We start from the raw sequence: 53,250 nt of genomic DNA on the forward strand, positions 1-53,250 counted from the left end.
CTCGTAGTAGTCCCAATAGGTTTTGTCCCCGATACTGTACGAACGGCAGGTGGCGTCGGTAATCAGGGGGTTGGCCTGCCCCATAGTGGCGCACAGATTCGTGTCATACAGCGCAACCAGATCGCCGAAATACAACGTGCCGACCGACGCGTCGGGGTCGTTCCAAATGGCAGGCGCCTCCTTGCCCGGCGTGGTGTTGGCGATGGTGATGCCCAAGGTGTCCGCAACCCAGCTGTCGATCGTCACCGTGCCAGGCTGTCCCTGCTCCGTGTCGATGGACGCGCGCATGTCGAGGCCGCTGATCGACACATCGAAGGTGTATCCCTCGTTGCTGGTGATGGTGTACGACATGCTGGGCAGCGACTTCTTATATGATTCGACGGCGGCGTTCAACGACGTGGTTCGCTTCTCGAGCTTGTCGGCGATCTTGTCGAGCTTGTCGGCGGCTGTCTTGTACGCCTCCACGTCGGAGGGTTCGCTGCTGTCGATGCTGGTTCCGGTATAGACCTTATACGCCGCATTGATCGTCGACTCCAGTTCGGACACGCTGCTGTCAAGCGCGTATCGGGTCAGATCGTTGGCATCGGTGATCGCCGTTTTCAGATCATTCTGACTGTCGGTGGCCTTATACAGCGCGCTGCTCCACTGCGTCTTGGCCTCCTGGGCCTGTTCCTCACTGGACTGGGAGGACTTCGCATCGTCGGACTGGCCACAGCCGGCCATGGCGAAGACCGTCGCGGCACAGACCAGCGCCGCGATCATGGTATTGAGTCGCTTCATCGTGCTCTCCTATCTCTGATGGTCGGGAGATCGCACACCGGACGCACCACATGGTTGTGCATGCACACGGGTATGTCGATCATCACTGCAGAAGGGAGGAGGCACGTGCCTCGAATGGGAGACCTCAATGTCTTCCGAAAAGTGCTCCCAGCTTATAGTTCGCTCCTGACAAGGGGGTGTTTGAAACACGATCGATGATAGAATACAAGTGTTTTCAAGGCATTCGCCCTCCCCCTCTCCCCCGATCGGTCACTGCCCGCATAGATGCGGACGTTCCTGATTTTTTCGTATCCGAATTGCGCGATGACGCGACATATTCAGGCCGACGACATTCTCAGGAACACATAGGAAGGAACGGCGATCATGACCGACAACCAGCCCATCCGCGACATCCACACCATTCAGAAGGAGCTCGACGAGACCGTCAACACCACGCCGTTGAAGGAAATGCTGCAGGCGTTCGGTCTCGCACTGCTTACGGGCGTGCCCACATTCCTCTCCTTCCAGCTGTACATCACAGTCCCCCGATGGACCTGGTTCTCGCTGCTGGTCACCCTGTTCTTCCTCGGAGCCGGCGTGTACTTCCTCGTCACGATGGGAACACGCGGCGCGGCCCGTCAGGAAAAGATCGCGAAACTGCGCGCGGAACTCGACGAGGCCCGCCGGGCACAGCGTTACTGAACCGGCGTTACGACGCACGAATTCGATCAGGAAGGGAAACGATCATGGAAATCCTCGGCGGCATCATCTTTCTGGCCATCATCATCGGAATCGCCTGGCTATGGAACACAGCGGAAAACGCGTTCAACCGTCACGTGCTCAGCCGCGGCGAATACCGGGCCGAGCAGGAGCTGACGAATCAGAAGTTCCGGTATCCATGCCACGCCAACAGCAGCATCATCCGACCGTTGCTCGACAACTCACCGCTGGGATCCTCGTTGGAGATCTCAACCGATACGCCGGACGGCGTGATCTTCCTCTACCGGCCGCTGCTCACCCCCGAGTTCTACGCATGCCTGGAATATCCGACCTCCGGCAACGGCACCGCCACCTTCGAGTTTCTCAAGTGGACCGAATCCAACGGCGTGGCCACCCACACGTCGGAGATGAAGACACTGAAGGCCTGGGTCGAGGACGTGCTGTTGCAGGCCGACCGTGCGGCGATCCGGCAGTAAGCCGATAGCAGGACAGTAACGGCTCCGGGTTCACACCGAACATTCGCGTCGAAGAAAGGAAACAATCATGAAGGAAACCACCACGGCAATCGCCGTCAACACCACCCACAACACAAAGACGCCGGTACGCATCGTCGCGGCGCTGTGCGCCATGCTGATCGCACTGTGCACGCTCTCGGGCTGCGGCTCGTTCAACATTCAGGGCACCTGGCAGAGCGTCGGCGAAGGCACCTGGGGGCAGGTGATCGGCAAGGGAGCCACCGTCACATTCGACAAGACCACCTGCAATCTGTTCAGCCCGCGCGACACATACCTGCTGGAGAAGAACTCGGACAACACCTACAAGCTAACCGTCACCGGACTGCTCGGCATGGGCGGCACGTTCACCGTCACCCCGGACGGCAACGACCGCATGACGTTGAAATCCGGCGACATCGTGCTGGAGTTCCAGCGCATCGAATGATCGTCGATAGTCCTCGCTCGGCGTGCTCGACCGGTTGATCGGGCACGCCGGGCATACGTATTTCCGCAAACGACACAACAATCATCGAACACACCCAAGGAGATCATCATGGAACCGATGTTCTGCAAACGATGCGGCAAGCCCGTCACCGCCGGCAGCCAGCAGTGCGAGGCATGCGGGGCTCCACTGACACCGCAGCATGGCCCTGACATGGCGAATGGCCAGACGCTCCCGGAACAGGCCTCTTCGCCCATGGGCACGACCGGTATACCGCCCGTAGGTGGACCGCCGCATCAGCCTCGGAAGAAACCCACCAAACGTCAGCTGACCGTCGTCGGCATCGTCGTGGTGGCGGTCATTACCGTCATCGCACTGATCGTGGGCGTCACGACATGGCGGCACGCGCAGGACGGCACGTCGTCCGCCACCGCGTCGGCCACGCAATCGTCATCGGCGACCGCTTCGCCCAGAAAGTCCAGCACGCCGAAACCGACCGTCTCCGCCACGCCGCAGGTGAGTTCGGTGACGATGACCAGCGTCATGTGCAACGGACGGGCCACAGACGTGCGGTGGAACTGGACCGGTGGCGCGATGGCCAGCAATCCTCTGGCCTGCTACAGCGATTCCAACCTCGCCAATGGAATCCTCACGTTCGGCCTGTGGACGCCGGCCATGACGCAGTCCAAGCAGTTCACCGTCACCCTGGCCGAATCCGGGGAACAACTGGAAAGCATGGGCAGCGACTTCATCCAGATCGCCGCGACCTACGGCGACAAGCCCGACGTGTACCTCATATACGAGATTAGGACCAAGGCCGTCGGCACCACCCCGGAGTCCGTTCACGCGTACGTCAGCCAGCTCAACGTGGAAACCGGCAAGCTTGGCAAGCGCATCGATCTGAATACCGCATCAGGCAATGAGAGCAACGGCGAACAGGATTACGGCTACAACTTCATAGCCTCATCCGATATCGCCATCGCCATAGACAAGAGCTGGACCACACAATCCGCTGGCCCCGATGGCAACAATGTGTACACGAACCATCATCAGGTACTGCGAATCCACGACAGCGAAATGATGGTCCTGCAGACATTCGAGCAGGCGGAAGATCAGGAACCGTCGATTGACGTTACGGCGTCGGGGGCCGACGATTTGTATCTGAGCGGAACTCGACTGTTCTCGATTGAGGACAATAAGCAGATCGGCACTCTCTCCTGCATTCTGAATTCGGATTCCTACAGTTGCGGAGGATACAGCACCATACGCAAACTTTCCGACACCTATTACGCATACAGCACCGGCTTCACCGGCTCCTATATTTTCAATGCCTCAGACGGCACGGTGCGGCAGATGGAAAACGTTCTCGGCATAGAGCCGAAGGACAGTGTTCTGTATACCGACAACGTCGCAGCCTGGGAGCAATGTTCCGATGGCTCACTGTACATCTGGATGAGCAGCAAGCGCGTGTTCACCATGGATCCGGATCTCAAGGTCACCGAGGTGCTCAACGGGGATCAGTGGAGCCGATTGCTGGACGGGTACGGGAACGGGCTCGAGGGCGTCAATTATTTGAACAAGACCCTATACGCGCGAACCACCGACGAACGTATCGTCGTCGATGCGCAGGGGCAGACCGTGGGCCGGTATACGGCGCATCCCAGCGGAAGCTCAAACTATGGGACCTCCCCAGATCCCACCGCGACGAAGTGGATCCTGTGGTTCGTGGGAGACACACCCGCCGTTACCAAGGGGCAGGAACCGGGATCATCGACCAGCTCCAGTTCAAGCAGTGCGAGCGGTTCAAGTGATACGAGCAACACAAGCAGTCCGAGCGGCACGGGCGGCTCCGGCAGCGGCTCATCCTCGACAGGCACGTCAAGCGGCAGTTCCTCGGACTGACACGGCCCCTCCCCGGCCCAGCCTGGCCCAGCGAACCCGCACCCATCCGAGCCGTACATCACCATCCTTAGTGTGATCACACTGACTTTCCACACTAAGGGTGAGGCTACGCGGTTATGCACGTCCTGCCCGGAGTGCCTCCTCTCGCTCGACAATGGAGGATTCGACGTCGCGCAGACGGTTGCGCAGGGCGGATTCGACGTCCACGCCGTCGGCCTGGGCGCGGCGGATGACGGCAAGAAGCTCATCGGCGTAGGCATCGGGAGTCGGTGCAGACTGCGCGGGCTTCTGCTGACCAGATACGGCTTGCGCGGTCCTTGAGGCGGAGTCGGGCGCAGCGGCTTCCGAGGCGGAGTCGAACGCCTTGAACAGTTTGTCGGCATCGGGCGACTTGGAGACGCGGGAGACCACCTTGGCGGCGCGCAGGAACGCTCCCTGCGTGTGCGAGATGCCGTCGAGCACGGACTTGCGGTGCTTCTCCTTCTGCTTCACGCGTTCCCAGAGGGCCAGCGTCTCCTCCGGGGTCTCAGGCGCGCGCTCCTCCGCCGCGCCGACTTCCGATGTCGCCGACGTGGAATCATCCGGCACGAACACGTGCGGATGCCGGGTGATCAGCTTGGCCACCAGTCGGTCGGCCACCTCGTCGATGTCGAACGGATCGTCGGGGTCGGTCTCGCACACGCGGGCCTGGAACACGGACTGGAGCAGTACGTCGCCGAGCTCCTCACGCATGTTGTCGCGATCGTCGGTCTCCACGGCGTCGATGTACTCGTACGTCTCCTCGAGCAGATGCTTGAGCAGGCTTCGGTTCGTCTGCTTGCCGTCCCACGGGCAGCCGCCGGGCGAGTAGAGAATGTCGACGATCGCCTTCACCCGGTCGAGCGCTGTCGGCGCCTGAGCGACCGGCCGCAGTTTTTCGCAATGCTCATAGCCTGCAGGCAGGTGATATTCCCGGCTTTCACTGCTCCCGCCGCTTCCGTTGACATCACCGTTTCTCATCTCGACGGCATTCGACTCAGTCATCGTCAATCTCCATTCCACGGGATTTCATGCCGCATCACGTGTCGTCGGCATCATGATCGAACACCATGGTAGACGAACTGCCGAACCGTACAATGCAGATACGGATACCCACGCCACTAGTGTGGAGATATCCGACGGCCATACGCCGACGACACAGGGAGGGCAACCATGACATTGGACGAACTGATCGGCACGTGGGAGATCGTCTCCTACACCCTGACAAAGGACGACGGCACCGTCTTCTATCCGTTGGGTGAGGACTGCAAGGCCTATCTGATCTACACGGCCGACGGGCATGTGTCCGCACAGATGTCCGCCATGGGACGACCCTCCTACGCATCCCACGACCTGCACGACGGCACGGTCGAGGAGATGGCCGCCGCGGCCCACGGATACATGGCGTATTGCGGCACGTACACGCTGGATCTGGAGCATTCGAACATCATCCACAATATCGAGATCAGCATGAACCCCACGTGGGAGAACCAGTCGCAGGTGCGACACATCTCCTACGATGGGGAGTTCCTTACCATCACCGCCGACGTCAACACCGCCAGGCTCGTCTGGCGCAAGACGAAGTAGGTGGTCGCGCAACCATGAGCATCATCACCAAGGCGTTGGCCACGCAATCCCCGCTGATCGTGGACGGGGCGATGGCGACCGAACTGGAAAAGCGAGGAGTCGACACGGCGAACGAACTGTGGTCGGCAATGGCGCTGATCCACGATCCGCAGGCCGTGCGGAACGTGCATCTGAGCTATTTCAAGGCCGGTGCGAACATCGCCATCACCAACACCTATCAGGCGAACATTCCCGCATTCGAGAGGATCGGCCTCAGCACTGCGGAGGCGCGACAGCTGATTGCAACCGCGGCACGCGAGGCGCTCGCGGCGCGCGACTCGTACCGTGCCTCCGCCTCCAAGCCCGGACTGGAAGCAGCAAGCGGCGGTCCCGGTCGCCCTTTGCTCGTCGCCGGTAGCGCGGGGCCATATGGCGCGTTCCTCGCCGATGGCAGCGAATACACGGGCGCCTACGAACTAACGGATGCGCAGTACCGGGACTTCCACCGCGAGCGCATGCGGATTCTTGCGGATGCCGGTGTGGATCTGTTCGCGTTCGAGACCATGCCGAACATGGGAGAAGTGCGCGCGCTGGCGGGATTGCTGCCCGAGGAGTTTCCGGAACATGAGGCCTGGGTGTCGTTCAGCCTGCAGGATGACGGGCACCTGTGCGACGGCACGCCGCTTGAGGAGGCCGCCGCCGAGCTTGATGGGAACGCACGGATCGCTGCGATCGGTGTGAACTGTGTGCCGCTGGACGTGGTCACGGCGGCGATCCGGCGAATTCGCACGGCCTCGGGCAAGCCGATCATCGTGTATCCGAACAATGGAGACCTCTATCATCCCGACACCAAGACGTGGACGCCGAATCCCAGCGGTCTGAGTCTGGCGCAGCTCGCCCCGCAGTGGGTCGAGGCCGGAGCCTCCCTGATCGGAGGCTGCTGCCGCACCACGCCGGAGGATATTCGGGGGCTATCGGCGAGTTTGTGAGTGGATTTGGAGGTCTGCAAACACCTATCCCCTATTTGTGAGGTCCTTGCTGAAATAGTCACCCCTTCCTCAGAAAGGAATTGAGGGCATATCCAGATAGTCATACGCGTAGCCTTATCCAAAATTGCGTCATACTCTTGGTCGGCTACTTTGGCAAGGACCTCACAAACGATAGATAGCTTGTTGCAAAGGCCTCCAAGGACCTCACAAACGGCAGATAGCTTCCCGTTTCGTCAGAACAGGCCTGAATGCGAGACGCCAAGCCGGTCGGAAACCGTTCGCAACGAGTCGACGGTCTCGGTATCGAGGCCCACCAGACCGGTTCGTGCATGCTGTTGGTAGGCGGCCTCTTCCTTGTCGCCATGCACGTACACGCGACGGCCGGGTGCCGCGGGAATACGCCGGATCTGCTCGAGGTATTCGGAGAACCTGGCGATGATCGCATCCGGGTCACCGAAGATCGCCGGATCGATGGCGGCGAAGCAATGGCCCACGCCATGCCGGACGCCGAGCCCGTCCACCTCACTGGACACGTTGCCTTGCGGCAGGATTCCGCAGAAGATCTCGGCGAGCATGGAGAACCCGTATCCCTTGTGGCTTCCGGTCAGTTCGCTGAGCCCGCCGACCGGAAGCATGCCGCCGTCCACGTCCAGTCCGGGGCGTGCCGGCACCCGTTTCGGATCCCAGATCGGCTCGTATCGATCGTCGACCATCCACGCTTCGTGAAGCTGCTTGTGTTCCTTCTCGCACACCTCGATCTTGCCGTGGGAGACGATGCTGGTGGCCGCATCGAAGAAGAACGGATGCGGTTCGGCCGGCATGGAGAATGCGATCGGATTCGTGCCGAGGAACGGGTGGGTGGCATACGTCGGCAGCACGATCGGTCCGGTGTTCGTGGACGCGAAGCCGAGCAGCCCTTTCTCGGCGGCCATGTTCGTGTAGTATCCGGCGGCGCCGAAATGGTTGGATTCGCGCACCGTAACGATGCCGATGCCGCTCGTCTTCGCCTTCTCGATGGCAAGCTCCATCGCCATGTCGGAGGTGAGCTGGCCCATCGCATGGCGGCCGTCGATGACCGCGCTGACCGGCGTCTGTCGGACGATCTCGGCATGGGCGTTCACGTCCACGCCGCCATCCGGGTTCGTGATCAGCCGATCGTACATGCCGACGCGCTGCAGGCCATGCGAATCGATGCCGTGCAGTTCTGCGAACATCAGCGAGTCCACGATACGCGAGCTGTCCTCATCGGTGAACCCGTATGCACGGTAGAGTCGCTTGGCCCAATCCTTCAGCGCCGTGACCGAATAGGAATGGGTCGCTTGGATCGCTTCCCTGTGATCAGCCGAATCATGGCTTTCGTCACGGCTGTCGTCATGGTTGGCAGCGCTTGCGACCGAGGCATCGGACCTGTCGGTCATGCTCGCATCATTGGTATCCGTCACGTTGGTCATGCACATCCCCCTGTTTCGCGTATATCGACGTCAGGCCACAATACGCCCGGACGATGTCATTCGTCGGATACGGCTCAGCCTTCAGGCCTCAGCCGCGAGCCTCCTTGCGCTCGAAGCACAGGGCGAATGCAAGCAACAGCAACACTGCGGCCGCGGTGAACGGCAGTCCGGCGAGACCGGTGACGTGATAGTTCATGCCGGAGGCGTTCAGTGCCATGCCGCCGACCAGGGAACCGACGGCGTTGCCACCGTTGAAGCCGATCTGCACGGCCGCGCCGCCGATGAGCTCGCCGCCGCCCTTGCCGGCATCGGCCATAAGCAGCATCTGCGGACCGTTGATGAAGAACAGACCGAACGCGATCCAGAAGGTAAGCAGGGCGCAGGTGGCCAGATTACCTGGCACGAGGAACACCATGAGCAGACCGATCGCGGAGATCGTCTGTCCGACGGCGGCGGTCACGGAATGCAGCCAGCGGTCGGCCAGATGTCCGCCGGCGAGGCCGCCGACCACCATGCCGAATCCGGCGAGCATCATCAGCAGCGGTACGAACTGGGAATCGTAGCCGCCGGTCTTCTGCAGCCACGGGGAGACGTAGCTCCACCAGCAGAACACGCCGGAGTTGCCGACGAACACGGCGCCGAGCACCAGCCACGGGCCGGGCTTGGCGAGGAAGCGGAACTGGCCGGCGAGTCCGGCGTCCGGAACGGCGGGGATAAGCGGCATCCACGCCAGTGTGAGCACGATGGTAAGGGCGGCGCCGAGGGCCAGGATCACGAAGGCGAGACGCCAGTCGAGGTATTCGGCGAGCAGCGTGCCGGCGGGCACGCCGAACATGTTGGCGATGGTCTGTCCGGTGACCATCACGGACACGGCCTTGCCCTCACGTCCCTTGTCGGCGAGTGCCTTGGCGATGACCGTGCCGGTGCCGAAGAACGCGCCGTGCGGCAGACCGGCGATGAATCGGGCGATGACGAGCACGATGGCGTTCGGCGCGGCCGCGCTCATGGCGTTGCCGATCAGCGCGAGGGCCATGAACAGGATCACCAGATGCTTCGGGCTGGTCTTGCGTCCGAACACGAGCATGGTCACGCCCACGCACACGCCGATCGCATATGCGGAGATGAAGTGGCCGGCGGTGGGGATGGAGACGTGGGTGGCCGATGCGGCCTGGGGCAGGATGCCCATCATCACGAATTCGGCGGCGCCGAGCACGAAGGCTCCGGCGGCAATGGCGAGTAGGCTCTTCTTCACTGTCGTGTTCTCTTCTTTATATACGTGGACGGCACAATAGAACTCATATAGGATAACGCAAAATGTTACCGCTCACAAACTTAGGCGTCGCATACAGCCTATATTCGTCCCGTATACGAAAAGACCCGTCCCGGATCACGCCGGAACGGACATCGGAAGGAGGAGGGTCGCTTTCCTGGACGTCGGAGAGAATCAGAACTCGACCGTGCCGCCGCGCTCCCCCATCAGGGCCCCTCAGATCTCGCCGATATTGATCAGCGATTTGACGACGCGACGCTCGCTCATTGCCTCGTAGGCGTCCTGAACGCGGTCAAGATCAAATGCTCCGGTGAACATGCGGCCAGGGTCAATCATGCCGGAAAGCACCGCGGGCAGCAGTACATCACGATCGTAGGTGGCGACAGACGCGGGACCGCCCTTCAGTCCGATGTTGCGCCAGAACAGGGCATCCACGTCGATGTGCGCGTCATGCGGCACACCCACGCGGCCCACGGTCGAGCCGGGACGGCCCACACGCACGGCCGTCTCAATGGATTGCGCCGAGCCGACGCATTCAAGCACCGCGTCCGCGCCGCTGCCGCCGGTCAATTCCAACACTCGGTTCACGGCGGCATTGCCACGTTCAGGCACGATATCGGTCGCCCCGGACTCGCGAGCAATGGCGGCGCGGTCCTCATGACGGCTCATCGCGATGATGCGGGAGGCGCCGAGCATGCGGGCGGACAGCACGCCGGACAGACCCACCGCGCCGTCACCGAACACCACGGCCGTGTCCCCAGGCTTGACTTCGGCCGAAACGGCGGCATGGTAGCCGGTCGCCATCACATCGGCCAGGGTGAGCAGCGAATTCAACACAGCATCGCTGTATGACTTCGGATCGCCGGGCACCTTCACCAGCGCGGTGTCGGCCTTGGGGGCGCGCATGGCTTCGGCCTGGTAGCCGGCGTTGCCGCCCGGCTCGGCGTTCGTGCAGTTCGCCTCGAAGCCGGCACGGCACGCGGCGCAACGCCCGCAGCCGTGCGTGAACGGAACGATCACGAGATCGCCGGGCTTGAGCGTTCGCACGTCCTCGCCGATCCGGTCGATGATGCCGATGGCCTCGTGACCGGTCAGGGAGCCGTGCTGCCGCTGCGAGATGCCGCGGAACCACCACAGGTCCGAGCCACATACGCACGCCTTGATCACGCGCACGATCGCGTCGTCCGGCTTTTCGATCCTCGGCTCCGGAACCTCATGCACTTCCATCCGGCCGGGTTCGATGAATACCGCTGCCTTCATGGTTATCTCCTTTGCGTTAGCTGTGGTAACTGCGTTATCTGCGTTGGCCGTCGCTCGACCCGTGACCGTTTCACGGCCGCAACGGCCCGTAGAAGTAGCTGGCGGTGGCACCACCGTCGACGAGCACGTCGGTTCCAGTGATGAACGCACCACGATCAGACATGAGCAGTTCGGCCACGTTCGCCACCTCATCGGCGGTGCCGGGACGTCCGGCGGGGCACTTGGCGAACATGGTCTTGTAGAAGTCGCCACGCGGCCCGTTGAATTCGTCGATGGCCAACGGCGTGACGATGATGCCCGGCGAAATGGAGTTGATTCGCGCGCCACGCTCGCTCCAGCGCACGGATTCCGCCATCACACGCTTTTCGTTGCATCGCTTAGCCAGCTGGTAGGCGTGCAGGGTGTCGCGGATGTTCGCCGGCTGCAGCAGGTCGAGCGACAGCAGTTCCTCGGCGGGCGTGGTGGCGAGCTGTTCGTCCTCCTCGGGCGTGAGCTGCCTCATGCGGTGACCGGACTGGCTGGAGATGGTCACGCCCACGCCGCCCGGCGCAATGACCTTGCCGGCCTCTTCCAACAGCACCGCCGTGCCATACAGATCGACGTTGAGAATCGTCTCGATGGACGCCTGGCTCGGCGAGACGCCGGCCGCATTGATCAACATGGTGATCTCGCCCATCCCCTGCGCCTTGGCGATGGCCGAGCGGATCGAATCGCGCGACGCCAGATTCATGGTCGTCGGCGTACACTCGAATCCGGCATCGGTCATGATCCGAGCGACGGCTTCGGCATTCGCCGGATTCTTGTCACCCACGAGGATGCTCATGCCATATCCCATACGCCTCGCGATGGCCATGCCGATCTGCCCGGCACCGACCAACAGCATCACCTTACGACGTTGTACAGTCATACCAAGTCCTTTCGCACTATCGTCCATCGTTCGCGCAAACGTTGAACTTTACGATATGCCCGCACTCAATCCATTACAAATACGACTTTTATATCCCATTACATCAAAAAGTCGTATACAATTTTCTTCATCACACCACATCCAGTCAGAACGAAAACGACAACCATGGAACTCAAGGCGCTACGCAATTTCATCACCGTGGTCGACGAGGAGGGCGTGACCGCGGCGGCCGACGTGCTGCACGTCAGCCAGCCGACGCTCTCCCGGCAGATCAAAGAACTCGAAAACGAACTCGGAACGACGCTGTTCACCCGCGGCACCCGCAGCCGCACACTCGAACTGACCAGTGAAGGACGACTGCTGTATCGTCGAGCCAAGGAAATCACGGAACTCGCCGACCGCACCGCAACGGAAATCGCAGTCAGAGAGGAAGTCACCGGCGATATCCATATCTCCGCCGCGCAAAGCGTCGTGATGCGCACGGTTGCGAAAGCCATGGTCCGCCTGCACGACAAACACCCGCGGGTACGCGTACATCTGCACGACGGCTACGGCGTCAACATCACGGAACGGCTCAACAACGGCTTGGCGGACTTCGGCGTGCTCGTTCAGCCCACCGACATGAGCCACTATGATTTCCTGCCCCTGCCCGGCGGCGATCCGATGGGCTTGCTCATGCGCCGCAACCATGAACTCGCCACCCACGATCGCATCACCGCCGGCGACATCAAGGGGGTGCCGGTTATTGTGCCACACGGCGTACTGGTCCGTCGCAACCTGTCCGGCTGGTACAGGTACAACGGCGAAGATCTCAACATCATCGGCACGATGAACCTGCTCTACAACGCGAGCCGCTTCGTCGAAGAAGGGTACGGCTGCGCGATCTGCCCGGCGGGCCTGGTGGACGCCTCCGGGAAATCCGACCTCACATTTCGTCCACTTGAGCCACCGGTATACACGAAACTGGCCATCGCATGGAAGAAAAGCCAACCGCTCACCCCAGCCTCCACCGCGTTTCTCGACGAGCTCCGCGCCGTACTGCAAGGCGCTTGAGACTTCGGCACGTTGGAGCTGAACTCGGCCCATCTCCTGCGCCGAATCCCCATGTCATGGTCGAAGAACGGCACGAAGATGCAACACAATCTCCATGACGATTGCATCTCATTAGGGATGAGAATGGGAAGAACACCGGCTGGACGATAAGGCATGGTCTCGATTGAGAACAACCAAGAGGCATGTCGCTCCGCGTCCGGCGGAGGTTCTGTACACTGTATTGGAGCTATGGGCCGCAGTTGCCGCGGCGTAATACATGGCGTCCACGGGCTATCGGCATGGAGGATGGATATGGAAGTCGGATCCGTCACGATACGTGATGTGGCGAGGCTCGCCGGGGTGGCGCCGTCCACGGCATCCCGCGCCCTGAACGGGGGATCCGCCTCCGAGAAAACCCGGATGAAGGTGCGCCAGGCCGCGCAGACCCTGAATTTCGTGCCCAATCAGGCGGCGAAGCAACTGACTTCCGGTAAATCGGACATCGTGGCGATCATGGTGCCCGAGGAACCGGATTTCGTATTCCGCGACGCCTTCATCTCGGGGATGATCGCCCAGCTGGCGTCCACGCTTACGGCCGCGAACCTGCTGCCGTTCCTAGCACTTACCAAGCCGCATGACGCCCGGGAATTCCTCAATGTGCTCAAGGGATCGGGCGCGGTGGGCGTCGTGGTGATCAGCTTCCACTATTCCAAGCCGTTCGCCGACGTACTGAAGCAATGCGACAAGCCCATCGTATGCGTCGGTACGCCGGATCCGGCCATGCGGTACCCGTACGTCGATGTCGACAATTTTCAAGGCGGATATGATGCGGCCACGTTGCTGCACGACCGTGGTTGCCGGCATGCGGCGGTGATCGCCGGACCGACGAACATGCAGGCGGCGGTATTGCGTACGCGGGGCGTGATCGCCGGGCTAGAGGCACTGGATATGGAACCGGTTGCAATCATCCATGGGGAATACGGATCACAACATGGCGAGGAAGCAATGCGGAGGATCCTCGCCGAACATCCGGAAACGGACGGCGTCTTCGCGCAGTCCGATGAGATCGCGGCGGGGACATTGCACGCGCTGCTGGACTGCGGCAAACGCGTTCCCGACGATGTGGCGCTGATCGGCTTCGACGATTTTCATGTGGCGCGCGTTGTCTCCCCGGGACTGACCACCTTCGCCCAGCCACTGGCCGCCATGGCGCAAACGGCTACGCAGATGCTGTCCGAGCGCCTGGAAACCGGCGAATGGCAGCGTCGCGCCATCCTGTTCCCCGCTCCCGTGGTGCGTCGCCAGAGCGCCTGAACGTCCAGCTCCCGAACCCGGGAGCCGCCGGTATCCACCGGGCGATGTTGCGATTCATCGGTGCGACGCCATGCATGACCGCACTCGGCATCACGCAGCCGTCGGCATCGCGCGACCCTTGGCATCTTCTGCTGTTTGCCGTTTTCGTTCGACACCCCGTCGTGACTTGTAGAACGAGTAGCGTATGATGCACACGGAATGGAACCGTTTCCATTCCGCTGATGCAGTATCGACACGCACGAACACAGTCACAGTCAGAAGGAAACATGAAGAGAAGTCTGCTTGCCCTGGCCGCCGGATCGTTCATCCTCGGCGCGGCCGAATTCGTGATGATGGGCATTCTGCCGCAGGCCGCGGCCGCCACCAACGTGGACATCCCGACCGCCGGCCACTACATCTCCTCGTATGCACTCGGCGTGTGCTTCGGCACGCTCATGCTCGTCTTTGGCCGCAAGACGCCGCCGAAGAAACTCATCATCCTGTTCATGGTCATCGCGTTCGTCGGCAACGCGCTGTCCGCATGCGCGATCAACGCCCCCATGCTGCTCGTCACGCGCTTCATCGCCGGCCTGCCGCACGGCGCGTTCTTCGGCACGGCCACGGTCGTCGCGAAGGAACTTGCCGATCCAGGCAAGGAGGCGCAGTCCGTCTCGATGATGGTCGCCGGTCAGACCATCGCGAACATGCTCGGCGTCCCGGCCGGCACGCTGCTCGCCGAATTCCTCTCGTGGCGACTCACGTTCGCGTTCCTCGCCGCATGGGCGGTGATGACGGTCATTCTCGTAGCTGCGTGGGTGCCGCAGGTCGCGCCGATCAAGGATGCGGGCATCAAGGGCCAGTTCCGATTCCTCACCAAGATCGGTCCGTGGCTGATCATTGCCGCAATCTTCACCGGCAATGCCGGCGTGTTCTGCTGGTGGAGCTATGTCTCGCCGTGGCTGCAGAAAACCGGCGGCTGGGCCAGCGCGCTGGTTCCGCTGTTCATGATGCTCGCCGGATTCGGCATGGTCGTCGGCGGTCTGGCCGGCGGCTGGGTGACCGATCATTGGCGCCACGCAGGCACCGCCTCGCTCGGTCAGACGATCTCCTGCATCGGCCTGCTGATGGTGCTTTTCGTGCCCGGCAACCACGCCACGACCACCATACTCACGTTCTGGATCGCATTCGGCCTGTTCTTCGTCAACGCGCCGCAGCTGCTGCTCATGGCCGAGGCCGGTCAGGGCGGCGGCGAGCTGATCGCCGGCGCGGCCGCGCAGGTCGCGTTCAATTTCGGCAACGCGGTCGGTTCGGCGGTCGGCGGCATGACGCTCAACGCGTTCTCAATGGACTACCGGTTCACCGGTCTCGCCGGACTGCCGTTAAGCATTCTCGGCGTCGCGCTGCTCGCGCTGTACTCGTGGCGGTACGAGACGGATACCGACGCGATCCACCGTCTGCGCGAAGTACACGTGTAACGGCACCGGCCTGGCATCGTCGTTCGTTCTCGTGGAGCGGTGTGGGGCGTGATCGCGAACCGTGCCCCACACTGCCGCGTGTCTACGCGGCGTCTTCGCCGTCCATCCCCGCAAACCAGCCCGATTTGGTCGGATGCGTCGCGAGCGTGATCTGCTTGAGTACGGTGTACTCCTTGAGCCCGCCGTCCACACTCATGCCACTCTGCCGGTGCGGACTGACCGACATGCCCGACGCATCATTCATATACGTGTTCACCCACATGATGCCCGTATCCACATTGCCGCACACCCGCAGCGCACGCCCGATGCTTGCCATGGCGGCATCATCGACCACGCCGACTTGGTATCCCAGCAGTTTGCGGTCGACGGTGACGATCTTGTCCGTCATCACATAACTCACCTTGTTCAGGCCATTCTCCGGATTCGGTTCCAATCGGACCCGCGTGTCGATGCCGGAGGAATCGTATGAGGTCAGCAGACAGGTGATGACGGAGTCGAATCGGTCGACGGCATCGTTCTGCACGATGACGACCGGCCGTGGTTTGCTGGCATAGCCGTCGGCCTGCAACGTCCAAATCTCACCGCGCTTCACCGGACATCCTCAATGCGAGGCGACTGGCGTATTCGGTGGCCTCCCGTTCGGATGCAAACGGCTCCACATCATTCCGCGGCAGTCGCACCTCATAGGGGAACCCACGGTAATCATTGAACGCGATGATGAACATACGCAAGGCATCGGCCGGAGTGGTGCCCAATTGTCGGGCGGTCTCCTTGAACAGTACGGCCTGCTCATCATCAACCCGCGTGGCAATCTGCATGCTCATAACCACTCCTTATTGCTATTTACTATCTTTTTGCACCGTTATTACATCAAATATTTGACTTCAGAGTGAAGCTATCTTTGTTCCGGAACCGATACGCAAAATAAAGGAATGCCTGCATTCGGCCGCCAATTGGGTCGCCTAATGTGAACGCCAAACACGCCACCGGCCTTTTCGGCGATCGCCTTATAACAAGAGAGCCCACTCCCCCAAGCCTAGGATTCGCATAGATCGGATCCGGCTGCTCCATGGTGCTGCTAAACGAATCGATATTCTTCACATCAAAGCCGACAGAGATCCCATACCATTCGGATGGGTCGGCATGCTTGACACCGTTCGCAAATAATGACGGGCTCCACTCTCCTTGATCGAAGAACGGAGCCCGGTCGCGTACGCAAAGTCAGCGGAGCCTATCGCAAATCGCGTAATAACTAAGTGCAATTCCTCCGTTAACGCAAATTTACAACAATCGGGTATCTACCCGACAACTACTTTGACACGTTGAACTTGAATCTTTATCAGTCTCTCATTTCGCAGTGTTTCCAACGCCTCGCGGGTCTTCGTTTCGGCACGGGCACTCTAAGGGCACTCTATTTTGTTGTCGAGAACCATTGTATGCGCTTATTGACCACGTATAGCACTGTTCGCTACAATAATGATTGTAAGGAATGCATTACTTAAGGAGGTGCGTTATGAGCGTGGTGATGGATGTGGCGAAGGTGACCGCCAAGGGACAGATCACCATCCCCGCCGACGTGCGCGAGGCGGTCGGCATCCGCGAAGGAGACAAGGTCGTGTTCGTGCGCATGGACGACGGCACCGTGTCCCTGCGCAACTCGAACCTCGAGGCCATCCAGCGGGCGCAGGCCGGATTCAACGGCGCGGCCGAGGAGGCCGGACTGTCCAACGAGGACGACCTGACCGCTCTCATCAAATCGGTGCGACGGGATCGCGCCGCGAAGGGGTGAGCGCATGCGCGTGATGATCGACACCAACGTGCTGCTGTCCGCCGTGATATTCCGGTCGACGAACTCGGCCAATGTGATCGTCGACGCCGGACGCGGGAACAACACGCTGCTGCTGTCCACGTACACGATCGACGAGGCCCGCGAGGTCGTGGCCCGCAAGTGGCCTGCTCGCGCGGATGTGCTCGAGCAGTATCTGCTCCAGCTGAGCTTTGAGACCGTGGTCACTCCCCTGACCCCCAAGCCCGGACTGTTCGAGATCCGCGATCCCCTCGACTATCCGGTGCTCTACTCGGCGATCATCGGAGCGGCGGACGTGTTCGTGACCGGAGACAAGGACTTCGACGACGTGTCCGTGTCCAGCCCGGCCATAGTCACCCCAAGCGAATACATGAGTATCTTCGCCCGGTAGAAACAGAGAAAAGTCCCCCGAATCCACCGCATCATGCGGATGGATCCGGGGGACTTTCGTGGATTATGACTGAATTCAGCATTGACGCACTGATTCGTTTATTTGGTGAGCATTTTTTGCAGGCTGGTGCCGTTGTCGACCTCGGGGATGCCGGCGATGCTGGTGAGCAGGCTGACGATGGCGGCCATGACGGCCACGCTGCCGATGTTGGCCCAGTCGACGGTCAGGATGCCGACGGCTCCGGTGCCGATCACGGCCAGGGCGGCCTGGGCGGCGGTCTTGACCGCACGGATCCCGGCGGCCCTGGCCCACAGGACGGGGTTCGACGTGGTGTCGGCCGAGGCCGTCTCGGCCGAGTGCTGCGGAGGCTCTCCCATAGTTGCTCCTTTCTAGAATTTTCCTTGGTTGAGTCGGGTCTGGAGTGCTCGGCCGAGTCCGTATCCCCAGTTGGTCCAGGGTTTCATGTTCTGGGTGGCGACGCCGAGGTGGCGGTGGAGGCCGTCGATGTACTTGGGGCCGGCGAGTCCGTCGACCTTGCCCGAGTAGATGCCCTCGTTTTTGAGGATCTCCTGCGTGCGGCGGACGAGTTGGGAGCCGTCTCCCCCGTATGCGTAGGACTGCAGGGCCGGGCGCGCGTAGCCGGAGGGGCGCACCTGTCCGGTGATCACGCCGTCGACGCTGGTGCCCAGGATCTGCTGCCAGCGGCCGATGGTGGCCGGACCGCACGAGCCGTCGACCTGCAGCGTGCCGTGGCCGATGCCCTCGAGGCTGCCGGACGCGCCCGTGTACGCGGGGCGCAGGATCGCGGCGACCGTGCCCCACGAGCGGGTGCGGCGAGCCACGGCACCGTTGTTGGTGTTGCCCTCGATGGTCTGCACGTAGGATCCGCGGTTGATCTCCACGAAGCCGATGTGGTCGACCTCGCCGCCGTCCCAGTTGAAGATGATCAGGTCGCCCGGCTGGGCGCTGCGCGTGGTGACCTGTCGGCCGGCGTTGCGTCCGTCGCGCAGGATGTAGGGCACGTACGCGGCCGGCATGCCGGGGAACGACTGGCCGGCCCGGTCCAGGCACCATGACGCGAACATGGCGCAGAACGGCACCCCGCTCGTACCGAAGTAGGATCCATGGGACTGGGCGTACCATCGGCCGTATTTGGTGCCGGGCTCGGGGTCGGCCCAGCGGCTGTAGCCGAGCTCTCCGGCCGCGATCCTCAGTACGTCATTCGCCGTCGCCACTGTGCATCACCTCCAACGGTTCGGTCACGTCCGGCGTGCTGTCCGCACGACTGGACCCCGACGCGAGATTCTCTTCACTTGGTTCGCCCATACGGGCCTCCTTTCCGCCCCTGTCGGGGCACATGGAAAAGGCCGCCCCGGTCGGGACGGCCTTGGAACTATCGGCTGGCTCCCCCGCTCATGGCGAGAGGAGGAACGGGAGCACGACCAGCAGGGCGAGCACGCGCAGCAGCACGACCAGCACGACCACGCCCAGCGCGACCAGCAGGGCGAGCGTCGTGACGGCAAGCAGGACGAGCAGCAGCGCGCGCAGGATCTCGCGCCCGCTCACCGGTACTCCCAGTCGCACTCGGTCTCCCGGCGCACGTAGTCGGCTTTGAGCGCGTCGTAGCGCGCGTGGCCCAGACCGTTGCCGCCGAGCGCGAGGTACTCCTTGCCGGCCTCGAGCTGGCGTTCGTGCTGGGTGCGGGTGTTGGTGTGCGCGAACATCTCGATGCGCAGCACGTCCAGGCGGATCGCCCGCCGGTCGCGCTCGGACTCGTCCAGACGCGTGTAGTCCCTGTCCAGCTTGGATTCGAGGGCGAGGATCACCGGGGACTCGGCCAGGGCGCGGTCGAGCTCGTCGCGGGTGATGGTCATGTCGTGCCGGTCCAGGTGCCGGTCGATCCGGCGCAGGATCCACGCGAGCACGCCGCCCGAGCCGACCGACGCGACGAGAAACGCGCTCCAGAACTCCGGAGAGGCGAACAGTTGGGGAAACGGCACGATATGGGTCCTTTCGGATCGGAATCAGTTGGCTTGTTGGTCCCACGCGTGTAGTGCGTCGGGCACGTGGCGTTGGGCGAGCTGGCGCATGGTGAGGCATTCGAGCCGTCCGGCGTCGACGAGGGTCTTGACCCTGTCGAGCAGGGCGGTCCATTTGGATCGTTCGATCTGGGTGGTGTCGCTGCCCTGGCCGTCGGCGACGATCTTGTGTTCGGTGACGACGATGATGGCGCCGAGGTCGGCCCATGTCTCGAGGCTGTCGGCGACGTTCTCGTAGCCGACGGTCGGGATCTCCCGGTGGGTGGGGTCGATCGCGAGGGTGGGTCCTCCCCCGTAGGTGCCGCGGATGAGGGGCCATCCGTCGGCGGCGAGCTGTCGGGTGTAGGCGGCGCCGAGCCGGTTGTTGGTGGACGCGACGTAGCTGGCGCGGGGCATGGTGGGGATGTCGCGCGCGGCGTGCATGCGTTGGATGACGGGCGTCCAGTCGCCGCTCGTGTAGTCGATGTCCTCGTCGTGTCCGCTGTACACGCCGTTGTCGGTCAGCCCGGCGGCGAGCAGGTGCGCGACGTTCTCGGCCGTCCACGTCGAATCGTTGGCCCGGTCCCACGTGAACGTCAGACCTCGCGACTGGTACATGTCGATCATGTCGGTGTCGACCAGGCTCGGGCTGATGTCGTGGGTGAACACGATGACGCTCCGGGGCGTGGGCGGGTCGATCAGGAGGCTGTCGATCCAGACCGAGCCTCCCGATTCGCTCCTCCACTGGACGGTCAGACCGGTCTGCCAGGCCATGTCGTCGTACAGGCACAGGTTCCAGCCGGCGTGCAGACCGGTGTAGATCGTCCCGCCCATGACAGTCGTGCCGTTGCCGCCGCCGTTGCCGCGGCCGATCATGATCTGCGTGGTCGTGGCGTTGTCCCCGGCCGTCCGGGAGGGCAGGGCCGCGGGCTCCACCCACGCCCACAGGCCCACGCGCCGCGGCGCGGCCGTGCCCTTGTGGTCGGGGAACAGGAGCGCGGTCACGGTCCGGCCGGCCCCGGCGGTCATTTTGACGGCCTGCGGGGAGTATTTCACGTGCGCATCGTCCAGGCTGACGCCGGCGGGCGGGTCCGTGGGCAGGCTGGGCGCCTGCGGGTCGATCACCGTGACCGGGACGCTCGTGGTGATGTTCCCGGCCGTGAGGGTGAGGGTGGTCGAGCCGCGTTTGAGGCCGGTCAGGCTAAGCCCCCCCCGATGCGATTCTGGTTGGTGGTCATTGGTGTTCCTTTACTTGGTTTTGACAAGGCGTGCGCCGATGGTGTCGTTCACCGCGGCGCCCTTGGCCGCGCTGAACTGGCAGCGGGCGTCGACGGGCTCGTCGACGACGATGGTTTTGACGGTGCCGAGCGATGAGCTGTGCCAGGTGTTGCCGATGCCGATCTGCGCGATCAGATTGGCCGTTCCCCCGATTCCGGTGAGCTCGTAGGTTCCGGGCTCGAGGGTGACGGTCGTGCCTACGCTGGATCCGTACTGGCCGCTGCTGGTGCCCTCGGCGTGCATGCTATATGGTCCGACGCGGGTGAACGTGACGCCGTTGACGTCCGTCTTGCCCGCGATGTCAGGCCACAGGCTGGTGACCTGGACCGGCAGCGTGACGGCGAGCGTGGGGCTGGTCCGGCTGGTCACGGTGATGGTGGTGTCGCCCACGTCCAGGGCGTTGATCTCGTATGCGGTCATGATGCTCCTTTCAGATGGTGCGGATGGCGGCGGCCTCGAGGCTCGCGGTGAGCCGGTGCCCGTCCCAGGTGCACCGGCTGGTGTGGATCCACAGGGGGATGGGCGTGCCGGCCGGCACGGTGTCGCTGACGGTCAGGATCCGGGCAAGGTCGTCCATGGACGGCACGTGATCCGCCGGCAGCGGGCCGTCGGCGGGGGTGGGCCGCCACCACGAGTCCGACAGGATGGTCAGGTCCACGGGGCCGAACATGGGGCTGCCCGAGCCGGTGTGGCGGTATTCGATGGCGTGCGGCCAGCAGAAGCGGCGCGGGGTCTCGTCCTCGTCCAGATAGGTCGCGTCGCCGCCCACGCCGGTCAGCTCGATCCGGCTGGCGTTCCACGTGGCTGTGTCGATGACCACGGCGGCGCCCTCGCGTCCGGCCGTGGTGTCGGTCCGCCAGTGGTTGACCGCGCAGCGCACGCCCTGCACGTTGACGGCGTGGCACGCGCCGGCACGGACGTGGATGATCGCCTCGCCGATGAAGTCGGCCGAGATGTTGCACAGGTTGCTGTTGTTGCCCGTCACCAGGATCGCGTCATGGGCGATCTCGTCGATGCGCACGTCGGACACGAGGTCGTTCCACGTCACGTTGACCGCGTCGACGCACGTGTAGATCCTCGAGCGGGTGAGCATGCTGTCCGCGCCCATGCTCGCGCCCAGACCGCAGGACTGGATCTGGCAGCCCGTGCACGTCTGGTACTGGGCGACCGCGACGCCCGTGCCGCTCATCCCCGAAATGAGACAGTCCCGCACGCCGCGGGCGCTGACCCCGTTCACGTCCGGCCGCAGGACCGTGGACCGGCACCAGTCGCCGCGAGCGTCCGTGCCGGGACGCGTCCGGTCGATGTCGAACCCGATGCTGTCGCTGACGACGCGCAGCCCGCGCACCTCGCCATCGGAGCGGATCAGCGTGACGCCGGACTGCCGGCACGCCGAGAAGTCCAGGGTCGCGCCGTTCGCATGATCGCTCGACACGTAGGTCGCGTCCCCGTGCAGCACGCTGCCGTACGGCAGCGTCAGCGGACGGCTCAGCAGGTACGTGCCCGCGGGCACCCAGACCGCCCCGCCCACGCCCGCCGAACGGATAGCCTCCTCGAACGCCGCCGTGTCATCGGCCAGCCCGTCGCCCACGGCCCCGTGGTCCATGACGGACACGCTGCCCGGCTGGGCACGCCGTTCCAGACTGGTGAGCCGCTCGGACGTGATCAGCTCGCCACGACGCCACACGCGCGCCATCACGACGGCCCCCCGGCCAGGGCCGCGTCCACGGTCCCCTCGTCCGCCGTCGACGACGCGCTGGCCACCGCCACCACATCCGGATCGGTGGACACGACCGACACCTCCTGACTCGCCCCCGCAGGCAGCACCGAAACCATCAGATCCACACGCTCGCCCACACGCAACGTCACCGGATTCGGACTGACCGTGATCGACTCGGGCACATACGCGCACGCGACCGACACCGCCGGACTCGTGAACCCGCCCACCGTGGCCGTCACCCGCACGGTGCCGCCACGCCGCCATACCAGCGTGTTCCCCCTCATGATGGCCACGCCCGTGTCCAGCGAGCGCCAGACGACACCTGATTCGGTGAACGTCTCGGTGTGGCCGTCGCCGTACGTGGCCACGGCCGCAAGCGCCACGCTGCCGTTGACCGGGAGCGTGGACGGGACCGGGCCGCCGGTGGCGGTGGTGATGGTTACGTTGGTGACGGTGGTTGCCGGTGTGGGCCATATGAGTTTGCCTGCGATGCAGGCGTTCCATGTGTGGCCGCCCATGATGGGTGGTTGCATGGTGTGTTGGCTCATGACTGCTGGCATGGGTCAGCCCTCCATGAGTTCGTCGTCTGTGGTTTTGGTCTGTTCGGCGGCTTGCGTGGCGGCGGCGAGCGCGGTTGCGGTTTCGTCGAACCAGACGATCATGTCGTCGGGGTGTTGGGTGGAGAGTTCCTGTGCGGCCTGTTGGCTGGTGGCGACGCGTACCTGTAGGAGGCGTCCGCCGATCATTGTGGTGGGGGTCCAGGTGGCGGGGTCGACGTCGGTCAGGTCCGTGTAGTCGATGGTTTGTTTGCTGTCGGGGACGGTTACGTATCGGTCGTATGAGTTTGTGGTGCCGGGTAGTTCGGCCACGTGCCAGATGTATGTGCCGTCCGTGGCTGGCAGGTTGATGGTGGCGGTGCCCTGTTTGTCGAGGGTGATGTCGAATGGTTCTCGCACGATCACGTTCTTGTTTGTGTCGATGCGGCGTTTGGCTTGGAATCGGATGAGTCCGTCGGCCATGGGTTCGAGGCCTGTGGGGGTGTGTCGTTTGAGGGTGATTTTGATTTGTGTCATGGGTTCTCCTTGTGTTGCTGGTATGGGGTTTATGCGATGGTGAGGCGTGCGTATCGGCAGACGCCGTTGGTGCCCCATTCGGCGTCTTTCCAGGTGTCGCTGTTGCCGTTGGTGCTGATGCTCATTGAGCCGTATTTGTAGGTGTTGAGTCGGATGTCGTAGGTGTCGTATGGGAGGTACACGCTTCCGGTTGTGGTCCAGCGCATGGTGCCGCCGCGTTTTTGTGGGCTGATGTTGCTCCAGTGGGCCTTGAGTGTGCCTTTGGGGTCGGTGAATGTGAATTCCATGCCGTATTCGCCTTCTCCGCTGATGCAGGCGGCGATTTCGCAGTGGATCAGTCCTCCGCAGGTGGTGGTCTCGTGTTTTTCCTCGTATCGGTCTCCGTCGTTCATGGCCGGGGTGCCTTCCCATGTGCTGGACCATGAGAACAGGGGTTTGGCTGCTCCGGTTCGGGCGAGGATGCCGGTGACGTAGGATTGTCGCCCGTAGGTGGTGACGAGGACGCGGTCGCCTGGTCGTGCTCTGGCGCAGGTCGTGGTGACGGGGATGGCGTGCAGGGTGCCGCCGGCCATGGTCAGGTCGGCGGTGAGGCTGCCGTTGGTTGCGGTGATGCGTTGGATGGTGGCGAGGCGCTGGCTCATTCCCGGTCCGGTTGGGGCGAGGTCTCGGATGAGGTCGAGTCCGAGTCTGCGGCCTGCGGTGCGGGCGTTCTGGAGGTCGTCGGTCATCGGCTGAAGCTCCTTGCTTCGGTTTCCACTGGCAGGCCTGCGGTGAGGCTGATGGTCTGGGTGCGGATGGCGAGGTCCGTGGTCACGTCGCCGGTCGGGTAGCCGAGGCGGATCACGTCGCCGATCGTGACGGGCGCGTAGATGTGCGTGAAGGTGACTCTACGGATCACGCTTTGCGCGGTGGCGAGTAGTTCGGCGGCCTTGGCGTCGGCCATGGATTGGGCGTCCGTGTCCGACATGCCGTCGGGGATGTCGTTGTATGTGTAGGTCTCGCTGATGACGCGGCCGCGTGTGATGGTGCTGAATGCTGATGCCGGGTCGTCGTCCACGGCCAGGCCGCGGATGTCGCGTTCCTGGTCGGAGTAGATGACGATGATCTGGTTGCGGGTGTCGAACCAGTCATGCTCGTCGGTCATCGACCGGACGAACCGGGCGTCCGGCCCCTCGGTGAATGTCCATGATGGGGACCGGTCCTTGGGCTGCACGTAGGGGGTGAGTACGACGCGTCCCATGGGGTCGGTGCGTGCCGAGTTCCATCCCATCAGGGTCAGTAGTTCGTTGATTGCGGAGAGTTTGCTTTTCTGCGCGGTGTCTCCCATGCCGAACGTCCAGGTGGTGCCCATCCGCCAGTCCGATGCGGGATGGTCGGCCACCGTCAGCCCGGCCTCGCGGATGGTTTCGTCGATGAATGCGAGCGGGTCCTCGCCCGCCTGCAGTGACACCGGGTAGGGGAACTGGTCGTCGGCCAGTTCGCGCAGTCTGCCGTACAGGGTCAGTGGCGTGGTGTCCGCCTGGCCGCCGGTGACCTCTCGTTTTGGCCCGTCGGGCAGGAATGTGCCGAGTGCGATCGATTCGCGGGTGCCGTCCTCGTAGTCGAGGTCGGCCCAGACGCGCAGCAGTGGTGCGGTCAGGTCGGTGTCGCCCACGTAGTCGAGGCTGGCGGTTTCGGTCACGTCGGTGTCCTGGTTGCGGGTGATGGTCCCTCCGTGCAGGATGCCGTCCACTCGGCCGGTCTCGCTTCCGGTTTCACGGTCCACGCGCATCATGCGCAGCGATGTGGTGAACTCCATCAGATGGTGTGTCAGGTCCACTGGGGTTCCTTCCAGGCGAGTTCGGTCAGGTCGGCGTCGAACTGGACGGTGGGACCGTCCGGTTTGAGCTGTTGGGAGATGTCGACGCGTACGCGCATGCGGCTGCCGTCCATGTTGCGGAACCATGCGGTCGAGTTGTCGCGGCTCAGTCGTCGGATCCGCCGGTAGAGGCTGCCGTCGCCCCAGTCGTATCGGGAGCTGACGGACAGGGTGTTGTCGAGGTATCCCATTCGGTAGCTGACGGGAAGGCCGAGCGTGTCGCCGGATGCGAAGTGGTATTCCTCGGTCGCGGCCCGTGGCTTTTCGGACACGGTGAATGCGCCTCCGATGGGCAGTGCGTCGGCGGCGTCCGTTCCGAAGTTCAGGCAGCAGCAGTCGGTCTCGATGAGACAGTCGACCGTGGTGGTGCTGCTGGCGCCGGATTCGCTGACGGCCACGGCCTCGATCTGGTAGGTGCGACGTAGCGGGGGCAGTCTGTCGATGCCCTGCTGGCCGTCCATGAGCCGGGTGGCGATCACGGTCGTGTCGGCGTCGATGATGCGGCGCAGCAGGATGTGGTCGGTGGCCGGCTGGCCGTCGGCGGGTGTGCCGTACCGGACGGTGTGGGTGGCGGAGAGCGTCGTCATGTCGATCATGGTTTCCACGCTTGGCGTGGCGGGCGGCGTGTAGTCGACCGTGACGAGTTTCGTGGCTGCGCTGGTCAGTGTGCTGCCGCCGCGGATGGTGACGGTGACGAGCAGTTCGCTGCCGTTGGCGGGCAGGTAGTCCGCGGCGTGGATGGTGAGCGATCTGTTATCCGGTTCGGGCGTGGTCTCGTAGACGGTGCGCCCGCCGCTGCTGATGGTGACCTTCTGCTGGCTGACGCCGGTGGTGTCGGACACGGCCCACGCGATGCGGAACGGCAGTTCCCTGATGGTGTCGTCGGGGGCGGTGAGCGTCACGTTGGGTGGTGTGGCGACGGTGAACGATATGGGGTTGCTCCAGGCGCCCCAGTCGGCGTGCAGGCCCTTGGTGCGCACGCGCAGCGTGTAGGAGCCCGGCGACAGTGCGCTGGCGCTGTTGGCCTGGTCTCCCTTGATGTCGGTCACGTGGGGTCCCGAGCTCAGGCCCGACAGTTCGATCTGGGCTGCCGCCTGGGCGGTGCCGTCGGGGTGGTTCGGCGTCCACGTGATGCGGACGGGAGGCGTGCTGGCGTCCCATACCGATCCGGATGACGGGGATGTGACCGTGGGGGCGAGCGGCGGCATGATCGTGGTCACGTTGTTCGAGGTGACGTAGCCGCTGAACGTGCCCTCGCCGCCGTTGTCGTACGTGAATCGCCATGCTCGGGCCCGGTAGACGATCGTGCCGGCGGGCGCGGTCGTGTCCACGTAGGTGACCTTGTTGTTCTGCACGGTCAGGCCGCGGCTGACCGACGTCCATGTGCCGCCGTTGTCCGTGGATCGTTCGAAGTCAACGCTCCACGCGTAGGAGCCGGATGTGTCGGCGGTGACGGTCACCTCGCTGTCGCCGGTCTTCACCGCGGTCAGTGAGCGTGGCGTGGCGGGCGTGGTGTAGATGAGCGCGGAGTCGACGTGCGACGAGTCGCCGGCCTGGTTGCGCGCGTACAGGGCGAACTGGTAGCAGGCGTTCGCCTGCAGGCCGCCGAACGCGTAGTTGGTGGCGCTCCAGTCGAGCACGCGGGTGCCGTTGCCTCCGGGCTGGTCGCTCCATGCGCCCCAGTCGGCGCCGTTGTTGCGGCCGCGCCAGGCGATGATGACCTGCTTCCATGGCTTGAGGTTGTCGTTGTCCCAGTTGGATCCCCAGCTGATGTCGATTCTCGTGTCGTCGACGCGGCGGAACGACACGTCCTTGGGCGGGTTGGGGTTCTTGTAGTTGATGCCGCCGACGGGTACGTCGCAGGACGCGTTGGACGTGCCGCCGTGGTAGTTGGAGGGGAACTCGACGCGGGCGGAGCAGTTGATGTTGCGCGCGTCGTCGATCTTCGCCACGCGTAGGTCGCCCGTGCAGACGGTGACCTCGCTGTTGTCGATCCTGTGCGAGCCGGAGTTGTCGGTGTGGCCGACCTGCACGCCGTTGATCCATACGGTGGCGCGCACCCAGCCCTGCAGGGCGTAGCCGGCGCGCGTGGACTGCCATCGGGCTTCGACGTGCAGGTTGTCGGACACGTCGTCCCAGCTGGTGACCCATGCGGCCACGTGGCACCGCCAGTCCACGACGATGTTGCCGTACCCGTCTGCCATGCGTGCTTCTCCCCTTTCGGTCAGGCTCGTGCGCGTACCGTCATGCCGGCGGCGGTCACGAGCTCGTCGATCATGCGGGCGAGCCGGGCGTCGGTCTGGACGCGGCGTCCGTCGATCGTGATGTTGTACGTGGTCGATGTCGTGTTCACTCGGCTGGCCCGTCCGTCGGCGTCGAGGTCGGCGAGCGTGAGTCGCGCGGCGGTCTTCAGCTGGCCGTCCAGCCCGTCGGGCAGCAGTCCGGTCAGTCGGGATCCGAGTGTGGTGACGGCGCGGCTGACGCCGGTCGTGGACCGTTCGACGCCGTCGCTGATGCCCTCGCCGATCATCAGGCCGACCTGGTCGCGGAACACGCGCGACGGCGAGTGGATGCCGAGCGCGTTCTTGGCGGCGTTGATGGCGCTGTCGGCGACGCTTTTGGCAGCTTCGACGACCTTGCCGACGGCGTTTTTGATGCCGTTGACCAGGCCGTTGACGATGTTGCTGCCCGCGTTGACGAGCCAGCTGCCGGCGTTGGCGAACGCGCCGGTGATCTTGTCCTTGATGCCGGTGATCACGCTCACGACGGCGCTTACGCCGTTGCTGGCGGCGGTCTTGATGCCGTTCCAGATCGAGCTGAACGCGCTGGCGAGGCCGTTCCATGCGGCGTTCCACAGGCTTTTGATGATGTTCAGGCCTCCGCTGATGGCGGCCTTGATGGCCTCCCAGATGCCGGTGAACACGCTTTTGATGGCCTGCCATACGCCGGAGAACACCTGTTTGATGCCCTGCCATGCCTGGTTCCAGTTGCCGGTGAACACGCCGGTGAGGAACGTGATCACGCCGGTGAGGATGGTGATCACGCCTTGGACGGCGCCGATGATGGCGGTGACCACGGGGGTGACCACGCCGATGATCGCGGACACGACCGCCGTGATGACCGGCACCATGGCGGTGACGACGTTGATGATGGCGGTGATCACGGGGATCAGCAGGCTCACCAGCGTGGTGACGAGCGTGGCCACGACGGGCAGGAACGCGGCGATCGCGGACACGATCAGCGCGATTACCGGCACGAGCGTGCTCACCAGCGTGGTGACGAGCTGCATGATCACGGGCAGCATCTGCGCGATCGCGGTGACGATCATCGTGATGACCGGTACGAGCGCACTGACGAGCGTGGCGGCGAGCTGGGCGATGACCGGCAGGAACTGGGCGATGCTGGTGACGATCATCGTGATGACGGGCACGAGCGCACCGATCAGCGTGGTCGCCAGCTGCATGATCACGGGCAGGATCTGCGAGACGAGACCGATGATGGTGGTCATCACCGGGGCGAGCAGGCTGATGAGGGTGGTGGCCAGCAGGGTGATCGGCGTGAGCAGCGCGGGGCCGAGCTGGGCGAACGCGGCGATCAGCTGGCCGATCACGGGGGCGAGCTGGGCGAACGCCTGGCTGATCTGGGTCATCATGTCCGTCATGACGGGCGCGAGGTCGGCGAACGCCTGTCCGAGCGCCTGGCCGAGCTGGCCGAATGCCTCGCTCAGGGCCGGCAGCTGGGCGATGATGGGTTGCATCATCGTGGTGAACAGGCTTCCGAGCTGGCCGAGCACGGGCAGGGCGGCCTGTGCGAGGGATGAGAACACGCCGCCGATGGCCGGGATGATCTGCTGCAGGACCGGGCCGACCGTGGAGACGATGGTGCCGAACCCGTCCGCGATGGTCGAGCCGAGCGATGAGATGACCGGACCGACCGTGGACGCGACCGATGAGAGCATGTCACCGACCGACTGCATGAGGGACTGCAGGACCGGCAGGGCTGCCTGCCATGCGGCCTGTACCTGTTGCCAGAGCGGTTGGAGGAACTGCATGAACGACTGCCATGCGGCTCGTCCGGTTGCGGTTTGGGTGAAGAAGTACGTGAGGCCGGCGGCGACCGTGGCGATGCCGGCGGCGACGAGTCCCCATTTGCCCAGTCCTAGGGCCTTGCTCAGGCCGGTGATGCCTCCTCCGGCCTTGCCTGCCTTGGTGGCGATCTTGCCGATGCTGCCGGAGAGCCCGCCGATGGCGTTGATCGCACCGTTGGACGTGGAGCCCATCAGGTTGATGCTCTTGGACAGGGTGGTGAACCAGTTGCCTTCCTTGCCGGCGGCCTCGCCCGCCAGTTCGATGGCTGCCCGGAGGTCCTTGAATGTGGCGGTGAGGCTGCTGGTGGTGGAGGTGATGGCCGATGCGGTCTTGAGGGTGAGGAGTCCGGCCGCGATACCGGCCAGCGCGGAGCTGATTGGCGCGCCGTGCGCCTCGTACCATTGGAGCGTGCCCTGCAGCTGCTGCAGGAGGCTGTTGGCGATGGGCACGGCGTTGGCGAGTGTGGTGCCGAGGGCGTCGCCGAACGCCTTGAGGGCGGGTTCGGCGGTGGCGGCGAACTGGTCGATGACGGGGATGAGCTGGTTGAACAGGTCGCGCAGTCCGTTGAGCACGGGTGTGGCGGCGGTCTCGCCGAGACGGCTCAGGGCGGCCTTGACGTTGGCGAGGGCGCCGGTGAACGTGGTGCCGGCGCTTTGGGCGGCGCCGCCGAGTCCCTCCTGCATGGCGTCGGCGAAGGTCTGGAAGTCGATCTCGCCGGCGGAGACCATGTCGCTGACGGCTTCGGACGTGGTGCCCAGGTGGTTGGCGAGCATCTGCAGGACCGGGATGCCCGAGCTCATCAGCTGGAGCATGTCGTCGCCCTGGAGCTTGCCGCGCGCGGCCACGGATCCGAAGATCGTGCCGATGTCGGTCAGTTCGCGGCCGCTGATCTGGGCGGTGTCGGCCACGGTCTTGAGCACGTCGGTCAGCTGCTTGCCGCTTTTGACGCCGGACGCGCTCAGGCTGGCGGCGACGGTGGCGGCGTCGCCGAGGCCGAACGCGGTGCCCTTGACGGAGGCGAGGGCGTTGTTCATGATCTCGCTGACGGACTTCGAGTCGTGGCCGAGGCCCTTGAGCTTGGCCTGCGCGTTCTCGATGTTCAGGGCGCGGGTGAAGCCGCCCTTGGCGGCGAGTCCGACCACGGCGCCGGCGACGCCGGCGACGGCGCCGACTCCGATCTTGCCGACCTTGGTGAACGCGCCGCCGACGCGGGACAGGATCGTCTTGGAGGATTTCCTCACTCCGCTGCTGGTGCCGTCGTCGAGGCTGCCCTCGATGGCCTTGCCCAGTCCCTTGGTGGAGGGCTGGACGAGGATGTAGTAGGTTCCCAGATCCTTGGCCATGCGGCTCCCTCCGGTTTTTCGCTATTCGGTTATGCCCAGACGGGTTTTGAGCCGGCGTCTGAGTCGTTCGTCATGCGGCCGTTTCGGCTTGGCCGGGTCGGCCCGCATGGGTTTGGCCTGCCAGGGTGGGCGGATCCGTATCTTGCTCATGCCCTGGTTGTAGGCGTGGATGTACTTGTCGGCGGGATCGGGGATCCACGCGTATCCGGCCAGTGCGGCGTAGCTGTGGCTGGAGTGGTCCATGAGGATCTGCTGGAGCATGGGCCATGCCGCGTACAGGGGCATGGCTTTGAGGTCCAGCGGGCGGCCCCATGCGTGGAGCCAGTCGTATTGGAGCGCGGCCCGGTGCTCCAGCCACAGGTGCAGGACGGTCAGGCTTTTGGGTCGGCCTTCGAGGCCTGCGTCCATGCCTGGAACACGAGGCCGATGTCCTTGATCTTGTCGCCGCTCCTGGTGTCGAGCTCGCGTTCGAACCGCGGGTATTCGCGGGACAGCCAGGCGAGGAGCACGGCCATGAACCCGGTCTGCTCGTTCTCGTCGAGGTTGTCCCAGCCCTTGGATGCGACGCTCATGCCGGCGATCATGACGGCTGTGGGCATCTGCCTGCTGTCGTCGAGGCGGGGCAGGTCCATCTTCACGCTGCCATACTGGATGTGCACGGGGCGGGGGTCGATGTCGTCGGTGATGTGTTCGGGGGTGATCTGCGTGTACTGCTTGTCCATGTGTGGTTCCTTCCGGTTCAGTCGGCCGCGAAGCCGTAGGCCTTCATGAAGTACGGGCTTTGCGCGCTGTCCTTGTAGGTGCGCAGGGTCATGCCGAAGTTCTGCAGGTTGCTCACGTTCCAGGTGATGTCCTCGCGTTCGTTGACCTTGGCCTTGGGGACGTGCAGGAGGATGAGGTCCTCGCTCTGGGTGAGGCCGGCGACGACGTACTGGCTGATCCGGTTGCATTCGGCCGAGCTGATGGTCAGGCCGCCGTCCTCGCCGATGGTGGCGTCGAAGTAGGTCTCGACGACCTCCCTTTTGGATTCGAGGCCGGTGAACTGGATGGTCCAGTAGCCGCCGGCGTTCCAGGAGACGACGACGTTGCCGTTGTGCGCGCTGAAGTCGTTGCTGTCGCCGGATTCGGGGTGGATGACGATGCCGTCCTCGCTGAAGTAGCCGAATGGCTTCTTGCCGTCGGCGGGACGCCAGTTCGGTCCGAACGTGAGCGTCTCGTTCACGTCGAACTTGTAGATCGCGGCCTCCTTGATGAGTTTGACGAGGTCGCTGTTGTTGCCGGTGGACACGAAGTCGAGGCCGGTGGCGCCGGCCGCGAGCAGCTGCGCCTCCAGACTGGTTGCCATGATCGGGTTTCCTTTCGATTGGTTTGGTTATCGTGCGGCGACGGTGAGCAGGACCGCCCCGTACGCGTAGTCGACGCCCAGTCGGGTGTCGTGGTTGATGGTGGGGCCGGCCTGCAGACTCGCGTCGATGAGAGGGCTTGTCTTGCGGTGGGCGAGCAGCCATCGGGTGCACTGGCGGAACATGCGCATGGCCGTTGGCGTGTCGGTGGTGCCGTCCGGCTGGAACGCGTAGCAGCTGAATGTGAGCGTCATGTACTGGGATGCGGGCGTGGTCATGGACCCCGGATCCAGGGTGAGCAGTGTCTTCGCCTGTTGTCCGTCGGGCATGTCCCAGCCGAACCTGATGCCGGGCAGCGCGGTGGAGAGCCCGCCGAGGATCATGTCGGACGGGTCGACGCCGGTGAGCGCGGGGGTCATAGGGTCAGCCTTCCGGGGAATCCGGCCAGCGTGCCGCGGTGCGCGTCCTCGATGGCCTTGGGGATGGTGGCCACGACGTTGCCGCGGTTGCTATCCTCGTTGCGGTACACCTTGATGGCACGGTGCGCGGTGGCCATTCCGCGGAACTGGGCTTCGACGTTGTCGAGGATCTGCGCGTTGTGCAGCAGCTCCTTGGACACTGCCGCCCTGTCGAGGACGAGTTTGCCGGGTTTCATGTGTCGAGGCTCCTTTCCACGTGGTATTGGACGCCGATGCGGCGGTCTCCGCGCCGCCAGTCCTCGGGCGTGCGGGTGATGGCCAGGGGCTCGCCGCGCACCACGGCCGTGTCCCCGACGCGCACGTCGAACGGGGGCGCGCCGCGCAGGTACAGGTCGTAGCCTGAGGAGACCACCAGTAGCCCGGTGTCGGTCTGCCGTTCGTAGGTGCCGGGCGCGGCGAGCACGCGCAGAGCGCCGAGTTCGGTCGGCTCGCCGGCGACGCGCCGACCGTGCTCCATGCGGATCTCGTGCCGTTGGAAGGTGACGGTCTCCGTGTTCACGATCCGCTCCCGGACATGGTGAGGGTGAACGCCCGGCCCGCGCCGGCGCCGAGTCGTCGTTTCTCGGTGTCGAGCATGTACAGGTTGCCCATGGGGTTGGCGAACGTGTACCCGTCGGTGAACGGTCCGGTGGTCGTGTTCATCTGGCTGACGCCGGCCGGTGCGCCGTTCTGGTCCGCGAGCATGGCGCGTTTGACCATCTCGCAGCAGGTGTCGGCGCACAGGCCGGGAGTGCGGATCTCGTACCGCTGCCAGTGGGGGCAGTCGGCTCTGATGATGCGCGACGCCCGCGCCAGCAGCGTTTGGGCGCGGGCGCGTTCCTCGTCGTTCAGCGTGTGCCATCCGGCCTCGAGCTCGTCCACGCTGGCGAACGGCTCGATGGTCACGGCAGTTCCTCGACGTCCTGGCGCCCGGTATCGATGTCGCGGACGACGCGCACTCGTGTGCCGTCCGGTCGCGTGGCCTCGAACGATTCCACGCGCAGCCCCTCGACGACGGATTCCACGGGCGTGGGATCGCCTGTGGGAGGATTCACGGGCTCGGGTTCCGGTTCGGGCAGCGGCGTCGGCGCGGCAGTGGGCTCGTCGAGGATGTCGGTGGTCACGTCGTCGGTCGGCTTAGGCATTGAGCACTCCGTTCAGGCGGGCGGCGGCCTTGCCTCCGAACACGCCGAGACCGCAGTAGAACTCGACGCGGGTGCGGTAGGCGGGCTTCTCCTGCAGCTGGCCGAGGTCCTCGACCATGACGCCTCCGTTGGTCAGGCCGGTGACGGCCTGGTCTCCCTCGTCGCCGCCGAACTTGACCGCGTAGATGCTGGACGTGTTCTTGGGAGCGGTGTCGCCGGTGCCGAAGGTCTCGTTCTGGGCGAGGACCATGCTGCCGTCGGTGTCGGTGCCGGCGTCGAGCACGGGGATGCCGTTCCACATGAGGGTGCGCTTGCCGGTGATGTCCTGCTGGAGGGTGGTGTCGTAGCCGATGTGGCGCAGCGCGGAGCGGAACCTGCCCATGATCGTGCGGTTCATGTAGATCGCGCCGTTGGACGGGCCGATGCCGTTGACCGCGGCGAGCAGCTCGTCGAGCTTGTCGAGGAACGCGTGCACGTCGGTGCCGCCGTTGCCCAGGACCTTCAGTCCGCCGGCTGCGGGGCTGATGACCTGGTTGCCGGTCAGGCGCTTGCGCAGGCCGTCGAAGCTCTTCGCGTCGGTGGCGGTGTCGCCGTTGAAGAACGTCTGCTGGAACTTGTAGGAGATCGCCTTGACCTTCATGGCGGTCTGGGTGGCGCGCTGGTCGTTGAGGTTGGAGCGGGTCTGCTGGATGAAGCGGTCCACGTCGGCGTCGCCGCCCAGGATGACGAGCTTCTCGCTCTTCTGGTTGACGGTGCCGGTGGATTCCGCGTACGCCTCGTTCACGTTGCGGAACGCGACGCCGGGCAGGGTGGCCTCCTCGTTGTACGCGTAGGAGTTGCCCTCGATGCTCAGGAACGGGATGCGGTCGAGCACGGGGCTTTCCTGCACGAACGTTTCGAGCACGCCACGCTGCAGGGCGTCGGTGGACAGCTTGGCCGATTCGGCCAGGGTGAGCGACATGATGGTTTCCTTTCGATGTTGTCGGTTAGTCGGCGTAGGCGGCGCGCAGCATGTCCATGGCGGACTTCGCGTCCTCGGGCGGGCGTTTGCCGTTCTGGGAGGCGGCCTTGGGGCCGCGCTGCCTCGTCGTGGTCTTCTCCATCAGCGAGGAGAGCTTCCTGGCCTGCTCGGCCAGCGTGTCCTCGTCGTCGCCGGACAGTAGGGCGACCATGTCCGTGGACAGTCCCGTGTCGGCGGCGATCTTGGCCACGAGCGTGCGATGGGCGTCGGCGGCCTTCAGCTCGTCGCGTTCCTTCTCGATTGCGGCGAGACGTTCGCCGAGCCTGTCGAGGTCGGACTTCGACTCGCTTTCCTGCGCGTCGTATTTCGCGGCCTTGGCTTTCAGCTCCTCGTAGTCCGAGTACTTGGCCTCGATCTCGGCGGCGCGTTTGGCCAGGGCGCGGCTGAAGTCCTTGGACTGGTCGTCCTTGTGCTCGCTCTGAGCTCCGGCGTCGTGGCTCTGCTCGGAGCCGCTGCCTTCGTCGCCGCCGGTGTCGGCGAGACGCAGACGACGGAGCCGGTACTGCAGGAACTTGTTGTGCATGGGTTCTCCTTGGTGATGGCGCACGGTTAGCGACGCGGCGTGCGGGGTCCGCGGAAGTGGCGGGTGCAGGATTTGAACCTGCGAGGCAAGGACGCAGCCGGGTTACAACCGGCCCCATTCGACCGCTCTGGCAATCCGCCGAAGACGACAGGTCACAATGACTTGCCGTCTGGTATACTAAAAGTGTCAAGGCTTCTCTATCTCTCGAACCCGTTATTGGCTCTGGGGTGTGAGAAGCCATTTTCTATTCCTGGACGAATCGGGTGATGGATCCGTCGTAGTCGATGAACAGCACGTACTCCAATTTCCTTCGCGCCAACGATTTTCGGATGCTTTCAACGCAGAGTTCGGAGGTCATGGTGCCGCGGCCTTCCTGCAGGTGGATTACTGCAGCTTTGCCCTGTTTGGCGGCATGACGAAGCAACTGGTCGATGGTGTTCTTGCCGTTGCCCTTTGGCGCCTTGAAATCCACGGTCTTTCCGTTGATGACACAGTCGGCGGTCGTGACGCCTTCTTCATCGCTGCGTTCCGGGAACCACATCGTGAAGCCATTGGCGGCAAGAGCGTCACGAGTCAGTTTCTCATGTGCTTTGAGCTCGGCTTTCGCCTTCGTGCTCGCGTAGGATACGGAAGCAGGGCGGCCGTCGTACAACCATTGCCGGTCGCGGGTGCGCATCTCAGCGAGGATGCGGTTGCGTTTCCACACCTTGTATTCGAGTGGCCTGTCCTCGTCGTTCTTCGGGACGTACGCCTTCTCGTACTTCCGGTATTCGTCTCGGGTGACAAGCCTGGCCGTGGTGTCGGCGCATTGCTGGTATTGCTCATAGAGCCTGTCGGGATCGTACCCCTTGAGCTTCTGGGCGCCCCACGAGGGAACGACGGAGCAGTCGCAGTTACCGTTGTGGAAGCTGCCACCCAGTCTGGCGCTGTCCTCGGTCCAGTACACCCAGCCTCGGGAAGCGAGCATGACGCAGAACTCGCATGTGGGCCCGTTGGGCACACGCGCCCAGCGCGGCTGGGTTGGATCTCGGCCGATCGTGTCCATGAGGGTCAGACGCCCGGCAGACATGACCAGGCGTGCGATGTATGACTGGTAGCCTGCCATGTCGTCGGTCTTGGGCCAGAGTTCCTCGATGCTCTTGCCGTACTTGTTGTGGACCTTGCCGTCGGTGCCGGGGATCACGTCCTGATAGTGGAGTCCGGGATAGTCGGTCTGGTTGAATCCGCCGGCGAGCTGCCAGACGACACGGTTCGGGTCGAGCATGTCGCCGCGGTCGAATTCCGGCAGTTCGACGCCAGAGTATTGTCCCCAGAGCTCTCGTATCGAGTCGTAGTAGTCGCTGGCGAGCTGGCTCGCGCGGTCGCTGTAGCGTTCCAGTGTCGCACGGGCCTCCTCGATGCGGGATTCGGCGTCGGGGAAGGTGAAGTCGTCGTCCCAGATCGAGCCGATGTCGGCCGCGCCATTCCTTTGCAGTTTGGCAAGTTCGCGCTTGTAGCGGTCATAGGCCGCGTCAAGCTGTCGTTCGAGTTCCTCCCGTCGGTTCGGCACTTGCAGGTCGTTGAGTTCCACCGGCAGTGTCCTCCTGCATCTGTTGCATGGTCGTGGCTCTTAGCTGGTCGATTGCCGTCTGGGCGCGTTTGCGTCGGGCTTCGCCGCGTAGGATGCGCCGCTGCTGGTCGGTCAGGTCGAGCATGTCCCAGGTGACCTCGCTGTCGGCGGGCAGGATGTTCGCTCCGACGAGTTTGACGGCGAGGTCCGCGGCGGCGGCCTTGGACGGGGTGCTGGGGTTGCGCCATTGGGGCAGCAGGGTCTGGGTCTGTCCGTCTCCGCTGATGCGTTGAGCGTGTTCGATGACGCGCTGCCATGGTCGGCCGAACCAGTTGTGGCAGTTCTCGGCGAGCAGGCATAGTTCCTTGCTGGCCTTGTCGATGGCTTCGGCGCTGCTTGGGTTGTCGGTGAGCACGCCCATCGCGTCCGGGGGAAGGCTGGTTGCGGATGCGAACATGGTGGCGGTCTGGCGCAATTGGGCGAGGTGCGGTTCGAACGATGCCTGCTGGAACTGTCCGACCTGCGGGATCTGCCCGGTGAGTTGGTCTCGCGGGATGGCGAGGACCTGGTCGAGCATGATCTTCCATTTGGGTACGAGGTTGCCGTCCTCGTCGGTGAACATGTCCTCGTTGACGCCGAGGAAGTAGCGGCCGGGAACGGAATAGAGCTCGGCCTGGATCTCGCTGCGCAGGAAGGTTCTCACGGCCGAGTCGGTCAGGCTCATGACGGTGCGGTTGATGCGGCTGCGTCCGAATGGGCGGCGGCTGTCGGGCTTGTAGGCGAACAGCTCGCACGGGATGCGTCCGGACACCTCGTCCCACCGGTCGGCGACGTGCCAGCCGTGTTCGTCGGGTTCGATGGTGACGGTGTGCTCGTAGTCCATCAGGTAGATGCCGTTGACCTGCTCGTATTCGTCGTCGACGTCGAACAGGAGCGCGGTGGCGAGTCGCTTGCGTCGCTTGTCCCATTCGCCGGTTGCGGTGTCGGCGGTGAACTCCTGGATGATGGCCTCGGGCTCGCCGTTCGCGGGGTCTCCCTGCAGGACGGCGACGAAGCTGCATGAGTGGACGAACGCGTCGGTATGTACGCTCTGGGTGAGCTGGATGACGTCGTTGGCGTCGGTCAGCTCGCTGATGGCGTCGATCGGCGTGGATCCGTCGTCGGCGATGAAGCCGTCGAGGCGTACGCGGTTGGCGAGTCCCTCGATGGCCTTTTCTGGCCAGCCGACCACGATGCTGATGTCCTTGGCGACCGGGGGCAGGCTGTAGCCGATGTCGTGCAGCTGGTTGCGTCCGTTGTAGTAGGTGGAGCGCAGTCGGTTGCGGTTGCGTTTGCGGTACAGGCGGCGCAGGAGTCGCCGGTAGAGCTGCTGTTCGCTGCCGGTCAGGCCGCTGATGGTGGTGGGGAAGCTGATCATGCCAGTCGTATCATCCTTTGCGTTTGTCCTGGTCTGCGTCTGCTGGTCATGGCGCCGTGCAGGGCGAGGGTGACGGCCACCAGCGGGCTGATGTCCACGTCGCTGCCGAGTTTGTTCCATCCCATGGCGCCGGACTGGCCGATGTGGCGCAGCGTGCAGCCTCCCACGGCCATGTCGAGCGGCGCTTGCGTGAGGTGGGCGAGTCTGCGGTCGCGCAGCATGTCCTGGAATCGTCCGACGGCCTGTCCCATGTCGGTGGGCCCGGTGAGCGTGACCTGTACGCCGCGGCGTTTGAGGTCGGGCACGAGCACGGTCGCGGGGCTTTGCGCGTCGATGACGACGGCGGCCATGCGCGGCCAGCGCTGCGTGATCCAGTCGACGGCCCAGGCGGTGCCGTACTGTCTGGTGTCGCGGAACATGGCCAGTTCCACGTGGGCCACCCCGTCCGGCCACGCGCGGCATGCGCCGATGGCGAGGCTGGAGCGGTCGGGAGGCATGTCCACGCCGATCGCGGTCCACCCGTTCGGGGTGGTGGCACGTCGTTCGACGATGCCTGCGGCCCACGCGTCCGGGTCGATCGCGGAGTGGAACGTGACGTCGTCCCAGATGCCGAGGCATTCGCGGCGGAAGTCGTCCGGGGCGAGCTCCTCGTACAGGTTCAGGATGCTTTCGTCGCTGGTGTGCTGCGGGTAGCTGGGGTTGGCGCGCATCCACTGGTTGCGGTCGAGCGGGTCGGTGCCGCGTTCGGCCGAGAACTCGACGTACAGGGTGCGTGCGGACCTGCCGGCGAGTGCGTTGGCCCGGTGTCGGGCGAATACGTCGCCCTGCTGGTCGGGTCCGGGTGGTGTGCCCATGTACCAGGTCTGGGGGTTGTCGGCTCGGTTCTGGGTGGGCAGCACGCTGGCCAGGGCGGAGTCGGTCAGGTGTTGTGCCTCGTCGAGGACGAGCAGTCCTACCTTTTTGAATCCTCGGATGGCTCCGTTCTCTCGTGCCTTGAAGGCGATGCGGCTGCCGTTGCGGAAGTAGATGGCCTCTTTGCCGGCGGCTGAGTGGATGCCGTGGTCGGGGTCGATGAACGGGTTCATTTCGTCCATGAGGGCGATGTCGCGTAGGGTCTGGAACGTGTCCTGGGTGACGCTGAAGTGGTGGGTGGTCCAGATGGCGGTGAAGCGGGGGTTGCGGATGCACCGGTGGAAGGGGATGAATCCGGCGGTGAAGGTCTTGCCGGTCTGGCGGGGGATGCTCATGTCGACGTTGCGGGCGGCCCATAGGCCGTCGGCGCGTTTGGCGAGGGCGAGTCGGTTGATGGCTCGCTGCCATGGGTCGAGGGCGAAGCCGAGCGCTTCGACGAACGCGTTGAGGGATGGTTCGCTGGTCGTGGCCATGTCGTCGGGGATGACGAGTTCACTCGCTCCCGGTATCGGGGTCGAACGGCTGGTCCGCGATTCCGAACGCCTGCACAATGGGGTTCTCCTTCGCCTTGTCCCGCGCGTCGATGGATTCGATTTCGCGGGTGATGTCGTCCAGTCGCTTGGTCAGGGCCGCGAGGTCGCGTGCGGAAACGCCTTCGTCGAGCGCGGTGGCGATCTTGTTGCGCATCGCGACCAGCAACCGCCGTCGGTCGTTGGATCTGGCGGCGTTGTACACGGTTCCTCGAACGCCCGAGGAGGTCTTGGCCATGGTGGTCTCCTGTGGAAAAACGTCCGTGGAAAAAAAGGCCCTGCACCCGAGGAGGCCTTTTTACCGACCGGTAGGGTATACCGGCCGGGTCGGCTACCAGTCGCTGGCGTCGAATTGCAGTGAGGTGGGTTTTGCGGGTGGAGTCGTGGCACCGCCGCGCAGACGTCGAGCGACCTCATTGCGAGCCCATTCGAGCGAGCGGGTTCCTTTGATCGCGTTGCACCATCGGTGTGCCGGCCCGCTGTTGGCGTGGCATACTCGGCCTCCTCTGGCGATGGGTATGGTCTCGTCGATCACGAAGCCCATGGGTTCGGTGGATGGGATCGAGTAGTCGATGGGATGGCCACATATGTAGCAGGGCGCGCCGCTCGCTCGCCATCTTGCCTGTTCCTTCCTGCGCCGATAGCCGTTGGCCTTGCGTGGATCGAACCGTTTCACCGCCATGCCATGGCCTCCTGGAAACAAGCGGGGTCGACAGCAAGGGGGCCGGCACATTCCCTATGCCGGCCCCCCCTTGCTGTTGCGAGAGAAAAGGAAGAGAGGTTCGTGTGGACCCTGTTGGACCCACTTCTCCCACTGCAATCATCGATGACAGTCACGATTCGCGCAAGTCCCTCGCCGTCACTCCCCCTCGTGCTGGGCCATGCCGGCGATGACCAGACGGTACACGTCACAGTACGCGACCAGTCCCGCATCGTCCGCATCGATCCGGCCACGCCGCACCCACTGGCTGATCGTATTGCGCCGCACCACGATCCCTGCATCCCCGAACGCGCGCGCCACCATGGCAGGCCTGGCCCGCTTCGAATCATCGAAGCACAACCGCTCCAACCTGCGCAGCTTGACCGTCAGCACACGCTGCTCCCGATCACACACCGGACAGGTGACCCACTGGTCGCGCTCGCCGGCGGTGAGCATGGTGGCGCACTGTTCGCATGGTCCGATCTCCCGGCGTTGTTCGGGCGGGTCGAGGATGCGGTCTACCTTGTCGGCGAACCGGATGGTCTCGCGCAGCAGGTAGGGCGCGTCCACGTGCGTGGCGAGCCTGGGGTGCGCGGCGAGCGCGATGAGGCTGCCTGTGAGGTCTTCTGGCTGTCGGTCGTGGGTCCAGTCGAGTGGGTTGGTGCCGTCGAGTCGGCGGAGCCATGCGTAGGTGGTGGCGTCGAGAATGTCGAGTAGGTCGAGGATGTCGAGGCGGATGGGGGTTGGTGGTGTTGGGGTTTGGATTCTGGTGGGTTGGTGGCCTCCGGGGTGGAGTGTGGCGTCGAGGCTGTTGTGGAGTGGGGTGATGTCGGTGGCGAGTTGGAGGAGGAGTAGGCAGAGGTGGAGTTCGCAGGCGGGGCAGAGCGTGTATGAGGTGGTGATTGGGGTGTGGCAGTGGCATTCCGGCATGGTGGCTCCTCTTGTCCGACGGGGGTAGACTGGTGGTTTGCGGTTTCCACTGGCCTCGCTCCCCTGTCGGGTGCGGGGCCTTTGTCATATGGAGAGGATCCATTGGGCGAGCTGGTTGCAGGAGTACAGGATGCCGGCGATGAGGGTCTCGCTGACGATGACGAGGAGGAGCGCGCCGATCAGGTCGTCGGGCTTGGGATGTCCGGGTTGTGGACTCCATATGCGGGCGAGCAGCCATGTGGGCAGGCCGATCAGTGCGACGAGCAGGATGGCGAGCAGCAGGGTAATGGTCATGATTCCTCCGGGCTGGTGCCGTCGTAGGGGTTGCGTGGCGGATGATGGGCGCCCGTCCGGTCGGGGCCGACCATGTGTTCTGGTGTGTGCGTGGTATCCCTCGTCCCATGCGATGGCCATGAGGCGACGCTGCGTTCCGGTCAGCACGATTCCTCCGTGTCGGTGTCGTAGGGGTTGGCGAGTGGCCGGTCCGCGTTGCCCTGGGCCCAGCGGATGCCGGCATTGCAGCCGATGAACCAGGCTCGGGCCATCTGCTCCCTGTCATGCTCGGCAAGCCATTGGGCGAACCGCTGGGCGCGCAGGTCGATGTCGTCAGGATCGCCGGACCATGCATGGCTATAGTCGTGGAGGATGCTCGACAGACTGATCTCCTCGTCCTGTGTGGTGTAGATGCTCATGATTCCTCCATGCCGGCGAGCGCAGTGCCGGTGATTGTGCTGGTGGGGCATTGCTGGTTCTTTCGTGGTTCGTTGGTGCTGATGAGTTCGACGATGTCGTCGTGAGTGACGAACGGGACGTTTTCCTGGATTTCGTCGATGGTGAGGCCGTCATGACACCAGCGGCGGATGATACGGGCCACGTGTTCGCCAATCATGCGCTCTCCCCCGTGCTGGTGGTGTTGAGCTGGGCGAGGGTCCAGTCGAGGGCGGTGAGCCAGCCCGACTGCCAGCCCAGGACGTATGCCTCGCCGGCGGATAGTCCGGTCAGGTCCTGTTCCCGGCAGGCGGCGAGCGCGAGGTCGATCATCCAGTCGGGTATGGGCTGGTCGAGGGTAGTTGCGGTGGTCATGAGTGGTCCTTTCGTGTTTGGCGGCGACGTTCCCTGCGTCGTGCGTTGATGGCCTTGCGGTGACGGCGTCGGTATTCGCGTTCTCGTTCACGGATGCGCTCGCTGTGTTCGGCACGGTATTGGCGGCCGTAGTCGGCAAGCTGTTCGCGATGCGCGGCCCGGTACTGACGGTTGTAGTCGGAGAGCTGCTCGCGGTGTTCGGCACGGTATTGGCGGTCCCGTTCGCGCAGCTGCTCGCGGTGGGCCTGCCGGTATCGGCGGCTGCGCTCGCGGGATTTGGCCATGACGTCGGGTTCGTGTAGGTAGCAGGGGCGGCAGAGTTTGCGGGCGTGGAGTTTGACGTGTAGGCCGCATTTGGCGCATACGGGCAGGGGCGGGCGTTCCGGGCCGCGGCATTCGTTAATGAATGCCGCGGTCTCGGGGTCGGTGACATCGAGGTTACTCATCGGCGGTCTCGAGGAGCGGGCTGATGTCGGTCGGGATGCCGGCATGCTCGTACACGTGGTCGGCGAGCGCGCGGATGGTATTCGTGTCGGGGATGATGAGCGGCAGGGTGTTGGCTGCGTCCGTGATGGCCTGGGCGAGGGACTGGCGCGTGTAGATGCGCGCCAGGGTGACGAGGGCGCTCATTGCAGGGTCTCCTTGTGCATGGTGGCGATGATGGCCTGGTAGTCGGCGAGGTCACGGGTCAGGCAGTCGTGGACACGGTGGGTGCCGGGCTGGTGGTGCGGGTAGGGGTCGTGGCCCAAGGCGAGCTGTGCGAGACGCAGGCCGGTCAGGTCGAGCTTGCGGTAGGACACCCCGTCAAGCAGGCTTGGACGGTAGACGGCGAGCTTGGCCCGGATCCAGCGCAGGTCGAAGTCCGGGTTCGTGCCGGCCGGATGCAGCACCGCGCTCGCCCAGGCGGGCTCGTGGATGAAACCGTCACAGTCAGCGGCCGCCTGGCTCAGGCTGGTCGCCGTGGCGAACGCCTGGGCGAGCAGGTTGTTGTCCATGTGCATGCGGATCGCCCGCAGCTGGTCCACGCCCGTGACACGAACCCCGTCACAGGGGTGGATCACCTCCTGCAGACTGCCCAGTGTCCGTTCCCCGTCCATGCTGGTGACCATCAGCCCGATCTCGAGCAGACACCCCGCAGCGGGATCCAGGCCCGTGGTCTCCACATCCATCCACAACAGCAGATGCTTCTCATTGCTCATTTCACTGATTCCTTTCACTTGGCTTCCATGCCGAAACCCTTGATGTCCCCGATCCGGACCGGCATGCCATCCGGCGGAGCGCACGGTATCCGCCGCCCATCCGCCGTCAGCAGCTGCCAGCCATGACGCCGGTAGTACACCGGCACCCCGGCCGGATCGGCCCACATGCGCACCAGATACCCCAACCGGTACGCCGCACCCGTATGCGCGTGCACCCAGCCGTGACAGCCGTCACTGCCCGAGCCACACAACGGCACCAGATTCTCCGCCTCATGCAACCGGGCGAACGGGTGACTGCGCAGCCGACGATGATGCACGCTGTACCCGCTCCAGCGGGAGCCGATCTCCTGCTCGCAGATGATGCATTTGTGGCCGTCGCGGTTGAGGACGGTGCGGCGGGTGTTGGTGGTGGGCTGGCTGGTCATGCGGTTTCCTTGAGGATGTTGATGCTGCGGAATGTGGGGCTGAGGGTGTTGCCGTTGGGGTTGGTGATGATCACGTCGATGGGGAGGTCTCGGTCGCGCATGACGAGCATGGGGCCGATGGTGCGTGCGGTGAGGTGGCCGTCGATGATGGTGTTGTTCCAGGTTCTGGCGATGTAGCGGTGATGTTCGAGGTGTTGCCAGTCGAGGGGTTTCCAGTCGAGGCTTTCGCTGACGTTCATGCGGTTCCTTTCGTTGCGATGTCGATGATTTTGTTGGCTGCCTGGTCGGGGGTTTCGCCGCCTTTGACGCTGGCCCAGAACGTTTGTTCGAGGCTGGTGGTGAATGCTCCGTCGGGTAGCTGGGTTTCGATGTGTTCGTGGATCCATGCGCGGCTGATGCCGCCCCATTCGTAGCCGCGTGACCGTGGCGCGGTCTGGCGCCATGTGCCTTTGGCGAGCCAGTTGGCCAGGTGGGGCACGTAGCGGATCGGGGTGTCGCCGTGGCGGGTCTGTCGGGCGTAGGTTTCGGCGGCTTGGACGATCAGGCCGGGGTTGACGGGCCCGGTGCCGTCGCCGGCCAGTGCCTGGAGGAACGCGTCACGGGTTTTGCCGTGGCTGCCGCCGGGTTTGGGCCAGACGGCCTCGATGGCGTTCAGAGCCGCGTCGATCGCGGCCGGGTCCGGTCCGGAAGGGTCTGGTTCGGAAGGGTCTGGTTCGGTTTTGGTTCCGGAGGGGTTGGGGGTGGTTATAGGGATAGGTTCGGATAGGTATCCCTTTGCTTCGATTTTTCCCGAAGCAATTGCTTCGTTGTTGCTTGAAGCATTTGCTTCGTTGTCGTGCGTGGTGTCTGCTTCGGTTTTGCTTCGTCGTGCCTGTCCGGATTTTCGACCTCCCTTGCGTCCCGCGGCGGCGCGTTTCTGGCTGAGTTCCGCGCCGCCGGCGAACTTGCACAGGTTGGCCGATTCGATGAGCCGGTAGCGTCCCGGCTCGTCGGCCTCGGTCAGGAAGCCGGCCTCGATCAGTGCCGTGGTGAGTTTTGGGGTGCCTCCGAACTGGCGGATACGGGTCTTGGTGAAGGTGCCGTCGTAGGCGGCGTCGCGCTTCTGCCGGCCTACGTACGAGCCGAGTTTCACCCATAGGCCGAGGGCGGCGAGGGGCAGTTCCTCGCATGCGACGGCGTCGTAGATGCCGTCGTCGACCATGAACCATGTCATTGCGATCACTCTCTTTGTTGGAAATATGGTTGGGCCGCGCCGGCCTTCCACGGGCGCGGCCGTGTCGTCTAGTGGATTTCCCCGGTGGTGGGGTCGACGTTGCCGGGCGTCTGTCCCGTGTCGGGTTCGGTGTCGGTTTCGAGGCTGCGGCGTAGGTCGTCGAGCATGATCAGTTCGCGGCTTTTGAGTGGTTTCGTGATCATCGTTTCGATCGCGAAACCGGCGTCGATGATGCCCTGGGCGAGCTGGTCGGCGTCGTACAGGGCCTCGGTGACCGCGTCGATGCTGCCGTAGGTGCGGATGTATGCCTGTTTGGTTGGCAGTTCGAGCATGCCGGCCACGGCGATCCTGAACGCGGCGGCGCAGTCCTTGAGGGTCGAGGCCTTCTTGGAGAGCTTGAGCAGCATGACGGGGGTGATCTCGTCGGGGATGAGCTGGTCCTGGACGAGTTTGCGTTTGCGTGTCACTTGGTTTGTCCTTTCTAGAATTCGGGGTCCGGTTCCGGGTCGGGGTTGCCGTAGTTCGCGCCGTTGCCGACGGGCTGGCCCCATGGGTCGGTGTCCTGCGGCTGGTTGCGTGGCGCGCCGGTGAACCCGTGTGGCTGGCCGTTGTCGTTGGCGTTTCGGGTCACGCGTGCGCTGTTGCGGGACAGGGCTGGGCCGATCTCGTCCACGCGTAGTTCGGTCACGGTGCGATTGGTGCCGTCGTTGGCGGTGTAGGAGCGTTGGGTCAGTCGGCCCTGCGCGATCACGCGCATGCCCTTGGCCAGCGACGAGCCGATGTTGGAGGCGAGCGGCGTGTGGGTGGAGTCCCATGCCGAGCAGCGCAGGAACAGCGCGGTGCCGTCCTCCCATTGGCCGGTCTGCCGGTTGTAGGTGCGGGGCGTGCTGGCGATGGTGAAGTTCGCGACCGTGGCGCCGCTGGGGATGGTGCGCAGTTCGGGGTCGGCGGTGAGGTTGCCGACGATCGTGATGACGGTGTCTCCTGCCATTAGTCCTCCTTGGCGCGTTCGGGTTTGCGTTTCCACATGCACAGGGCGCTGATCGTTCGTCGCTGCCTGTCGACGATCACGTCGCCGAATCGTGGCGGCAGGATCGTGACGGGCCAGGCTGGCTCCCTGTTGAGCCTGCGAATGGGGTCGAACAGGGTGTCGAGCAGTTCGCCGGCGCTCATGCGTTCGGCGTCCGCGCTCAATGGCCATTCGAACAGGCTGGTGGATTCGGGCCGGTGGTCGTAGTCGTCAGGCTGCGTCATCCACATCCCCTTCCTCCTTTTCGCACACGAGCCAGAGCCAGACCATGGGCAGGATCACGGTGAGCAGGGCGCTCAGGGTGATGGCCCATTGGGGGCTGCCGGTCAGGTGGCTGTGGGTGATCGCGTAGCAGGCGCACCAGCCCTCGGCGAGGGTGATCAGGATCAGCCACAGGCCGCGCGTGCCGTGGTGGCGTGCGGGCCATTGGCGTACGTGGCGCCAGGGCAGGTCGTCATGGGTGTTCATCGGTAGTTCCTTTCGTCTCTCATCGCGAATGCGAATTGCCAGCGGCTGGCCCCGCCCACGCATTGGCGTCGCACCCCGCCGGATTCGCTCAGCCATGTCACGCCGTTGCGTCTGGCGATCGTGGCCGCGGTGAACGCGAGCATGCGTTCCTCGTTCTCGAGGAACACGATGTCGCCCGGCGCGAGCTCGTCGAGCGTGTCGATCCGCGTGCCGGCGTCAAGCAGCTGCTTCCACACTGGTGTCTCTCCTTTTGGTTGTGCCTTCGGGCCGTGGGCCCGTGGTCGTGCCGTGGCGGGGATTCGAACCCCGTGCCCGCCGGTGTCGCGCTGTTGGTGGATCTCATCACTGCTGTCTCAAAAGGAGTCGCGCGTCCTTGCGGGCGTCCGGTCGCCGCCTGAGCGGCCCACGGCGTCGACGAACGGACCGTCGTGAAAGGGTCGTCCCATGCGGTCACGGGAGTGGTCCAGGGAATCCTCGTCCGACGGTCCTGTCGTTGGCGGCCCGGCCGGACACATGACAACCGGACGGGCCACCATTCCCGCCCCACAAGTGGACGGGAGGTCTTGAAATTGGTTAATGGATGGCAAAAGGTGGTTTCCGCATCCCCGTCGCTCCGCTGGAAGGACGGTTGGCAACAGCGACGGGGAACGCGGGAACCGGTGGATCCCCTCCCCTGCCCCGCAACCGGGTAGAGAGTGAAAGAACCCGATACCGGGGCCGGAGGAGGGGAAGAATTTCATGTTTCGAGGCTGCGGATCCACCGTTCCATGGCCTCGCGGGTGACCCTGCGCCGGCCGGGCTTGCCGAACCGGTTGGGCGGGCAGAACGAGTCGAGATCACCATGGTTGATGGCCCAGCGCACTCCCTCATAGTCGAGCGAGTACACCTGCGCCGCCTGCCGGGGCGTCCACGCCTGCCGTTCGCCCAACGGCACACGACTCGAATCCTCCACAGGGACGATCACGCTCATCGTGACGCTCCATTGTCGGCATGCGGTATGGTGTTTCCCATGGATTGGCTTGCTGAACATAGCGTCGAATTGGCCGGCTTCGTACTGACACTGGCGGTGACGATCATTGGTTGGATCATGGAACATAAGAGCTCCAAGGAACGCGACGAGAATCGCCGCCATGACATCAGCATGCTGGAGCAGCAGGTGGAGGCTCTGCGAGACCAGGCCTCCAGTCTGGAGGAACAGACCGTCCTGCAGCGTGCGCAGGTCGAGATGGCCACGAAGGCGGCCAGAGTGCCGAAGTGGCGCATATACCAAGTACAAAATCTCGAGTACGCCGTAGAGAACGGGAACACGTTCGACGCGCGAGACGTGCGGGTGGTATTGGCCAGCGGCAAAGAATACGAGCTAGGCGACATCACAAAAGGCTCCTCAATCGGATTCATATTCATGGAGAAAGGCGTCTGGTGCGAGGACGGGAGTTCGGACATCGAGATCACTTGGATCCAGCCCGACGATCCGGAACGACGACAGTCGGTGACGAATCCGTCTCCCCGGTACGTGAAGTCGTAAACAACGAGGCCAATATGCCGCCGTCAATTAGCACGCTCCTGCGATACGAGACAACCGTCTTGTCGAGATCCGGATAATACGTCACCGTCACGGGCTCATCATTCGAGATGCTCGGGGACTCAGGATCCTCACCCACCATCCGAGTAAGACGCGCTAACAAGACATCGCTCGGGGAGTCGATAACCACACGGGTCACAGGCATTACTTCACCTCCTTGTCGGCGAGTGCCGGGAGATCGGCTGCGTCTTCGGCTGTGGCGAGCAGATCGCTGGGACGTTCGCCGACTGCGAGCGCGGCGGATACGAATTCGGAGAGCTTCATGTCACCGCGGGAGAGGCGGGTCGAGAGAGTCTGACGATGCATACCAAGGCGCACAGCAAGGACTTTCTTAGGGATCTCGTCGCCGGCGGCCGCTCGACGAATACTACGAACGCCTGCAGCGGCAATCCTTAGTCCTACATCGCATATAAGCTTGCTGTCAAAATTTATGGACATACCAAGTACTGTAAAAACTTTCGGACATTCTGTCAAATCTTTTTGACGGCGTGTCGTTAAATTTGGACACATACACTTTTCGCATGGCACGAAAAGGACGAGCATGGACACCGGTCGATATCGAATCGGTGAAGGAGCTCCAGAAGCTCCGAGAAAAAGACGGGCGAGATCTTTCTCTTCGCGCTATTGGCGCGGCAACGGGAATTAGTCACGGTCGAATTGGAGACCTATTTAATTTCACGAACGGAGCCCCATCCCTCTACGAATTCACATCTCTGTGTCTGTTGTTCGGGGAGCGGCCTTCCTCTGTGCTGGAACGGGTCATGCAGACACTTGAACAACAGGGCCTCTCCCCCGCACTATCCGATACGGAAGCGATCCGTCTGGCTCACGAGGAAGCCATGAAAGAACCAATGGACCTCGACCAATTCGCCAAAACCCTCACAACGGAAAACAGCGTCCGGCACGCCAACTGAACCACTAGAAAGACAAGGGAGTCCAACCATGGGAAAGCATTCCGCAGGATCCGCCGCCAACGCCATCCCCACACAGCGCGACGAGGCCATCCAGCAGTACCAGGCCGAACATAACGGAGCATTACCTCCGGAAATGGCACAGCCGTCCACACCAATCGCCATAAACCAGCCGGCACCGACAACCCAACCCGAGCAACCGTCCACACAGGACAAAGTGCCCCTGTTCGGCCGCAAACAGGAGATCCTGCGCCTACGCACCGAACTCGCCAGAATGACGGCCGACAACAATCGACTCTGGCAGGAAAACCACGACATGACCGTCCGGATCCAACAGCTCGGAGGCATGAGCATCGCGGAACGCGACGAACTCATCCGACAGCTCGACACGCAGATCGCGCAACGGCAAGCCATGAGCTCGACCATCGACGACCAGCTCACCGACAGCCGCCAAGAGCTCGACAAAATCCGGAGCAGAGTGCTCGACCTGCGCAACTCCGAAGACCTGCAGGAAGTCGGACTCTACGACTACGAGAACCCCGCCGAGGACAGCGTCGCCCTCCAGACCAGGCTCGCCACGAACCGCCAGCAGCAGAAGGAAATGGTCCGAGACAAGACCGCCGTACACACCACCCGCGGATTCACCTTCAACAACTCCACATCCAAGGGCAACAAGTTCCTCAAGGACATGGCCCAGATGGCACTGAGCCTGTACAACGCCGAGGCCGAGAACTGCGTCAAAAGCGTCAAGGCCGGCAATCTGGAGACGTCCATCAAGCGCCTGAACCGGTGCTCCGACAGGATCGCGCGATTCGGCAAATTCATCGAACTGCGGATCTCTGTCGGATACCAGCGGCTCCGCATCGAGGAGCTCGAGCTCACCGCCCGACACATGCAGGCCGTCAAGGCTGAAAAGGACGCCGAACGCGAGCGCCGAGCGGAACTACGTGAACAGCAGAAGGCCCAGAAGGAGCTGGAAGCCGAGATGGCACGCCTGCGCAAGGAGCAGGAACACTACCAGAACGTGCTCGCCAAGATGAAGGAGAAGGGAGACCTCGAGGAAGCCGCGAAACTGGAGGCCAAGCTCGACGACATCGACAAGTCCATCAACGACGTCGACTACCGGGCCGCGAACATCCTCGCCGGCTACGTGTACGTCATCAGCGACGTGGGCGCGTTCGGCGAGCGCATGGTCAAGATCGGCATGACCAGGCGCCTGGATCCGATGGATCGCGTGAGGGAGCTGTCGAGCGCGGCCGTGCCGTTCAAGTTCGATGTGCATGCGCTGTTCTTCTCCGAGGACGCGGTGTCGTTGGAGACGATGCTGCACCACGAGTTCGAGGATCGTCGTGTGAACAAGGTGAACGCGCGCAAGGAGTTCTACTACTGCACGCCGCAGGAGGTGCTGGACAAGCTGCGGGAGAAGGACGTGGCCGTGGTCGAGTACCGTGTCGAGCCCGAAGCCGAGGAGTACCGGATCAGCCGTTCCATCGAGGAACAGCGGAGGCAGGCGCAACGGTGACCGCCGAGCTCGGCAGTGTCAACCAATAACCAACACGCACATAAACAACCGCCCCGGCAACTCACAGCGAGTGCCGGGGCGGTTTTGCGTTTACATGAATCCGAGTGTCTTGGCGATGGCGATGAGTGCCAAGGCGACTGCTCCGCAGCTTCCGATCAGGACGAGTGCCCAGTCGCACCAGAAGCATACCCAGAAGGTCTTTTTGTGGGATTTGATGAACCGGTACGCGCGTTTTCCTCGGTTGTCTTCGAACGCGTATTTCATGTCGGCGACTCTGAACAGGAATCGCAGGAAGGGATGCCAGCCGGTGATGTATGACAGTGCCGACGTGTCCGCTCCTTTTACCGTTGGGGAGTCGGTTCGGCTCATGTCCTCGATGCTGTCTTTGATTTCCAAAGTATTCCTAGCATCGCCTTCATAACGTTCCGATTTGTCGTCGGACAATCTTCCGGCGGCTTGGTCGTCGCCGTATTTCCCTCCTAGGGCGTCCGTGCTTGCGTTGAGGAAACGATCATCAAGTTCTTCTGCCATCGAACGTCAATCCTTCTGCGGTGGATTTTTCTCGAGTCGTTCCCGTCGTTTGCGCGCGGCGTCGAGCGATACGCCGAATTTCGCCGCGATATCGATGAGGCTTCGTCCCTCGTCGAGCATGTTCAGGAAATGTTCTTCAGGCATGAGCAGGGCTCCGGCGAACTCGTCGGCATAGAATTCATGCAGATCGTATCGCCCCGGCTCTCGCTTCTCGGCAAACGAGAAATCATCGTCGTCGGACACTTCCACCCGTTCGACATAGTGCCCCAGTTCGTGAGCGAGGGTGAACCTACGTCGGGTTTCTGATTCCGATGATTCGACGTAGGAGCGCGCCGGCTCCTTGGGCTTCTTTACGACCATGCCGGATACGCCGGCCGGCAACGACGCCTGATACGGTGTAACGCCCATAGCTCGACTGATCGTCGCTATCTTGACCGGGAAACGGCCATCCCAATAATTATCCAGGACGTTCTGAGCGCGTTCGCGCGCGTCCTGCCATACTAGTTTCGCCATTGTCACCTCTCTCGCATGTCATTGCTCATTATGGCAAGAAAATATGTCGGAGCATATGTTCTATCCGGCAGAAGGTCAAAACATTCACTCACCATCACTGGCCGATGCTTCCACGATCTGCGTATCGATGATGTCGGGGTCGTCATGCAGGTCGGGTATCGCCTGGCCCAATAGGGCGGCGAGGGATGCGGCGTCGCGGTGGGTGTAGTGGTTGGTCATGGTGATGCTGGTGTGGCCCATGATGGCGGTGCGAGCGTCGTCGGGCATGTTGGCTCGGGCGGTCATGCTGGCCATCCAGTGGCGGGCGGAATGGATGTTGACCATCGGCAGGCCGGCCGCCTTCAGAGCCTTTCGCCAGTTGTAGCGTTCCGCGGAGCTGCGCACCGGGTTGCCGCGCGCGTTCGTGAACACAAGCTGGCGCAGGCCGATGTTCAACCGTTCGATGCGCGACCACAACCGCGTCCACAGACTCTCCGAGATCGGAACGAACCGTCTGGCCGCGCGCGTCTTCGGCGTGGTGAGCCACAGGGTGCCGTATAGGTGCTCGGCCTTGAGCCACCCCGGTATCTCCACGTCGCCGGGAAGCCCGTACTGCTGTATCTGCTGGCACACGTCGATTCCCGGCACGCCGTCGCGGCGCCTCAGCTGGAACGGCATGAGCGCGTACCGTTCGCCCTCCCTCATGCCGGCTGCGAACGCGAGCTCGAACAGCAGCATCCACGATTCGTCCACGTCCACGGTCAATGCCGGGCCGCGTCGTTTCGCGCCCCGGTTGGGCACGGCCTCGATCAGTCGTTTCGGCTGGTCGGGCGAGAGTATCCGCGTTTCGGCGGGCTCCACCCTCGGTGGCTTGACCCTGCGGCACGGATCCACGGGGATGAGCTCCTCGAGTTCGGCCTGGTCGAGCATCATCTTCAGGCTCACGTAATGGTCCTTGAGAGTGGACGGGGCGAGCCGCTTGCCGAGCACCCTCATGCAGCGGCGGATGTGGTCGGGCTTCAGCTCGTCGAGACGGACGTGGCCGATGACCTGCATGCATGCGTGGATGCGACCGGCCCGTGTCCGGTACGTGGTCGGCTTGACGTTCAGCC

The 53,250-nt window shown here is 63.7% G+C and carries 70 protein-coding genes and 1 tRNA gene (2 of these 71 only partly in view); 14 read left to right on the plus strand and 57 right to left on the minus strand.

Annotation, left to right across the window (positions count from 1 at the left end):
• Positions 1–780, minus strand: the 5' portion of a protein-coding gene (locus D2E23_RS01765; protein WP_126029269.1) for a hypothetical protein. Its footprint begins 321 nt before the window's first position; the window shows 780 of its 1,101 coding nt (coding positions 1–780); its start codon is at positions 778–780; its stop codon lies beyond the left edge, outside the window.
• 363 nt (positions 781–1,143) lie between these two features.
• On the opposite strand from D2E23_RS01765, the gene D2E23_RS01770 reads away from it, so the two are divergent.
• From D2E23_RS01770 to D2E23_RS01785, 4 genes are all read left to right on the plus strand, one after another.
• The gene (locus D2E23_RS01770; RefSeq protein WP_126029270.1) at positions 1,144–1,461 is read left to right on the plus strand and encodes a hypothetical protein; all 318 of its coding nucleotides are present in this window, start codon (positions 1,144–1,146) and stop codon (positions 1,459–1,461) included.
• A 44-nt stretch (positions 1,462–1,505) separates the two neighbouring features.
• A complete protein-coding gene (locus D2E23_RS01775; protein ID WP_126029271.1) occupies positions 1,506–1,955 on the plus strand; it encodes a hypothetical protein in 450 nt (149 codons plus the stop codon).
• A gap of 67 nt (positions 1,956–2,022) precedes the next feature.
• Positions 2,023–2,418 (plus strand): hypothetical protein, encoded by a 396-nt coding sequence (locus D2E23_RS01780; protein WP_126029272.1) that lies wholly within the window; start codon positions 2,023–2,025, stop codon positions 2,416–2,418.
• A gap of 108 nt (positions 2,419–2,526) precedes the next feature.
• Complete coding sequence (locus D2E23_RS01785; RefSeq protein WP_126029273.1) at positions 2,527–4,317, plus strand: zinc ribbon domain-containing protein; 1,791 nt, start codon at positions 2,527–2,529, stop codon at positions 4,315–4,317.
• A gap of 114 nt (positions 4,318–4,431) precedes the next feature.
• Here the strand turns inward: D2E23_RS01785 and D2E23_RS01790 are convergent, their stop codons facing one another.
• Complete coding sequence (locus D2E23_RS01790) at positions 4,432–5,316, minus strand: nucleoside triphosphate pyrophosphohydrolase (protein WP_126029374.1); 885 nt, start codon at positions 5,314–5,316, stop codon at positions 4,432–4,434.
• 192 nt (positions 5,317–5,508) lie between these two features.
• Here D2E23_RS01790 and D2E23_RS01795 point away from each other — a divergent pair, with 192 nt between their 5' ends.
• Both D2E23_RS01795 and mmuM read left to right on the plus strand, forming a co-directional pair.
• On the plus strand, positions 5,509–5,922 hold the full coding sequence (locus tag D2E23_RS01795; protein WP_126029274.1) for a lipocalin-like domain-containing protein: 414 nt from the start codon (positions 5,509–5,511) through the stop codon (positions 5,920–5,922).
• Between the two features lie 14 nt (positions 5,923–5,936).
• Complete coding sequence (gene mmuM, locus D2E23_RS01800; RefSeq protein WP_126029275.1) at positions 5,937–6,890, plus strand: homocysteine S-methyltransferase; 954 nt, start codon at positions 5,937–5,939, stop codon at positions 6,888–6,890.
• A gap of 233 nt (positions 6,891–7,123) precedes the next feature.
• Here the strand turns inward: mmuM and D2E23_RS01805 are convergent, their stop codons facing one another.
• The 4 genes from D2E23_RS01805 to D2E23_RS01820 form a co-directional block, all read right to left on the minus strand.
• Positions 7,124–8,341 (minus strand): Ldh family oxidoreductase, encoded by a 1,218-nt coding sequence (locus D2E23_RS01805; RefSeq protein WP_206431967.1) that lies wholly within the window; start codon positions 8,339–8,341, stop codon positions 7,124–7,126.
• Between the two features lie 88 nt (positions 8,342–8,429).
• On the minus strand, positions 8,430–9,593 hold the full coding sequence (locus D2E23_RS01810; RefSeq protein ID WP_126029276.1) for an MFS transporter: 1,164 nt from the start codon (positions 9,591–9,593) through the stop codon (positions 8,430–8,432).
• Between the two features lie 234 nt (positions 9,594–9,827).
• Positions 9,828–10,871 carry a zinc-dependent alcohol dehydrogenase family protein gene (locus D2E23_RS01815; protein WP_126029277.1) on the minus strand — a complete coding sequence of 348 codons (1,044 nt, stop codon included), beginning with the start codon at positions 10,869–10,871 and terminating at the stop codon, positions 9,828–9,830.
• A gap of 70 nt (positions 10,872–10,941) precedes the next feature.
• On the minus strand, positions 10,942–11,778 hold the full coding sequence (locus D2E23_RS01820; RefSeq protein ID WP_126029278.1) for an SDR family oxidoreductase: 837 nt from the start codon (positions 11,776–11,778) through the stop codon (positions 10,942–10,944).
• Positions 11,779–11,943: 165 nt separating this feature from the next.
• Between D2E23_RS01820 and D2E23_RS01825 the strand changes: the two genes are divergently transcribed.
• The 3 genes from D2E23_RS01825 (at position 11,944) to D2E23_RS01835 (ending at position 15,578) form a co-directional block, all read left to right on the plus strand.
• The gene (locus tag D2E23_RS01825) at positions 11,944–12,831 is read left to right on the plus strand and encodes a LysR family transcriptional regulator (RefSeq protein ID WP_126029279.1); all 888 of its coding nucleotides are present in this window, start codon (positions 11,944–11,946) and stop codon (positions 12,829–12,831) included.
• A gap of 291 nt (positions 12,832–13,122) precedes the next feature.
• The gene (locus D2E23_RS01830) at positions 13,123–14,124 is read left to right on the plus strand and encodes a LacI family DNA-binding transcriptional regulator (RefSeq protein WP_241227169.1); all 1,002 of its coding nucleotides are present in this window, start codon (positions 13,123–13,125) and stop codon (positions 14,122–14,124) included.
• Positions 14,125–14,390: 266 nt separating this feature from the next.
• A complete protein-coding gene (locus tag D2E23_RS01835) occupies positions 14,391–15,578 on the plus strand; it encodes an MFS transporter (RefSeq protein WP_126029280.1) in 1,188 nt (395 codons plus the stop codon).
• 82 nt (positions 15,579–15,660) lie between these two features.
• Here D2E23_RS01835 and D2E23_RS11775 read toward each other — a convergent pair whose 3' ends face one another.
• Positions 15,661–16,170, minus strand: a complete 510-nt coding sequence (locus D2E23_RS11775) for a type II toxin-antitoxin system PemK/MazF family toxin (protein WP_241227170.1) — start codon at positions 16,168–16,170, stop codon at positions 15,661–15,663.
• On the minus strand, positions 16,157–16,402 hold the full coding sequence (locus D2E23_RS01845; protein ID WP_126029281.1) for a type II toxin-antitoxin system RelB/DinJ family antitoxin: 246 nt from the start codon (positions 16,400–16,402) through the stop codon (positions 16,157–16,159). Before D2E23_RS01845 ends, D2E23_RS11775 begins: the two co-directional genes overlap by 14 nt.
• 689 nt (positions 16,403–17,091) lie before the next feature.
• Here D2E23_RS01845 and D2E23_RS01850 point away from each other — a divergent pair.
• Positions 17,092–17,367: an AbrB/MazE/SpoVT family DNA-binding domain-containing protein gene (locus tag D2E23_RS01850; protein ID WP_164520624.1), complete on the plus strand. Its 276-nt coding sequence runs from the start codon at positions 17,092–17,094 to the stop codon at positions 17,365–17,367.
• A 4-nt stretch (positions 17,368–17,371) separates the two neighbouring features.
• Positions 17,372–17,776, plus strand: coding sequence for a putative toxin-antitoxin system toxin component, PIN family (locus tag D2E23_RS01855; RefSeq protein WP_126029283.1), 405 nt, complete (start codon positions 17,372–17,374; stop codon positions 17,774–17,776).
• Positions 17,777–17,874: 98 nt separating this feature from the next.
• Here the strand turns inward: D2E23_RS01855 and D2E23_RS01860 are convergent, their stop codons facing one another.
• The 46 genes from D2E23_RS01860 to D2E23_RS02080 form a co-directional block, all read right to left on the minus strand.
• Positions 17,875–18,153 carry a holin gene (locus tag D2E23_RS01860; protein ID WP_126029284.1) on the minus strand — a complete coding sequence of 93 codons (279 nt, stop codon included), beginning with the start codon at positions 18,151–18,153 and terminating at the stop codon, positions 17,875–17,877.
• A gap of 12 nt (positions 18,154–18,165) precedes the next feature.
• Positions 18,166–19,011 (minus strand): CHAP domain-containing protein, encoded by an 846-nt coding sequence (locus D2E23_RS01865; RefSeq protein ID WP_126029285.1) that lies wholly within the window; start codon positions 19,009–19,011, stop codon positions 18,166–18,168.
• Between the two features lie 178 nt (positions 19,012–19,189).
• A complete protein-coding gene (locus tag D2E23_RS11545; RefSeq protein WP_164520625.1) occupies positions 19,190–19,342 on the minus strand; it encodes a hypothetical protein in 153 nt (50 codons plus the stop codon).
• A complete protein-coding gene (locus D2E23_RS01870) occupies positions 19,339–19,776 on the minus strand; it encodes a hypothetical protein (protein ID WP_126029286.1) in 438 nt (145 codons plus the stop codon). The genes D2E23_RS11545 and D2E23_RS01870 overlap by 4 nt, the downstream gene beginning before the upstream one ends.
• A 24-nt stretch (positions 19,777–19,800) precedes the next feature.
• On the minus strand, positions 19,801–20,919 hold the full coding sequence (locus D2E23_RS01875) for a hypothetical protein (protein WP_126029287.1): 1,119 nt from the start codon (positions 20,917–20,919) through the stop codon (positions 19,801–19,803).
• Between the two features lie 123 nt (positions 20,920–21,042).
• On the minus strand, positions 21,043–21,492 hold the full coding sequence (locus D2E23_RS01880) for a hypothetical protein (protein ID WP_126029288.1): 450 nt from the start codon (positions 21,490–21,492) through the stop codon (positions 21,043–21,045).
• A gap of 10 nt (positions 21,493–21,502) precedes the next feature.
• Entirely contained in the window at positions 21,503–22,768 is a 1,266-nt protein-coding gene (locus D2E23_RS01885; protein ID WP_126029289.1) for a glycosyl hydrolase family 28-related protein, read from the minus strand.
• Positions 22,768–23,352 (minus strand): Ig-like domain-containing protein, encoded by a 585-nt coding sequence (locus D2E23_RS01890; RefSeq protein WP_126029290.1) that lies wholly within the window; start codon positions 23,350–23,352, stop codon positions 22,768–22,770. The genes D2E23_RS01885 and D2E23_RS01890 overlap by 1 nt, the downstream gene beginning before the upstream one ends.
• A gap of 3 nt (positions 23,353–23,355) precedes the next feature.
• A complete protein-coding gene (locus tag D2E23_RS01895; RefSeq protein WP_126029291.1) occupies positions 23,356–23,865 on the minus strand; it encodes a hypothetical protein in 510 nt (169 codons plus the stop codon).
• Between the two features lie 29 nt (positions 23,866–23,894).
• Positions 23,895–24,593, minus strand: a complete 699-nt coding sequence (locus tag D2E23_RS01900; RefSeq protein WP_126029292.1) for a hypothetical protein — start codon at positions 24,591–24,593, stop codon at positions 23,895–23,897.
• Positions 24,590–25,684, minus strand: a complete 1,095-nt coding sequence (locus D2E23_RS01905; RefSeq protein ID WP_126029293.1) for a hypothetical protein — start codon at positions 25,682–25,684, stop codon at positions 24,590–24,592. Before D2E23_RS01905 ends, D2E23_RS01900 begins: the two co-directional genes overlap by 4 nt.
• Entirely contained in the window at positions 25,675–27,927 is a 2,253-nt protein-coding gene (locus tag D2E23_RS01910; RefSeq protein ID WP_126029294.1) for a fibronectin type III domain-containing protein, read from the minus strand. The genes D2E23_RS01905 and D2E23_RS01910 overlap by 10 nt, the downstream gene beginning before the upstream one ends.
• Positions 27,928–27,947: 20 nt before the next feature.
• Positions 27,948–31,154, minus strand: coding sequence for a tape measure protein (locus D2E23_RS01915; protein WP_126029295.1), 3,207 nt, complete (start codon positions 31,152–31,154; stop codon positions 27,948–27,950).
• A 21-nt stretch (positions 31,155–31,175) separates the two neighbouring features.
• Positions 31,176–31,562 carry a hypothetical protein gene (locus D2E23_RS01920; protein ID WP_126029296.1) on the minus strand — a complete coding sequence of 129 codons (387 nt, stop codon included), beginning with the start codon at positions 31,560–31,562 and terminating at the stop codon, positions 31,176–31,178.
• Positions 31,526–31,876: a hypothetical protein gene (locus D2E23_RS01925; protein ID WP_126029297.1), complete on the minus strand. Its 351-nt coding sequence runs from the start codon at positions 31,874–31,876 to the stop codon at positions 31,526–31,528. Before D2E23_RS01925 ends, D2E23_RS01920 begins: the two co-directional genes overlap by 37 nt.
• A gap of 17 nt (positions 31,877–31,893) precedes the next feature.
• Positions 31,894–32,499 carry a hypothetical protein gene (locus D2E23_RS01930; protein WP_126029298.1) on the minus strand — a complete coding sequence of 202 codons (606 nt, stop codon included), beginning with the start codon at positions 32,497–32,499 and terminating at the stop codon, positions 31,894–31,896.
• Between the two features lie 27 nt (positions 32,500–32,526).
• Positions 32,527–32,916: a hypothetical protein gene (locus D2E23_RS01935; protein ID WP_126029299.1), complete on the minus strand. Its 390-nt coding sequence runs from the start codon at positions 32,914–32,916 to the stop codon at positions 32,527–32,529.
• Positions 32,913–33,152 (minus strand): hypothetical protein, encoded by a 240-nt coding sequence (locus D2E23_RS01940; protein WP_126029300.1) that lies wholly within the window; start codon positions 33,150–33,152, stop codon positions 32,913–32,915. The genes D2E23_RS01935 and D2E23_RS01940 overlap by 4 nt, the downstream gene beginning before the upstream one ends.
• Positions 33,149–33,475: a hypothetical protein gene (locus D2E23_RS01945; protein WP_126029301.1), complete on the minus strand. Its 327-nt coding sequence runs from the start codon at positions 33,473–33,475 to the stop codon at positions 33,149–33,151. The genes D2E23_RS01940 and D2E23_RS01945 overlap by 4 nt, the downstream gene beginning before the upstream one ends.
• Entirely contained in the window at positions 33,472–33,861 is a 390-nt protein-coding gene (locus tag D2E23_RS01950) for a Gp19/Gp15/Gp42 family protein (RefSeq protein ID WP_164520626.1), read from the minus strand. The genes D2E23_RS01945 and D2E23_RS01950 overlap by 4 nt, the downstream gene beginning before the upstream one ends.
• Entirely contained in the window at positions 33,858–34,100 is a 243-nt protein-coding gene (locus D2E23_RS01955; protein ID WP_126029303.1) for a hypothetical protein, read from the minus strand. The genes D2E23_RS01950 and D2E23_RS01955 overlap by 4 nt, the downstream gene beginning before the upstream one ends.
• On the minus strand, positions 34,093–35,061 hold the full coding sequence (locus D2E23_RS01960) for a major capsid protein (protein ID WP_126029304.1): 969 nt from the start codon (positions 35,059–35,061) through the stop codon (positions 34,093–34,095). Before D2E23_RS01960 ends, D2E23_RS01955 begins: the two co-directional genes overlap by 8 nt.
• 25 nt (positions 35,062–35,086) lie before the next feature.
• On the minus strand, positions 35,087–35,644 hold the full coding sequence (locus tag D2E23_RS01965; RefSeq protein ID WP_126029305.1) for a capsid assembly scaffolding protein Gp46 family protein: 558 nt from the start codon (positions 35,642–35,644) through the stop codon (positions 35,087–35,089).
• 57 nt (positions 35,645–35,701) lie between these two features.
• A tRNA-Tyr gene (locus D2E23_RS01970) sits at positions 35,702–35,784 on the minus strand.
• Positions 35,785–35,888: 104 nt separating this feature from the next.
• On the minus strand, positions 35,889–37,214 hold the full coding sequence (locus D2E23_RS01975) for a VG15 protein (RefSeq protein ID WP_126029306.1): 1,326 nt from the start codon (positions 37,212–37,214) through the stop codon (positions 35,889–35,891).
• Entirely contained in the window at positions 37,156–38,610 is a 1,455-nt protein-coding gene (locus tag D2E23_RS01980; RefSeq protein WP_126029307.1) for a phage portal protein, read from the minus strand. The genes D2E23_RS01975 and D2E23_RS01980 overlap by 59 nt, the downstream gene beginning before the upstream one ends.
• A complete protein-coding gene (locus tag D2E23_RS01985) occupies positions 38,607–40,073 on the minus strand; it encodes a terminase large subunit domain-containing protein (RefSeq protein ID WP_241227171.1) in 1,467 nt (488 codons plus the stop codon). The genes D2E23_RS01980 and D2E23_RS01985 overlap by 4 nt, the downstream gene beginning before the upstream one ends.
• Entirely contained in the window at positions 40,015–40,290 is a 276-nt protein-coding gene (locus tag D2E23_RS01990) for a hypothetical protein (RefSeq protein WP_093959314.1), read from the minus strand. The genes D2E23_RS01985 and D2E23_RS01990 overlap by 59 nt, the downstream gene beginning before the upstream one ends.
• Positions 40,291–40,383: 93 nt before the next feature.
• On the minus strand, positions 40,384–40,734 hold the full coding sequence (locus D2E23_RS01995) for a hypothetical protein (protein WP_126029309.1): 351 nt from the start codon (positions 40,732–40,734) through the stop codon (positions 40,384–40,386).
• A gap of 177 nt (positions 40,735–40,911) precedes the next feature.
• A complete protein-coding gene (locus D2E23_RS02000) occupies positions 40,912–41,682 on the minus strand; it encodes a hypothetical protein (protein ID WP_241227172.1) in 771 nt (256 codons plus the stop codon).
• A gap of 84 nt (positions 41,683–41,766) precedes the next feature.
• Positions 41,767–41,976: a hypothetical protein gene (locus D2E23_RS02005; protein WP_126029310.1), complete on the minus strand. Its 210-nt coding sequence runs from the start codon at positions 41,974–41,976 to the stop codon at positions 41,767–41,769.
• Between the two features lie 140 nt (positions 41,977–42,116).
• The gene (locus D2E23_RS02010) at positions 42,117–42,374 is read right to left on the minus strand and encodes a hypothetical protein (protein ID WP_126029311.1); all 258 of its coding nucleotides are present in this window, start codon (positions 42,372–42,374) and stop codon (positions 42,117–42,119) included.
• Positions 42,371–42,571: a hypothetical protein gene (locus tag D2E23_RS02015; RefSeq protein WP_126029312.1), complete on the minus strand. Its 201-nt coding sequence runs from the start codon at positions 42,569–42,571 to the stop codon at positions 42,371–42,373. Before D2E23_RS02015 ends, D2E23_RS02010 begins: the two co-directional genes overlap by 4 nt.
• The gene (locus D2E23_RS02020; RefSeq protein WP_126029313.1) at positions 42,568–42,765 is read right to left on the minus strand and encodes a hypothetical protein; all 198 of its coding nucleotides are present in this window, start codon (positions 42,763–42,765) and stop codon (positions 42,568–42,570) included. The genes D2E23_RS02015 and D2E23_RS02020 overlap by 4 nt, the downstream gene beginning before the upstream one ends.
• Positions 42,762–43,211 (minus strand): hypothetical protein, encoded by a 450-nt coding sequence (locus D2E23_RS02025; protein ID WP_126029314.1) that lies wholly within the window; start codon positions 43,209–43,211, stop codon positions 42,762–42,764. Before D2E23_RS02025 ends, D2E23_RS02020 begins: the two co-directional genes overlap by 4 nt.
• Complete coding sequence (locus D2E23_RS02030) at positions 43,204–43,395, minus strand: hypothetical protein (RefSeq protein WP_126029315.1); 192 nt, start codon at positions 43,393–43,395, stop codon at positions 43,204–43,206. The genes D2E23_RS02025 and D2E23_RS02030 overlap by 8 nt, the downstream gene beginning before the upstream one ends.
• Positions 43,392–43,964, minus strand: coding sequence for a 3'-5' exonuclease family protein (locus tag D2E23_RS02035; RefSeq protein WP_126029316.1), 573 nt, complete (start codon positions 43,962–43,964; stop codon positions 43,392–43,394). Before D2E23_RS02035 ends, D2E23_RS02030 begins: the two co-directional genes overlap by 4 nt.
• Before the next feature lie 14 nt (positions 43,965–43,978).
• Positions 43,979–44,389 carry an HNH endonuclease gene (locus tag D2E23_RS02040; RefSeq protein ID WP_126029317.1) on the minus strand — a complete coding sequence of 137 codons (411 nt, stop codon included), beginning with the start codon at positions 44,387–44,389 and terminating at the stop codon, positions 43,979–43,981.
• Entirely contained in the window at positions 44,386–44,628 is a 243-nt protein-coding gene (locus D2E23_RS02045) for a hypothetical protein (RefSeq protein ID WP_126029318.1), read from the minus strand. The genes D2E23_RS02040 and D2E23_RS02045 overlap by 4 nt, the downstream gene beginning before the upstream one ends.
• Positions 44,625–45,602, minus strand: coding sequence for a hypothetical protein (locus D2E23_RS02050; protein ID WP_126029319.1), 978 nt, complete (start codon positions 45,600–45,602; stop codon positions 44,625–44,627). Before D2E23_RS02050 ends, D2E23_RS02045 begins: the two co-directional genes overlap by 4 nt.
• 68 nt (positions 45,603–45,670) lie before the next feature.
• Positions 45,671–46,069: a hypothetical protein gene (locus tag D2E23_RS02055; protein WP_126029320.1), complete on the minus strand. Its 399-nt coding sequence runs from the start codon at positions 46,067–46,069 to the stop codon at positions 45,671–45,673.
• Between the two features lie 14 nt (positions 46,070–46,083).
• Complete coding sequence (locus tag D2E23_RS02060; RefSeq protein ID WP_126029321.1) at positions 46,084–46,593, minus strand: single-stranded DNA-binding protein; 510 nt, start codon at positions 46,591–46,593, stop codon at positions 46,084–46,086.
• On the minus strand, positions 46,593–46,856 hold the full coding sequence (locus D2E23_RS02065; RefSeq protein ID WP_126029322.1) for a hypothetical protein: 264 nt from the start codon (positions 46,854–46,856) through the stop codon (positions 46,593–46,595). The genes D2E23_RS02060 and D2E23_RS02065 overlap by 1 nt, the downstream gene beginning before the upstream one ends.
• Positions 46,843–47,100: a hypothetical protein gene (locus tag D2E23_RS02070; RefSeq protein ID WP_126029323.1), complete on the minus strand. Its 258-nt coding sequence runs from the start codon at positions 47,098–47,100 to the stop codon at positions 46,843–46,845. Before D2E23_RS02070 ends, D2E23_RS02065 begins: the two co-directional genes overlap by 14 nt.
• Positions 47,097–47,336 (minus strand): hypothetical protein, encoded by a 240-nt coding sequence (locus tag D2E23_RS02075; protein ID WP_126029324.1) that lies wholly within the window; start codon positions 47,334–47,336, stop codon positions 47,097–47,099. The genes D2E23_RS02070 and D2E23_RS02075 overlap by 4 nt, the downstream gene beginning before the upstream one ends.
• A gap of 500 nt (positions 47,337–47,836) precedes the next feature.
• Positions 47,837–48,070 (minus strand): DNA-binding protein, encoded by a 234-nt coding sequence (locus D2E23_RS02080; protein ID WP_126029325.1) that lies wholly within the window; start codon positions 48,068–48,070, stop codon positions 47,837–47,839.
• 39 nt (positions 48,071–48,109) lie between these two features.
• Between D2E23_RS02080 and D2E23_RS02085 the strand changes: the two genes are divergently transcribed.
• The 3 genes from D2E23_RS02085 to D2E23_RS02090 all read left to right on the plus strand — a co-directional run bounded on the left by D2E23_RS02085 (position 48,110) and on the right by D2E23_RS02090 (position 51,115).
• Positions 48,110–48,625 (plus strand): hypothetical protein, encoded by a 516-nt coding sequence (locus tag D2E23_RS02085; protein WP_126029326.1) that lies wholly within the window; start codon positions 48,110–48,112, stop codon positions 48,623–48,625.
• A gap of 818 nt (positions 48,626–49,443) precedes the next feature.
• Positions 49,444–49,596, plus strand: coding sequence for a hypothetical protein (locus D2E23_RS11550; protein ID WP_164520627.1), 153 nt, complete (start codon positions 49,444–49,446; stop codon positions 49,594–49,596).
• A gap of 28 nt (positions 49,597–49,624) precedes the next feature.
• On the plus strand, positions 49,625–51,115 hold the full coding sequence (locus tag D2E23_RS02090; RefSeq protein WP_206431968.1) for an SNIPE associated domain-containing protein: 1,491 nt from the start codon (positions 49,625–49,627) through the stop codon (positions 51,113–51,115).
• Between the two features lie 90 nt (positions 51,116–51,205).
• Here the strand turns inward: D2E23_RS02090 and D2E23_RS02095 are convergent, their stop codons facing one another.
• The 3 genes from D2E23_RS02095 to D2E23_RS02105 all read right to left on the minus strand — a co-directional run.
• The gene (locus D2E23_RS02095) at positions 51,206–51,646 is read right to left on the minus strand and encodes a hypothetical protein (RefSeq protein WP_126029327.1); all 441 of its coding nucleotides are present in this window, start codon (positions 51,644–51,646) and stop codon (positions 51,206–51,208) included.
• A gap of 6 nt (positions 51,647–51,652) precedes the next feature.
• Complete coding sequence (locus D2E23_RS02100; RefSeq protein WP_126029379.1) at positions 51,653–52,159, minus strand: ImmA/IrrE family metallo-endopeptidase; 507 nt, start codon at positions 52,157–52,159, stop codon at positions 51,653–51,655.
• An 84-nt stretch (positions 52,160–52,243) separates the two neighbouring features.
• Positions 52,244–53,250 carry the 3' portion of a tyrosine-type recombinase/integrase gene (locus D2E23_RS02105; RefSeq protein ID WP_126029328.1) on the minus strand. Its footprint extends 262 nt past the window's final position, so 1,007 of the gene's 1,269 nt are visible here — the last part of the coding sequence; its start codon lies beyond the right edge, outside the window; it ends in the stop codon at positions 52,244–52,246.

Origin of the sequence: Bifidobacterium callimiconis, assembly GCF_003952005.1 — a bacterium.
Classification (GTDB): domain Bacteria; phylum Actinomycetota; class Actinomycetes; order Actinomycetales; family Bifidobacteriaceae; genus Galliscardovia; species Galliscardovia callimiconis.

Excerpts from the sequence above, each read along its gene's own strand:
- D2E23_RS01850 (WP_164520624.1), top strand. The coding sequence starts at position 17,092 with ATGAGCGTGGTGATGGATGTGGCGAAGGTGACCGCCAAGGGACAGATC.
- D2E23_RS02085 (WP_126029326.1), top strand. The coding sequence starts at position 48,110 with ATGGATTGGCTTGCTGAACATAGCGTCGAATTGGCCGGCTTCGTACTG.
- D2E23_RS02095 (WP_126029327.1), bottom strand. The coding sequence starts at position 51,646 with ATGGCAGAAGAACTTGATGATCGTTTCCTCAACGCAAGCACGGACGCC.
- D2E23_RS01895 (WP_126029291.1), bottom strand. The coding sequence starts at position 23,865 with ATGACACAAATCAAAATCACCCTCAAACGACACACCCCCACAGGCCTC.
- D2E23_RS02015 (WP_126029312.1), bottom strand. The coding sequence starts at position 42,571 with ATGATTGGCGAACACGTGGCCCGTATCATCCGCCGCTGGTGTCATGAC.
- D2E23_RS01835 (WP_126029280.1), top strand. The coding sequence starts at position 14,391 with ATGAAGAGAAGTCTGCTTGCCCTGGCCGCCGGATCGTTCATCCTCGGC.
- D2E23_RS01780 (WP_126029272.1), top strand. The coding sequence starts at position 2,023 with ATGAAGGAAACCACCACGGCAATCGCCGTCAACACCACCCACAACACA.
- D2E23_RS01790 (WP_126029374.1), bottom strand. The coding sequence starts at position 5,316 with ATGAGAAACGGTGATGTCAACGGAAGCGGCGGGAGCAGTGAAAGCCGG.
- D2E23_RS01770 (WP_126029270.1), top strand. The coding sequence starts at position 1,144 with ATGACCGACAACCAGCCCATCCGCGACATCCACACCATTCAGAAGGAG.
- D2E23_RS01965 (WP_126029305.1), bottom strand. The coding sequence starts at position 35,644 with ATGCACAACAAGTTCCTGCAGTACCGGCTCCGTCGTCTGCGTCTCGCC.
- mmuM (WP_126029275.1), top strand. The coding sequence starts at position 5,937 with ATGAGCATCATCACCAAGGCGTTGGCCACGCAATCCCCGCTGATCGTG.
- D2E23_RS01795 (WP_126029274.1), top strand. The coding sequence starts at position 5,509 with ATGACATTGGACGAACTGATCGGCACGTGGGAGATCGTCTCCTACACC.
- D2E23_RS01815 (WP_126029277.1), bottom strand. The coding sequence starts at position 10,871 with ATGAAGGCAGCGGTATTCATCGAACCCGGCCGGATGGAAGTGCATGAG.
- D2E23_RS02050 (WP_126029319.1), bottom strand. The coding sequence starts at position 45,602 with ATGACATGGTTCATGGTCGACGACGGCATCTACGACGCCGTCGCATGC.
- D2E23_RS01890 (WP_126029290.1), bottom strand. The coding sequence starts at position 23,352 with ATGCCAGCAGTCATGAGCCAACACACCATGCAACCACCCATCATGGGC.
- D2E23_RS01820 (WP_126029278.1), bottom strand. The coding sequence starts at position 11,778 with ATGACTGTACAACGTCGTAAGGTGATGCTGTTGGTCGGTGCCGGGCAG.
- D2E23_RS02035 (WP_126029316.1), bottom strand. The coding sequence starts at position 43,964 with ATGAGCAATGAGAAGCATCTGCTGTTGTGGATGGATGTGGAGACCACG.
- D2E23_RS01920 (WP_126029296.1), bottom strand. The coding sequence starts at position 31,562 with ATGGACGCAGGCCTCGAAGGCCGACCCAAAAGCCTGACCGTCCTGCAC.
- D2E23_RS01885 (WP_126029289.1), bottom strand. The coding sequence starts at position 22,768 with ATGGCGCGCGTGTGGCGTCGTGGCGAGCTGATCACGTCCGAGCGGCTC.
- D2E23_RS02000 (WP_241227172.1), bottom strand. The coding sequence starts at position 41,682 with ATGCCGGAATGCCACTGCCACACCCCAATCACCACCTCATACACGCTC.
- D2E23_RS01900 (WP_126029292.1), bottom strand. The coding sequence starts at position 24,593 with ATGACCGACGACCTCCAGAACGCCCGCACCGCAGGCCGCAGACTCGGA.
- D2E23_RS01915 (WP_126029295.1), bottom strand. The coding sequence starts at position 31,154 with ATGGCCAAGGATCTGGGAACCTACTACATCCTCGTCCAGCCCTCCACC.
- D2E23_RS01980 (WP_126029307.1), bottom strand. The coding sequence starts at position 38,610 with ATGATCAGCTTCCCCACCACCATCAGCGGCCTGACCGGCAGCGAACAG.
- D2E23_RS02010 (WP_126029311.1), bottom strand. The coding sequence starts at position 42,374 with ATGAGCATCTACACCACACAGGACGAGGAGATCAGTCTGTCGAGCATC.
- D2E23_RS02080 (WP_126029325.1), bottom strand. The coding sequence starts at position 48,070 with ATGAGCGTGATCGTCCCTGTGGAGGATTCGAGTCGTGTGCCGTTGGGC.
- D2E23_RS02065 (WP_126029322.1), bottom strand. The coding sequence starts at position 46,856 with ATGACGCAGCCTGACGACTACGACCACCGGCCCGAATCCACCAGCCTG.
- D2E23_RS01995 (WP_126029309.1), bottom strand. The coding sequence starts at position 40,734 with ATGGCGGTGAAACGGTTCGATCCACGCAAGGCCAACGGCTATCGGCGC.
- D2E23_RS02030 (WP_126029315.1), bottom strand. The coding sequence starts at position 43,395 with ATGAGCGCCCTCGTCACCCTGGCGCGCATCTACACGCGCCAGTCCCTC.
- D2E23_RS02025 (WP_126029314.1), bottom strand. The coding sequence starts at position 43,211 with ATGAGTAACCTCGATGTCACCGACCCCGAGACCGCGGCATTCATTAAC.
- D2E23_RS01785 (WP_126029273.1), top strand. The coding sequence starts at position 2,527 with ATGGAACCGATGTTCTGCAAACGATGCGGCAAGCCCGTCACCGCCGGC.
- D2E23_RS01925 (WP_126029297.1), bottom strand. The coding sequence starts at position 31,876 with ATGGACAAGCAGTACACGCAGATCACCCCCGAACACATCACCGACGAC.
- D2E23_RS02100 (WP_126029379.1), bottom strand. The coding sequence starts at position 52,159 with ATGGCGAAACTAGTATGGCAGGACGCGCGCGAACGCGCTCAGAACGTC.
- D2E23_RS11550 (WP_164520627.1), top strand. The coding sequence starts at position 49,444 with ATGCAGACACTTGAACAACAGGGCCTCTCCCCCGCACTATCCGATACG.
- D2E23_RS01775 (WP_126029271.1), top strand. The coding sequence starts at position 1,506 with ATGGAAATCCTCGGCGGCATCATCTTTCTGGCCATCATCATCGGAATC.
- D2E23_RS02040 (WP_126029317.1), bottom strand. The coding sequence starts at position 44,389 with ATGACCAGCCAGCCCACCACCAACACCCGCCGCACCGTCCTCAACCGC.
- D2E23_RS01930 (WP_126029298.1), bottom strand. The coding sequence starts at position 32,499 with ATGGCAACCAGTCTGGAGGCGCAGCTGCTCGCGGCCGGCGCCACCGGC.
- D2E23_RS01935 (WP_126029299.1), bottom strand. The coding sequence starts at position 32,916 with ATGACCCCCGCGCTCACCGGCGTCGACCCGTCCGACATGATCCTCGGC.
- D2E23_RS01830 (WP_241227169.1), top strand. The coding sequence starts at position 13,123 with ATGGAAGTCGGATCCGTCACGATACGTGATGTGGCGAGGCTCGCCGGG.
- D2E23_RS01845 (WP_126029281.1), bottom strand. The coding sequence starts at position 16,402 with ATGAGCATGCAGATTGCCACGCGGGTTGATGATGAGCAGGCCGTACTG.
- D2E23_RS02045 (WP_126029318.1), bottom strand. The coding sequence starts at position 44,628 with ATGAACGTCAGCGAAAGCCTCGACTGGAAACCCCTCGACTGGCAACAC.
- D2E23_RS01940 (WP_126029300.1), bottom strand. The coding sequence starts at position 33,152 with ATGAAACCCGGCAAACTCGTCCTCGACAGGGCGGCAGTGTCCAAGGAG.
- D2E23_RS02020 (WP_126029313.1), bottom strand. The coding sequence starts at position 42,765 with ATGACCACCGCAACTACCCTCGACCAGCCCATACCCGACTGGATGATC.
- D2E23_RS01990 (WP_093959314.1), bottom strand. The coding sequence starts at position 40,290 with ATGGCCAAGACCTCCTCGGGCGTTCGAGGAACCGTGTACAACGCCGCC.
- D2E23_RS01880 (WP_126029288.1), bottom strand. The coding sequence starts at position 21,492 with ATGACCGCATACGAGATCAACGCCCTGGACGTGGGCGACACCACCATC.
- D2E23_RS01825 (WP_126029279.1), top strand. The coding sequence starts at position 11,944 with ATGGAACTCAAGGCGCTACGCAATTTCATCACCGTGGTCGACGAGGAG.
- D2E23_RS02070 (WP_126029323.1), bottom strand. The coding sequence starts at position 47,100 with ATGAACACCCATGACGACCTGCCCTGGCGCCACGTACGCCAATGGCCC.
- D2E23_RS02005 (WP_126029310.1), bottom strand. The coding sequence starts at position 41,976 with ATGACCATTACCCTGCTGCTCGCCATCCTGCTCGTCGCACTGATCGGC.
- D2E23_RS01805 (WP_206431967.1), bottom strand. The coding sequence starts at position 8,341 with ATGACCAACGTGACGGATACCAATGATGCGAGCATGACCGACAGGTCC.
- D2E23_RS01860 (WP_126029284.1), bottom strand. The coding sequence starts at position 18,153 with ATGGGAGAGCCTCCGCAGCACTCGGCCGAGACGGCCTCGGCCGACACC.
- D2E23_RS01910 (WP_126029294.1), bottom strand. The coding sequence starts at position 27,927 with ATGGCAGACGGGTACGGCAACATCGTCGTGGACTGGCGGTGCCACGTG.
- D2E23_RS01855 (WP_126029283.1), top strand. The coding sequence starts at position 17,372 with ATGCGCGTGATGATCGACACCAACGTGCTGCTGTCCGCCGTGATATTC.
- D2E23_RS01960 (WP_126029304.1), bottom strand. The coding sequence starts at position 35,061 with ATGTCGCTCACCCTGGCCGAATCGGCCAAGCTGTCCACCGACGCCCTG.
- D2E23_RS02090 (WP_206431968.1), top strand. The coding sequence starts at position 49,625 with ATGGGAAAGCATTCCGCAGGATCCGCCGCCAACGCCATCCCCACACAG.
- D2E23_RS01955 (WP_126029303.1), bottom strand. The coding sequence starts at position 34,100 with ATGCCTAAGCCGACCGACGACGTGACCACCGACATCCTCGACGAGCCC.
- D2E23_RS02060 (WP_126029321.1), bottom strand. The coding sequence starts at position 46,593 with ATGGCAGGAGACACCGTCATCACGATCGTCGGCAACCTCACCGCCGAC.